Origin of the sequence: Streptomyces sp. NPDC005303 (assembly GCF_040607335.1) — a bacterium.
Lineage (GTDB): Bacteria > Actinomycetota > Actinomycetes > Streptomycetales > Streptomycetaceae > Streptomyces.
Window position 1 is genome coordinate 1 of record NZ_JBEXGM010000006.1, and the last position, 57,671, is coordinate 57,671.

Annotated in this window: 46 protein-coding genes, 1 pseudogene and 1 riboswitch (1 of these 48 running past the window's edge); of the genes and pseudogenes, 23 read left to right on the forward strand and 24 right to left on the reverse strand. The window is 70.0% G+C overall.

The window, feature by feature from the left end; all coding sequences use genetic code 11:
* Positions 1-82: 82 nt before the first annotated feature.
* The 8 genes from ABZT93_RS11365 to ABZT93_RS11400 all read right to left on the reverse strand — a co-directional run bounded on the left by ABZT93_RS11365 (position 83) and on the right by ABZT93_RS11400 (position 9,238).
* On the reverse strand, positions 83-1,333 hold the full coding sequence (locus tag ABZT93_RS11365) for a dipeptide ABC transporter ATP-binding protein (RefSeq protein ID WP_356102250.1): 1,251 nt from the start codon (positions 1,331-1,333) through the stop codon (positions 83-85).
* Positions 1,330-2,427: an ABC transporter ATP-binding protein gene (locus tag ABZT93_RS11370; protein WP_356102253.1), complete on the reverse strand. Its 1,098-nt coding sequence runs from the start codon at positions 2,425-2,427 to the stop codon at positions 1,330-1,332. The genes ABZT93_RS11365 and ABZT93_RS11370 overlap by 4 nt, the downstream gene beginning before the upstream one ends.
* On the reverse strand, positions 2,424-3,422 hold the full coding sequence (locus tag ABZT93_RS11375) for an ABC transporter permease (protein ID WP_356102256.1): 999 nt from the start codon (positions 3,420-3,422) through the stop codon (positions 2,424-2,426). Before ABZT93_RS11375 ends, ABZT93_RS11370 begins: the two co-directional genes overlap by 4 nt.
* Before the next feature lie 143 nt (positions 3,423-3,565).
* Positions 3,566-5,356 (reverse strand): ABC transporter substrate-binding protein, encoded by a 1,791-nt coding sequence (locus ABZT93_RS11380; RefSeq protein WP_356102259.1) that lies wholly within the window; start codon positions 5,354-5,356, stop codon positions 3,566-3,568.
* 70 nt (positions 5,357-5,426) lie between these two features.
* Positions 5,427-6,434: an ABC transporter permease gene (locus ABZT93_RS11385; protein WP_356102262.1), complete on the reverse strand. Its 1,008-nt coding sequence runs from the start codon at positions 6,432-6,434 to the stop codon at positions 5,427-5,429.
* Between the two features lie 326 nt (positions 6,435-6,760).
* Complete coding sequence (locus tag ABZT93_RS11390) at positions 6,761-7,516, reverse strand: enhanced serine sensitivity protein SseB C-terminal domain-containing protein (protein WP_356102895.1); 756 nt, start codon at positions 7,514-7,516, stop codon at positions 6,761-6,763.
* 165 nt (positions 7,517-7,681) lie between these two features.
* Positions 7,682-8,479, reverse strand: coding sequence for an enhanced serine sensitivity protein SseB (locus ABZT93_RS11395; RefSeq protein ID WP_356102265.1), 798 nt, complete (start codon positions 8,477-8,479; stop codon positions 7,682-7,684).
* 90 nt (positions 8,480-8,569) lie between these two features.
* Entirely contained in the window at positions 8,570-9,238 is a 669-nt protein-coding gene (locus ABZT93_RS11400) for an AAA family ATPase (protein ID WP_356102268.1), read from the reverse strand.
* Between the two features lie 181 nt (positions 9,239-9,419).
* Positions 9,420-9,517: riboswitch (glycine riboswitch) on the forward strand.
* A 155-nt stretch (positions 9,518-9,672) separates the two neighbouring features.
* Between ABZT93_RS11400 and gcvT the strand changes: the two genes are divergently transcribed.
* From gcvT to ABZT93_RS11420, 4 genes are all read left to right on the forward strand, one after another.
* Entirely contained in the window at positions 9,673-10,791 is a 1,119-nt protein-coding gene (gene gcvT / locus ABZT93_RS11405; protein ID WP_356102271.1) for a glycine cleavage system aminomethyltransferase GcvT, read from the forward strand.
* A gap of 98 nt (positions 10,792-10,889) precedes the next feature.
* Entirely contained in the window at positions 10,890-11,267 is a 378-nt protein-coding gene (gene gcvH / locus ABZT93_RS11410; RefSeq protein ID WP_031058756.1) for a glycine cleavage system protein GcvH, read from the forward strand.
* Between the two features lie 15 nt (positions 11,268-11,282).
* Positions 11,283-12,548 (forward strand): serine hydroxymethyltransferase, encoded by a 1,266-nt coding sequence (gene glyA, locus ABZT93_RS11415; protein WP_356102273.1) that lies wholly within the window; start codon positions 11,283-11,285, stop codon positions 12,546-12,548.
* Positions 12,549-12,604: 56 nt separating this feature from the next.
* Positions 12,605-13,972, forward strand: coding sequence for an L-serine ammonia-lyase (locus ABZT93_RS11420; RefSeq protein ID WP_356102276.1), 1,368 nt, complete (start codon positions 12,605-12,607; stop codon positions 13,970-13,972).
* Positions 13,973-14,139: 167 nt separating this feature from the next.
* Here the strand turns inward: ABZT93_RS11420 and ABZT93_RS11425 are convergent, their stop codons facing one another.
* The 3 genes from ABZT93_RS11425 to ABZT93_RS11435 form a co-directional block, all read right to left on the reverse strand.
* Positions 14,140-14,277, reverse strand: coding sequence for a hypothetical protein (locus ABZT93_RS11425; RefSeq protein ID WP_356102279.1), 138 nt, complete (start codon positions 14,275-14,277; stop codon positions 14,140-14,142).
* A gap of 80 nt (positions 14,278-14,357) precedes the next feature.
* Positions 14,358-14,810, reverse strand: a complete 453-nt coding sequence (locus ABZT93_RS11430; RefSeq protein WP_356102281.1) for a hypothetical protein — start codon at positions 14,808-14,810, stop codon at positions 14,358-14,360.
* 37 nt (positions 14,811-14,847) lie between these two features.
* Complete coding sequence (locus tag ABZT93_RS11435) at positions 14,848-15,240, reverse strand: hypothetical protein (protein WP_356102284.1); 393 nt, start codon at positions 15,238-15,240, stop codon at positions 14,848-14,850.
* Positions 15,241-15,954: 714 nt separating this feature from the next.
* Here ABZT93_RS11435 and ABZT93_RS11440 point away from each other — a divergent pair.
* A complete protein-coding gene (locus tag ABZT93_RS11440) occupies positions 15,955-16,512 on the forward strand; it encodes a glycoside hydrolase family 25 protein (RefSeq protein ID WP_356102286.1) in 558 nt (185 codons plus the stop codon).
* Between the two features lie 27 nt (positions 16,513-16,539).
* Positions 16,540-17,082 (forward strand): MOSC domain-containing protein, encoded by a 543-nt coding sequence (locus ABZT93_RS11445; RefSeq protein WP_356102288.1) that lies wholly within the window; start codon positions 16,540-16,542, stop codon positions 17,080-17,082.
* 31 nt (positions 17,083-17,113) lie between these two features.
* On the opposite strand, the gene ABZT93_RS11450 is transcribed toward ABZT93_RS11445, so the two are convergent.
* Positions 17,114-17,824 (reverse strand): FCD domain-containing protein, encoded by a 711-nt coding sequence (locus ABZT93_RS11450; protein WP_356102291.1) that lies wholly within the window; start codon positions 17,822-17,824, stop codon positions 17,114-17,116.
* 243 nt (positions 17,825-18,067) lie between these two features.
* On the opposite strand from ABZT93_RS11450, the gene ABZT93_RS11455 reads away from it, so the two are divergent.
* Complete coding sequence (locus ABZT93_RS11455; protein ID WP_356102898.1) at positions 18,068-19,693, forward strand: 2-isopropylmalate synthase; 1,626 nt, start codon at positions 18,068-18,070, stop codon at positions 19,691-19,693.
* Positions 19,690-20,339, forward strand: a pseudogene (locus ABZT93_RS11460) (ATP-binding cassette domain-containing protein); the annotation flags it as partial. The gene ABZT93_RS11455 and the pseudogene ABZT93_RS11460, both read left to right, overlap by 4 nt.
* A gap of 99 nt (positions 20,340-20,438) precedes the next feature.
* Here the strand turns inward: ABZT93_RS11460 and ABZT93_RS11465 are convergent.
* Positions 20,439-20,657 (reverse strand): EF-hand domain-containing protein, encoded by a 219-nt coding sequence (locus ABZT93_RS11465; protein ID WP_356102901.1) that lies wholly within the window; start codon positions 20,655-20,657, stop codon positions 20,439-20,441.
* Positions 20,658-20,831: 174 nt separating this feature from the next.
* Between ABZT93_RS11465 and ABZT93_RS11470 the strand changes: the two genes are divergently transcribed.
* The gene (locus ABZT93_RS11470; protein ID WP_356102903.1) at positions 20,832-21,506 is read left to right on the forward strand and encodes a GNAT family N-acetyltransferase; all 675 of its coding nucleotides are present in this window, start codon (positions 20,832-20,834) and stop codon (positions 21,504-21,506) included.
* Here ABZT93_RS11470 and ABZT93_RS11475 read toward each other — a convergent pair.
* The 6 genes from ABZT93_RS11475 to ABZT93_RS11500 form a co-directional block, all read right to left on the reverse strand.
* The gene (locus ABZT93_RS11475; RefSeq protein WP_356102293.1) at positions 21,477-22,676 is read right to left on the reverse strand and encodes a YncE family protein; all 1,200 of its coding nucleotides are present in this window, start codon (positions 22,674-22,676) and stop codon (positions 21,477-21,479) included. The genes ABZT93_RS11470 and ABZT93_RS11475 overlap by 30 nt on opposite strands.
* The gene (locus ABZT93_RS11480) at positions 22,676-23,413 is read right to left on the reverse strand and encodes a polysaccharide deacetylase family protein (RefSeq protein ID WP_356102295.1); all 738 of its coding nucleotides are present in this window, start codon (positions 23,411-23,413) and stop codon (positions 22,676-22,678) included. Before ABZT93_RS11480 ends, ABZT93_RS11475 begins: the two co-directional genes overlap by 1 nt.
* Positions 23,414-23,469: 56 nt before the next feature.
* Positions 23,470-23,973: an ATP-binding protein gene (locus ABZT93_RS11485; protein ID WP_356102298.1), complete on the reverse strand. Its 504-nt coding sequence runs from the start codon at positions 23,971-23,973 to the stop codon at positions 23,470-23,472.
* Between the two features lie 262 nt (positions 23,974-24,235).
* Positions 24,236-25,003 carry an enoyl-CoA hydratase-related protein gene (locus ABZT93_RS11490; protein ID WP_356102301.1) on the reverse strand — a complete coding sequence of 256 codons (768 nt, stop codon included), beginning with the start codon at positions 25,001-25,003 and terminating at the stop codon, positions 24,236-24,238.
* A 76-nt stretch (positions 25,004-25,079) separates the two neighbouring features.
* Positions 25,080-26,318 carry an Ig-like domain-containing protein gene (locus ABZT93_RS11495; RefSeq protein ID WP_356102303.1) on the reverse strand — a complete coding sequence of 413 codons (1,239 nt, stop codon included), beginning with the start codon at positions 26,316-26,318 and terminating at the stop codon, positions 25,080-25,082.
* A gap of 175 nt (positions 26,319-26,493) precedes the next feature.
* Entirely contained in the window at positions 26,494-27,726 is a 1,233-nt protein-coding gene (locus tag ABZT93_RS11500; RefSeq protein ID WP_356102306.1) for an Ig-like domain-containing protein, read from the reverse strand.
* A gap of 299 nt (positions 27,727-28,025) precedes the next feature.
* Here ABZT93_RS11500 and glgX point away from each other — a divergent pair, with 299 nt between their 5' ends.
* Complete coding sequence (gene glgX / locus ABZT93_RS11505) at positions 28,026-30,263, forward strand: glycogen debranching protein GlgX (protein ID WP_356102309.1); 2,238 nt, start codon at positions 28,026-28,028, stop codon at positions 30,261-30,263.
* A 75-nt stretch (positions 30,264-30,338) separates the two neighbouring features.
* On the forward strand, positions 30,339-31,754 hold the full coding sequence (locus ABZT93_RS11510; protein ID WP_356102311.1) for a sulfatase-like hydrolase/transferase: 1,416 nt from the start codon (positions 30,339-30,341) through the stop codon (positions 31,752-31,754).
* Here the strand turns inward: ABZT93_RS11510 and ABZT93_RS11515 are convergent.
* Genes ABZT93_RS11515 through ABZT93_RS11530 form a run of 4 tightly spaced genes read right to left on the reverse strand, consistent with a single transcriptional unit; the run spans position 31,751 to position 35,289 of the window.
* The gene (locus ABZT93_RS11515) at positions 31,751-32,380 is read right to left on the reverse strand and encodes a response regulator transcription factor (protein ID WP_356102313.1); all 630 of its coding nucleotides are present in this window, start codon (positions 32,378-32,380) and stop codon (positions 31,751-31,753) included. The two genes, ABZT93_RS11510 and ABZT93_RS11515, sit on opposite strands and share 4 nt — an antisense overlap.
* Positions 32,370-33,614 carry a sensor histidine kinase gene (locus ABZT93_RS11520; RefSeq protein WP_356102314.1) on the reverse strand — a complete coding sequence of 415 codons (1,245 nt, stop codon included), beginning with the start codon at positions 33,612-33,614 and terminating at the stop codon, positions 32,370-32,372. Before ABZT93_RS11520 ends, ABZT93_RS11515 begins: the two co-directional genes overlap by 11 nt.
* A 26-nt stretch (positions 33,615-33,640) precedes the next feature.
* On the reverse strand, positions 33,641-34,375 hold the full coding sequence (locus tag ABZT93_RS11525) for an ABC transporter permease (protein ID WP_356102317.1): 735 nt from the start codon (positions 34,373-34,375) through the stop codon (positions 33,641-33,643).
* Positions 34,372-35,289, reverse strand: coding sequence for an ABC transporter ATP-binding protein (locus ABZT93_RS11530; RefSeq protein WP_356102319.1), 918 nt, complete (start codon positions 35,287-35,289; stop codon positions 34,372-34,374). The genes ABZT93_RS11525 and ABZT93_RS11530 overlap by 4 nt, the downstream gene beginning before the upstream one ends.
* A 208-nt stretch (positions 35,290-35,497) precedes the next feature.
* Between ABZT93_RS11530 and ABZT93_RS11535 the strand changes: the two genes are divergently transcribed.
* From ABZT93_RS11535 to ABZT93_RS11565, 7 genes are all read left to right on the forward strand, one after another.
* Positions 35,498-37,333, forward strand: coding sequence for an ABC transporter ATP-binding protein (locus ABZT93_RS11535; protein ID WP_356102322.1), 1,836 nt, complete (start codon positions 35,498-35,500; stop codon positions 37,331-37,333).
* Positions 37,330-39,189: an ABC transporter ATP-binding protein gene (locus ABZT93_RS11540; RefSeq protein WP_356102325.1), complete on the forward strand. Its 1,860-nt coding sequence runs from the start codon at positions 37,330-37,332 to the stop codon at positions 39,187-39,189. The genes ABZT93_RS11535 and ABZT93_RS11540 overlap by 4 nt, the downstream gene beginning before the upstream one ends.
* Before the next feature lie 28 nt (positions 39,190-39,217).
* Positions 39,218-40,924 carry an ABC transporter ATP-binding protein gene (locus ABZT93_RS11545; RefSeq protein WP_356102326.1) on the forward strand — a complete coding sequence of 569 codons (1,707 nt, stop codon included), beginning with the start codon at positions 39,218-39,220 and terminating at the stop codon, positions 40,922-40,924.
* Positions 40,921-42,675 (forward strand): ABC transporter ATP-binding protein, encoded by a 1,755-nt coding sequence (locus ABZT93_RS11550; RefSeq protein ID WP_356102329.1) that lies wholly within the window; start codon positions 40,921-40,923, stop codon positions 42,673-42,675. Before ABZT93_RS11545 ends, ABZT93_RS11550 begins: the two co-directional genes overlap by 4 nt.
* Before the next feature lie 254 nt (positions 42,676-42,929).
* Entirely contained in the window at positions 42,930-44,978 is a 2,049-nt protein-coding gene (locus ABZT93_RS11555; RefSeq protein WP_356102332.1) for a M4 family metallopeptidase, read from the forward strand.
* A 284-nt stretch (positions 44,979-45,262) separates the two neighbouring features.
* Complete coding sequence (locus ABZT93_RS11560; protein ID WP_356102336.1) at positions 45,263-46,927, forward strand: M4 family metallopeptidase; 1,665 nt, start codon at positions 45,263-45,265, stop codon at positions 46,925-46,927.
* 71 nt (positions 46,928-46,998) lie between these two features.
* Entirely contained in the window at positions 46,999-47,508 is a 510-nt protein-coding gene (locus ABZT93_RS11565; protein ID WP_356102339.1) for a DUF1990 domain-containing protein, read from the forward strand.
* A 30-nt stretch (positions 47,509-47,538) separates the two neighbouring features.
* Here the strand turns inward: ABZT93_RS11565 and ABZT93_RS11570 are convergent, their stop codons facing one another.
* Positions 47,539-50,157 (reverse strand): glycosyltransferase family 1 protein, encoded by a 2,619-nt coding sequence (locus ABZT93_RS11570; RefSeq protein WP_356102343.1) that lies wholly within the window; start codon positions 50,155-50,157, stop codon positions 47,539-47,541.
* Positions 50,158-50,489: 332 nt separating this feature from the next.
* On the opposite strand from ABZT93_RS11570, the gene ABZT93_RS11575 reads away from it, so the two are divergent.
* The 5 genes from ABZT93_RS11575 to glgB form a co-directional block, all read left to right on the forward strand.
* The gene (locus ABZT93_RS11575; RefSeq protein ID WP_356102346.1) at positions 50,490-51,692 is read left to right on the forward strand and encodes a S8 family peptidase; all 1,203 of its coding nucleotides are present in this window, start codon (positions 50,490-50,492) and stop codon (positions 51,690-51,692) included.
* A gap of 216 nt (positions 51,693-51,908) precedes the next feature.
* The gene (locus ABZT93_RS11580) at positions 51,909-54,038 is read left to right on the forward strand and encodes an alpha-1,4-glucan--maltose-1-phosphate maltosyltransferase (RefSeq protein ID WP_356102349.1); all 2,130 of its coding nucleotides are present in this window, start codon (positions 51,909-51,911) and stop codon (positions 54,036-54,038) included.
* The gene (treS, locus tag ABZT93_RS11585; RefSeq protein WP_356102352.1) at positions 54,035-55,735 is read left to right on the forward strand and encodes a maltose alpha-D-glucosyltransferase; all 1,701 of its coding nucleotides are present in this window, start codon (positions 54,035-54,037) and stop codon (positions 55,733-55,735) included. The genes ABZT93_RS11580 and treS overlap by 4 nt, the downstream gene beginning before the upstream one ends.
* A 95-nt stretch (positions 55,736-55,830) precedes the next feature.
* Positions 55,831-57,219 carry a maltokinase gene (locus ABZT93_RS11590; RefSeq protein ID WP_356102355.1) on the forward strand — a complete coding sequence of 463 codons (1,389 nt, stop codon included), beginning with the start codon at positions 55,831-55,833 and terminating at the stop codon, positions 57,217-57,219.
* 32 nt (positions 57,220-57,251) lie between these two features.
* A protein-coding gene (gene glgB, locus ABZT93_RS11595) for a 1,4-alpha-glucan branching enzyme (RefSeq protein WP_356102358.1) crosses the window boundary here: on the forward strand, positions 57,252-57,671 show its start. It continues 2,352 nt past the right edge of the window; the window shows 420 of its 2,772 coding nt (coding positions 1-420); its start codon is at positions 57,252-57,254; its stop codon lies off the right edge, out of view.

Genomic DNA, 57,671 nt, shown 5'->3' on the forward strand with positions numbered 1-57,671 from the left:
GCGCGTATCGGCCGTCGCCGCCGCCCGCCTGGCAGCCCCGCGGAAGGAGCGGGCCGCCTCCGCGACGCGCCTCGACAAGCAATCAACTCTGCTTGTCGGTCGACTCCTGAGCTTCCGGGCTCTCGGCCACCGCCGGCTCCTGGTTCTCGGCACCTGCCGAAGTCTCCGTCCCGGCGACCTGCGCGGCCACCGCCGCCGAGGTCTCCGCCGACTCCGCGAGCACCTCGTCCGCGACCAGTTCGGCCGCCTCCTTGGCCACCGTCAGCAGCACAGTGTCCTGCGGAGCCTGGTCCTCGAAGTTCTCCGGGTGGTGGCAGGCGACCTGCTGGCCGGGCTTGAGCTCGGTGAGCTTCGGCTCGGTCGTCGTGCAGATCTGTGTCGCCTTCCAGCACCGGGTGTGGAACCGGCAGCCGCTCGGCGGGGAGATCGGCGACGGCACATCGCCCTTGAGCAGGATGCGCTCGCTCTTGGCGTTCCGGCGCCTCGGGTCCGGGATCGGCACGGCCGACATGAGTGCCTTGGTGTACGGGTGCATGGGCGCCCTGTACAGCGACTCGCGATCGGCCAGCTCGACGATCTTGCCGAGGTACATCACCGCGATCCGGTCCGAGACATGCCGGACGACGGAGAGGTCGTGCGCGATGATCACGTACGTCAGGCCGAGCTCCTCCTGGAGGTCGTCGAGCAGGTTCACCACCTGGGCCTGGATCGACACGTCCAGCGCGGAGACCGGCTCGTCCGCCACCACCAGCTTCGGTTTCAGGGCGAGCGCGCGGGCGATGCCGATGCGCTGGCGCTGACCGCCGGAGAACTCGTGCGGATAGCGGTTGTAGTGCTCGGGGTTGAGGCCGACCACCGACAGCAGCCGCTGGACCTCCTTCTTGATCCCGCCTTCGGGAGTGACACCCTGCAGTTTGAAGGGGGCGCCGATGATCGTGCCGATCGTGTGGCGCGGGTTCAGCGAGGAGTAAGGGTCCTGGAAGATCATCTGCACATCGCGGCGCAGCGGACGCATGCCGCCCACGCCGAGGTGCGTGATGTCCTTGCCCTCGAACTCGACCGTGCCACCCGTCGGTTCGAGCAGCCGGGTGATCAGTCGGCCCATCGTCGACTTGCCGCAGCCGGACTCGCCCACGACTCCGAGCGTCTCACCGGCCCGGACCTCGAAGTCGAGGCCGTCGACGGCGTGCACCGCGCCCACCTGGCGCTGGAGCAGGCCCTTCTTGATCGGGAAGTGCTTCTGGAGGCCCGTGACCTTCAGCAGCACCTCGCCGTCCGTCCGACGGGTGTCCTCGCCCTGCGCGGGAATCGTCACCGCTTTCTCGTCACTCACAGCTTCGGCGCAATCTCTTCGGTCCAGATACGCTCCCGCTGCTCCTTGCTCATATGGCAGGCGGCCCAGTGCTGGCTGCCGACCTCGGTCAGTTCGGGGCGAACCGTGCGGGTCACGTCATCCTTGGGGATGTCGGCGTACGGGCAGCGCGGGTTGAAGGCGCAGCCGGACGGGACGTTGATCAGCGAGGGCGGGGAGCCCTTGACCGGGATCAGGCGCTCCTGCTGCTCTCGGTCCAGGCGCGGCATCGAGCCGAGCAGGCCCCAGGTGTAGGGGTGGCGAGGCTCGTAGAACACCTTCTCGGCAGATCCCCGCTCCACGCAGCGGCCGCCGTACATCACCAGGATGTCGTCGGCGAGTTCGGCGACGACGCCCAGGTCGTGGGTGATGACGATGACCGCTGAGCCGAACTCCTTCTGGAGGTCCCGGATCAGATCGAGGATCTGCGCCTGGACGGTCACGTCGAGCGCGGTGGTCGGCTCGTCCGCGATGAGCAGCTCAGGGTTGTTGACCAGCGACATCGCGATCATCGCGCGCTGGCGCATACCGCCGGAGAACTCGTGCGGGTAGTTGTCCACCCGCTTGTCGGGCTGCGGGATACCCACCCGGTCGAGCATCTCGACCGCGCGCTTCTTCGCGGTCTTCTTGTCGACCTTGTTGTGGATCCGGTACGCCTCCGCGATCTGCTGGCCGATCGTGTAGTACGGGTGCAGCGCGGACAGCGGGTCCTGGAAGATCATCGACATCTCACGACCGCGCAGCTTGCGCACCTCGTCCGGGTCGGCGGAGAGCAGTTCCGTGCCGTCCAGCCAGATCTCGCCGGAGAGCTGGGCCTTGCGCTTGCCGTACTGGCCGGCGGTGTGCAGGCCCATGATGCCGAGGGAGGTCACCGACTTGCCGGAGCCCGACTCGCCCACGATGCCGAGGGTCTTGCCCTTCTCCAACGTGAAGGAGAGCCCGTCGACGGACTTGACCAGACCGTCGTCGGTCGGAAAGTGCACCTTCAGGTCGCGCACTTCCAGGAAGGACGTCGGCGCGGGCGAGGTGCTGGTGGGCTCGCCTACGGCCGCTCCGCTCTTGCTCAGTTCCGTCATGTGAGCCTCACTCGGGGGTCGATCACCGCGTACAGGACGTCCACCACGAGGTTGGCGATCAGCACCGCGAGAGAAGTGATCAGGGTGACGCCCAGAATGATGGGCAGGTCCTGGTTCTTGATGGCGGTCAGCACCGCCTGGCCGAGACCGGGCAGACTGAACGTCGTCTCGGTCAGGATCGCGCCGCCGATGAGGGCGCCGAGGTCCATACCGAGCATGGTCAGGATAGGCGTCATCGTGGAACGCATGGCGTGCTTGCCGATGACGACCTGCTCCGTGAGGCCCTTCGCGCGTGCGGTGCGGATGTAGTCCTCGCCGAGGATCTCCAGCATGGTGGCGCGGGTGATCCGGGCGTACATCGCCGCGTACAGGAACGCGAGGGTGACCCAGGGCAGGATCATGCCGCCGATGTAGCCGCTGACGCTCTGGTCGAGTGGCACGTACTTGCCGTCGATCCAGCCCAGTCCGTAGCTGAAGATCGCCAGCGAGAGCAGACCGGTGAAGTAGATCGGCAGGGACACACCGCCGAGGGCGATGACCATCGCGCCCCGGTCCCACAGGCTGCCCCGCTTGAGAGCGGAGAGCACACCGGCCGCGACACCGAAGACCAGCCACAGTACGGCGGCGCCGAGCGCGAGACCCAGGGTCACCGGGAAGCGGTCGGTCAGCACCGGCCAGACGCCCTGCTCGCTACGGAAGGAGTAGCCGAAGCACGGCGCGGCGCAGTGGGTGACATCGCCGCCGGCCGCGTAAGTGCGGCCCACGAAGATGCCCTTGAAGAAGTGCCAGACCTGGACGAAGATCGGGTCGCCCAGGCCCAGCTTCACACGGACCGCTTCGACGGCGGCCGGGTCGGCCTGCTTGCCCACGAAGCTCGTGGCGATGTCCACGCCCGCCCACTTGGGGACGAGGAAGAAGATGCTGAAGACCACCAGGATGATGACCACGAGCATCACTGCGGCGGCGAACAGCCGCCTGAGGAGGTAAGCGAGCACAGCTAACGGCCCGCCGCAGGACCGTGGACCGCCGGAGGGGGTGTCCCCCACGCCTGTTGAGCGATGGGGAACCTCCGGGGGCCCACGGTCCCGCCGCGCCGGCCTTCACCTGCCTTTCGTGCCGTACGGCGGGTGTGCCGGGATTACTTCGTGGACTTCAGACCGATGTTGACGAAGTCGTAGTAGCCGCTGAACGCGTTCGTCGTGTACACGTTGGCGATCCGCGAGGAGCGCCAGTTCAGGAGCCGCTCGAAGACGAAGGGCAGGTAGTACGCGCCCTCGCTCACCTTGTGGTTGATGTCCGTGGCGATCTGCGTCTTCTTCGACTCGTTCAGTTCGGCGTTGTACTGGTCGAACAGACCGTCGATCGTCTTGTCCTTGATCAGACCGTAGTTGTTGTTACCGCTCTGCAGGATGTACTTGCTGCTCCACAGCGGGATGCCGTAGCCCTGGACGGTCGGGAAGTCCGGGCCCCAGCCCATGATGATGATGCCGAGCTTCTTCTTCGCCACGTTCGACGGGGAGCCGATGATGCCGGAGCTCTGCGAACCGTCGTACTGGTAGATGTCGGCCTGGATGCCGACCTTCTTCAGTGCCGCCTGCAGGGACGTGGCCGTGGCCACCTCCTGCTGCTTGTTGTTGCGGACGGCGATGGTGGTCTTGAAGCCGTTCGGCTGACCGCAGGCCTTCAGCGCGTCCTTGGCCAGGGCGTCGTTGCCGGACTTGTTGGCACCGGAGATCTTGTACGGGTCGTACTTCTGGCCCTCGCCACCGGGGATCGACGGCGGGAGCATGTTGGTGCCGATGTCACCACCGGCGACCGGGCCACCGCGCGCGGTCTGCAGCGACACGTGGTCGGCGGCGTAGATGACGGCCTTGCGGCAGTCGATGTTGTCGAACGGCTTGACGCTCTGCGGGAAGACCGCGTAGCGGATGAAGCCGGAGACCGGGTTGTCCAGGTTGGCCTTGTGCTGCTTCAGGGCGATGGTGCGGCCCTGCGGGCCAAGGCCCGTCTGGCTGGCGTCGATGTCGTAGTCGCCGTTGATCAGGCGCTGGTCCATGTCGCTCTGGTTGGTGGAGATGTCCAGAGTGATCTTGTCCGGGTAGGCCTTGCGGACCGGGTCCGAGGAGGCCTTCCAGCTGGTGTTGCGGACCAGGACGAGCGACTTGCCCGGGCTGTACGACTGGAACTTGTACGGGCCGGAGGAGAACGGCTTCAGGCCGTACTTGGACTTGGTGTCCATGTCCTGGCGGACCGGCGAGGCCGTGACCATCGCCAGCACCTGCTTGAAGTCCGAGTTCGGCTTGGGCAGGTGGAAGACGATCGTCTTGGCGTCGGGCGTGTCGATCGCCTTCAGGCCGAGCTTGTCCTTGGAGGTGTCCTTGTACGGACCCTTGTAGGTGGCGTCGGGGTCGAGCATCTGCTGCAGATAGATCGGGCCGCCGGACAGGACGTCCTGCGCCCAGACGCGCTCGATGCCGTACTTGATGTCCTGGGAGGTGATGGCCTTGCCGTCCTCCCAGGTGATGCCGTCGCGCAGGTGGAACGTGTACGTCTTGCCGTCGTCCGTGACCTGGCCCTCGTCCGTGGCGAGGTCGGGAGTGACCTCGGCGCCCTTGGCGCCCGGCTCGGTCTTGTACGTGAGCAGCTGGCGGCTGTAGTAGCGCGCGAAGTCCCACATGAAGCCGTAGTAACCACGCGTGGTGTCCCACGAGTCGGCGTCCTGCGCGGTGACGAACTTCAGCGTGCCGCCCTTCTTGACCTGCGAGGCCTGGGCGACCTTGTTGTTCGCGGCGTCGAAGCCAGCCGCGCCGGTCTTCGACCCCTCGTTGTCACTGCCGCCGCCGCACGCCGCCATGGTCAGCATGCCGGCGACCGCGGCGGCGGCGGCCAGCGCCTGCTTACGCCGCCCTGAGGTGCGTTGGGTAGTCACGATCTCGGATCCTCCGGATTAGATGAGAGACCCCGTGCCAGTGCCACGGGACGCTTGGGGGTATGGCGTTTCAGCGGGAGCCCTTCGGGTCCAGCGCGTCCCGCACGCCGTCGCCGAACAGGTTGAAGGCCAGAACGGTGATGAAGATCGCCACGCCGGGGACGACCATGTACATGGGGTCCGAGTCGTAGTAGTCGATCGCGGTGGAGAGCATCTGCCCCCAGGAGGACGTGGGGGGCTTGACACCCACGCCCAGGAAGCTGAGCGCCGCCTCGGTGAGGATGTTGGTGGGGATCATCATCGTTGTGTAGACGATGATCGGTGCGACGAGGTTGGGCAGCAGTTCCTTCATGAGGATGTAGAACCGCCCGGCGCCCAACGATCGGGCGGCCTCGACGTATTCGCGCTCACGCATCGAGAACGTCTGTCCGCGCACCACGCGTCCGATGTAGGGCCAGCCGAAGAAGCCGATGACCAGGATCATCACGAACACTCGCACGCTGGAGCCGCTCAGGCCGAGCATCTCGTTCGGCATGACGGAGACCAGAGCGATGATGAACAGCAGTTGCGGGAAGGCCAGTAGACCGTCCATGACACGGCTGATGACCGAGTCGACCCAGCCGCCGAAGAACCCGGCCAGGATGCCGAGGACCGTCCCCAGGACGACGGCGACGACCGCGGACAGGAAGCCGACGAGGAGCGAGATCCGGGCGCCGTAGAGGACGCGGGCGAAGATGTCGCGGCCGTTGACCGGCTCGACACCCAGCCAGTGCTCCCCGCTGATCCCGCCCAGGGACCCCTTCGGGGTACTGAACAGCGGGTCGATCAGGCTCTCGTGGTAGGCGTCGGGGTCCTGCCCGTACAGGCTGGCGATCAGCGGGGCGCAGAGCGCGACCACGATGAGGACGAGGACGACGAGACCGCCTGCGAGGGCCAACCTGTCCCGTTTGAGACGCTCCCAGGCGATCCGGCCCAAGGAACGTCCCTGTACGGCCTTCGCTCCGGCGGCGGCGACCGCCGCCTCCTCGGCCGCGCTCGGGGCCGCTTCCGCGGTCGGCTCGTGCAATGGTGCCGTCATCTGGCAGGGACCCCTCTCAACCGGCGGTAGCCGGCCCACGCTTGCCGCTGTAGCGGCATGATCAGTCCGTTGAACATGGGGATGAAGCCCCCTGCAGCGGGAGTCTTCAACGGTTTGGCGATCTGTAGCCAGACTTGGCGGTGAATGGATGCATAACCGTAATGCGGTTATAGGGATTCCGTTATCCGGACGGAATGCGGTGAAGAGCGGACGATCACCAATCTGGACAAAACGGCCGTAATTAGCATCTTTCGACTGCATCTACGCGCGAAGAAAAATCTCGCCGCCCACCCGCCGCCGGAGAGGCGGTCACGGATGACGCACGGTCAGTACCGGCCCTGGGCCGGCGGGTAGCCGTACCCGGCCGCCGGTGACTGGGCGGGCGATCCATGGGCCTCGCGGTCGTAGAAGGGGCGGGCACCGGCGCGCATCCACAGCGCCACCGGGTCGTACTCGTCGGACATCGCCACGGTCGACACCGGCAGTCCGTCCGGGACGGCACCGATGGACTGCTGCATCATCGCGCGCACCGAGTCCACGGCCGAGGGACTGGTGTCGTACACGTCGAGACCGATGGCGAGATACGGCGCTCCGAGCGCCGGCTGCACCCAGGCGCGGCGCAGCGAGCGGACCGCAGGGGTCCGGTGGGCGTTCTGCACGAGCAGGGCGTAGAACTGGGGGATCTCGATGCCGGGTTCGGAGAGCCGGAGCGGTCCCGCGGGCTGGCGCTCCAGGCCGGTCGCGATGCGGCGCAGATCGAGCCAGGGGATGCCGACGCCGCCGCCGGGGGCGTGCGGGTTCAGCCAGAGGCCGTAGTGGTCGGGGTAGAGCGTGCGGGCCACGTCGATGCCGTCGACCACTTCGTACGAGCGGTTCCATCCACTGGCGCTCAGCTCCTGGGCCGAGGTCACACAGGGGGCGTAGCCGTAGCCGTCGACCTGCATGTTTCCGTACTGGGCGTCCGGGGAGCCGGACTGGCCGTGCCACAGGAGCATCCAGATCTGGCCGGAGCCGGGGCTCGCGAGTGCCTTGAGCAATGCCTCGTAGGCGTCGTAGCGCCCGGGCGTCACCTGGCGCAGCATGTGCTCGACCTGGCCGGTCGTGGTGCCGGTTCCGCTGGCGCCGCTCACGTTGTGCCGCCCCTTCTCGAAGGTTGCCCCAGGTATGGGAACAGCTTAAGCGCCTACCGGGTCGGGGCTGGTCGACCGTCGGCGGTGCGGGGCGCGGGTGACGCCCCGGCGGCAGGTCTAGTGGCCGTGCAGGTAGAAGGGCCGTACCTGCTCACGCATCCAGTGGCCCACCGGGTCGTCCGCCACGTCCAGCAGGACCAGATTGACCGGCCACCGCACCGGGGTCTGCCCCAGGGCCCGGCCGAGGGCGTCCATCGGCAGGGTGCGCAGGTCACCCTCCCACTGGGACAGCTCCACGCCCACGAACATGACGGGGTCGGCCGTCTCGATGGCGGCCAGGCAGCGGCGGGCCGTGCGGACCACTCCGGTGGCCGCGAACTCGGCGGCCGCGACCGCCAGGAAGTCGACCGGGTCGTCCTGCCAGTCCGGCTCGTAGAGCTTGACCCGGCCACCGGTGTTGGGCCCGTCCAGCGGGGTGCGGCCCACCCGGCAGAGGTCGGCGACGGCGGCGGGCGGGAGGGGGACGCCGACCACGCCGTCGGGGTTGACCGCGATGCCCACATGCGGGGGCAGCCCGCGGGCGAACTCGACCGCCGGGGCGATGGTGTACGACAGATGGCTGCCGACGACCTGGCGGAACTGCTCCTCGGAGCTGAAGACCGGGACGTACGCCTGGCCGGCGATCTCCAGGGTGGGCAGGTCGAGGGGGCCGCTGTGCGGACCGCCGCCGTTCGGCAGGGGGATCCAGACGAAGCTGCGGCCGAGCACCTCGATGATCCGGCCGCCCGCCGAGGGCATGCCGAGGGAGGCCGAGAGCACCTCCTCCAGCTCGTTGCCGGGCCATCCGCCGTGCGGATGGGGGTGCGGGTACGCCTGCCCTGGAAAGTCCGCGGGAAGATCCGCCGGGAAGTCCATCTGTCTGACCGCCTGCTGTGAACCGCTGTTGATGTGGCTGAAGGCTAGCGGGTGCGACGCGAAGGTGGCTCGGCCCGGAAGCCCGCAGCCTCAGCCCGTGAACCCGATCCGTCGCAGCACGGCCGCCGCGTCCCGGTCGATCAGCACCGCCGAACCGCAGCCCGGGGGCAGGTCACCGCGCTCCACGGAGCGGATCAGCCGGGCCGCCGCCCCCCGGTGCCGCAGGAAGGCGTACCGCGAGACGCCCCGGCCGCGCTCGCGCTGGCCCGCGAGCGCGGTGTCCGCGGTGACGTCGAGCAGCAGCAGATGCAGGGTGCCGCCCCGGCGCCGGGCGGCGCGGGCCAGCCAGCCCCGCACCCAGGCCTGTGTGCCGCAGTCGTGCACGACGACTCCCTCACCGGAGCGCAGGGCACGGCGCAGCCCGGCGTAGTGCGAGAGCCGGACCAGGGGGCGGTAGACGGCGTACGGCAGTAAGCGGGAGAGCCGGCCGTCCCAGCGGTCACGGGTGTCCTGGGAGTCGATCCGGATCCCCTGGACCGCCCGCTTCATCAGCGTGGACTTGCCGCTGCCGGGCAGGCCGGTGATGACGACGAGGTCCCCCGGGCCGAAGAGCAGGGAGTGCGGACCGCGGCCCCCGCGGTCGCGCAGGTCACGGACGACCGGGCGGGTGCCGCGGGCCTCGACGGCCGGGGCCGCGGACTGCTCGGGCAGCGCGATCGCCGAGGTCGTCGCGTACACCGTGGTCCTGTTCACCGTCATCGTCCTCCTCCGGGGTCGGGGTTCCCCTCCCCACCGAGCGTAAAGAGAAGGTAATGGATGATCTCTCGCGTTTCTGTACGCGTACCGCCACAACGCGGTTACAGAAGGAGGAGCAGATGCGGCCCTGCCGTCGGCGTCCGGGGCGTGCGATGATGTCCGCGCCAACTGCATACCGGCCGCTTGAATCCGCGCGGGAGAGTCCCGGGTACGTGTACCCGGGCGCCGAAGGAGCAAGTCCCTCCCTTGAATCTCTCAGGCCCCCGTTACCGCGCGGGCGAGGCACATCTGAAAAGCGGGCCGCCGACTCGAAGGCGGCCCCACCCAAGGTGCAAGCCATGTTCTTCATGGCGAACCTCTCAGGTTCCGATGACAGATGGGGAGGAACCACCTCGCCCGTCACACCCCTGTCCTGGGATCCTTGGAGACGACGTCCGATGAGCAGTTCTGAACCCCGTCGCACCGCGCTCGATGCCCTGCATCGGTCGCTCGGTGCGACGATGACCGACTTCGCCGGCTGGGACATGCCCCTGCGCTACGGCTCCGAGCGCGACGAGCACAACGCGGTACGCACGAAAGCCGGGCTCTTCGACCTCTCCCACATGGGCGAGATCACCGTGACCGGGCCGCAGGCCGCGCAGCTGCTGAACTTCGCCCTCGTCGGCAACATCGCCTCCGTCGGTGTCGGGCGGGCCCGCTACACCATGATCTGCCGGCCCGACGGCGGCATCCTGGACGACCTGATCGTCTACCGGCTCGGCGACACCGAGTACCTGGTGGTCGCCAACGCCTCCAACGCCCAGGTCGTCCTGGACGCCCTGACCGAGCGCGCGGCCGGCTTCGACGCCGAGGTGCGGGACGACCGGGACGCCTACGCCCTGATCGCCGTACAGGGACCGGAGTCCCCCGGCATCCTCGCCTCCCTGACCGACGCGGACCTCGACGGCCTCAAGTACTACGCCGGTCTGCCGGGCACGGTCGCCGGGGTGCCCGCGCTGATCGCTCGCACCGGGTACACCGGCGAGGACGGCTTCGAGCTGTTCGTGAAGCCGGAGCACGCGGTCGAGCTGTGGCAGGCGCTGACCAAGGCGGGCGAGGGCGTCGGACTCGCCCCCTGCGGGCTGTCCTGCCGGGACACGCTGCGTCTGGAGGCGGGCATGCCGCTGTACGGGCACGAGCTGTCGGCCTCCCTCACCCCCTTCGACGCGGGCCTCGGCCGCGTGGTGAAGTTCGAGAAGGAGGGCGACTTCGTGGGCCGTCAGGCCCTGCGCGAGGCCGCCGAGAACTTCAACCACGACCTGCCGCGCGTCCTCGTCGGCCTGATCGCCGAGGGCCGCCGGGTCCCGCGTGCCGGGTACGCCGTCGTGGCGGACGGTGAGGTGATCGGCGAGGTCACCTCCGGCGCCCCCTCCCCGACACTGGGCAAGCCGATCGCGATGGCGTACGTCGAGCCCGAGCACGCCGCGCCCGGCACCACCGGGGTCTGTGTGGACATCCGAGGCAGCCACGAGCCGTACGAGGTCGTGGCGCTGCCGTTCTACAAGCGCCAGAAGTAGCGGCGTAGGTGATGCTGAGCACGAAAGTCACCGCTCACGCATGCCCTCAGCAGTCCCCCATTCACCAGCACTCCCCCGCGTACAGGAGAATTCAGGCCATGAGCAACCCCCAGCAGCTGCGCTACAGCAAGGAGCACGAGTGGCTGTCGGGCGCCGAGGACGGCGTCTCGACGGTCGGCATCACGGAGCACGCGGCCAACGCGCTCGGCGATGTCGTCTTCGTCCAGCTCCCCGAGGTCGGTGACACGGTGACCGCGGGCGAGACCTGCGGCGAGCTGGAGTCGACCAAGTCGGTCAGCGACCTGTACTCCCCCGTCTCCGGTGAGGTCACCGAGGTCAACGAGGACGTCGTCAGCGACCCGGCGCTGGTGAACTCCGCCCCCTTCGAGGGCGGCTGGCTGTTCAAGGTACGCGTCTCGGAGGAGCCGGCCGACCTGCTCTCCGCCGACGAGTACACCGCCTTTTCCGCCGGCTGAGGAGTCGTACACCTGATGTCCGCACTGAACACGCCCCTGCACGAGCTCGACCCGGAGATCGCCGCCGCGGTCGACGCCGAGCTGGTCAGGCAGCAGTCCACGCTCGAGATGATCGCCTCGGAGAACTTCGCTCCGCTCGCGGTCATGGAGGCGCAGGGCTCGGTCCTCACCAACAAGTACGCCGAGGGCTACCCCGGCCGCCGCTACTACGGCGGCTGCGAGCACGTCGACGTGGCCGAGCAGATCGCCATCGACCGGGTCAAGGAGCTGTTCGGCGCCGAGTACGCCAACGTGCAGCCCCACTCCGGTGCCTCCGCCAACCAGGCCGCCCTGTTCGCGCTGGCGCAGCCCGGCGACACCATCCTCGGGCTCGACCTCGCCCACGGCGGTCACCTGACCCACGGGATGCGGCTGAACTTCTCCGGCAAGCAGTTCGACGTGGTCGCCTATCACGTGGACCCGGCGACCGGTCTGGTCGACATGGCCGAGCTGGAGAAGCTCGCCAAGGAGCACCGGCCCAAGGTGATCATCGCGGGCTGGTCGGCGTACCCGCGGCAGCTGGACTTCGCGGAGTTCCGCCGGATCGCCGACGAGGTCGAGGCGTACCTGTGGGTCGACATGGCCCACTTCGCCGGTCTGGTCGCGGCGGGCCTGCACCCGAACCCCGTCGAGCACGCGGACGTGGTCACCTCCACCACCCACAAGACGCTGGGCGGACCGCGCGGCGGGATCATCCTCGCCAGGCAGGAGTTCGCGAAGAAGCTGAACTCCTCGGTGTTCCCGGGCTTCCAGGGCGGTCCCCTGGAGCACGTGATCGCGGCGAAGGCGGTCTCCTTCAAGGTCGCCGCCTCGGAGGAGTTCAAGGAGCGCCAGCGGCGTACGGTGGACGGTGCGCGCATCCTCGCCGAGCGCCTGACGGCCGACGACGCCCGGGAGGCCGGGGTCAACGTGCTCTCCGGCGGCACCGACGTGCACCTCATCCTCGTCGACCTGCGCGAGTCCGAGCTGGACGGCAGGCAGGCCGAGGACCGTCTCCACGAGGTCGGCATCACGGTCAACCGCAACGCCGTCCCGAACGACCCGCGCCCGCCGATGGTGACGTCGGGCCTCAGGATCGGCACGCCCGCCCTGGCCACCCGCGGCTTCACGGCCGAGGACTTCGCCGAGGTTGCGGACGTGATCGCTTCGGCACTGAAGCCGTCGTACGACGTGGAGGCGTTGAAGGCCCGGGTCAAGGCCCTGGCCGACAAGCACCCGCTGTACACCGGCCTGAACAAGTAGTTCCACGGTGGGGGCACCCGACGACGTGTGCCCCCACCCCTTTTGAAGGAGTTCCCGTGGCCATTTCGGTCTTCGACCTGTTCTCGATCGGCATCGGCCCGTCGAGCTCCCACACGGTCGGCCCGATGCGCGCGGCCCGCATGTTCGCCCGCCGCCTGCGCAACGAGGACCTGCTCCCGGCCGTCGCCGCGGTCCGCTGCGAGCTCTACGGCTCCCTGGGCGCGACCGGCCACGGCCACGGCACCCCGAAGGCGGTGCTGTTGGGCCTTGAGGGGGCGTCTCCTCGGACGGTCGACGTGGAGGGGGCGGACGACAGGGTGGCGGAGATCCGGTCCGCGGGGCTGCTGAAGCTGCTCGGCGAGCACGAGATCCCGTTCTCCTTCGACGACGATCTCGTCCTGCACCGGCGCAAGGCGCTCCCGTACCACGCGAACGGCATGACGGTGTGGGCGTACGACGCCTCGGGCGCGGAACTGCTGTCCAAGACGTACTACTCGGTCGGCGGCGGTTTCGTCGTGGACGAGGACGCGGTCGGCGAGGACCGCATCAAGCTCGACGACACGGTGCTGAAGTACCCCTTCCGCACGGGTGACGAGCTGCTGCGCCTGACCAAGGAGACCGGCCTGTCGATCTCCTCCCTGATGCTGGAGAACGAGCGCGCCTGGCGCACCGAGGACGAGATCCGGGCCGGGCTGCTGGAGATCTGGCGCGTGATGCAGTCCTGTGTGGCCCGGGGCATGTCCCAGGAGGGCATCCTGCCGGGCGGTCTGCGAGTGCGCCGACGTGCCGCCATGACGGCCCGTCAACTGCGGGCGGAGGGCGACGCGTTGGCCCACTCCATGGAGTGGATCACGCTGTACGCGATGGCGGTCAACGAGGAGAACGCGGCCGGCGGCCGGGTGGTGACGGCCCCGACGAACGGCGCGGCCGGCATCATCCCCGCGGTCCTGCACTACTACATGAACTTCGTTCCCGGCGCGGACGAGGACGGGGTGGTCCGTTTCCTCCTCGCCGCCGGCGCCATCGGCATGCTCTTCAAGGAGAACGCCTCCATCTCCGGCGCCGAGGTCGGCTGCCAGGGCGAGGTCGGCTCGGCCTGCTCCATGGCCGCGGGCGCCCTCGCCGAGGTCCTCGGCGGCTCCCCCGAACAGGTCGAGAACGCGGCCGAGATCGGCATGGAGCACAACCTGGGCCTGACCTGCGACCCGGTCGGCGGCCTGGTCCAGATCCCCTGCATCGAGCGCAACGGCATGGCCGCGGTGAAGGCGGTCACAGCGGCGAAGATGGCGCTGCGGGGGGACGGCTCGCACAAGGTGTCCCTCGACAAGGTCATCAAGACGATGAAGGACACCGGGGCGGACATGAGCGTGAAGTACAAGGAGACTGCGCGCGGGGGGCTGGCGGTGAACATCATCGAGTGCTGAGGTAACAGGCCCTGACCAGCGGGTCCGTGTCTTTGAGTAATGCAGGACAAGCTTCTTCGGCGGTCACCCGGTACTCGCCGAGGTCGGCCAGGTGGACCGGTGCCCGCCAGGTGCCCGAGGTCGCGTCCTGTCCGGAGTACTGGGTGAAGTCCTCGGTGGATCCGGCTTCAGGTGCGTCGGCCGTCCGCGCCGACCAGGACGGGGCCGCCGGTGGGGTCGTCCGCCTGGGCCGGAGAGAGGCCCGTGACCAGGGTGGCGTACAGGGCGGTCGCCGTGGCTGCCGCGCGGAAGGTGCTGCGTCTCAAGGTGGTGTCCTCAGGGAATCAGCCCGCTCCGGGCGTGAGCGTGAGTATCGAGAACTTGCGGCACGGCACTCACCCGTCGCTCACCCGGGCCCCGTTCCACCGCCCAGGGCGTGCCGCACCAGTTCCACGTCCTTCGTCGGCACCGCGAGGTCGTACGTCCCGGCGCCGGTGACGAGTTCGTACCGCTCGAACTTCGGTGCCAGCCGAACCTTCCCGCCCGTCGGCTTCAGCCGGAACGGTGCTTGAAGGGTCGCGCTCCTGTCTCCCCGCGCGTCTTTCCAGAGCGGCGGCTCACCCGGGGCGAGCCGCAGATGGCCCTGCCGCATCCGGGCGACCTGCTTGCCCCCGCCGACCGAGACCCTGACCTCCCCGCCGATGTTCTGCGTGAACCCGACGACCCGCAGCGGCTGTCCGCCGTCGAAGTCGGCGATGTCCCCCATGGAAGTGCGGCGCCGGATCCCTGTCCAGCGCAGCAGCACGTCCAGCAGGGTCTCGGAGCCGGCGGACCGGCGTTCCGTTCTTGAGCCCGTCATTTCGCCGTCCCCATCCTCAATAGCGCCAACCCGTCCATCAGGCGACCTGCCACGCTGTCTGCAGGGCCAGGCGCGCCACCGCCGCGTCGACGACATCGACCGGCGGCTTCCATTCGAACTCGCGCATCCGCTCGACGAATTCCGTCGGCAGGGTCACGCCATGGCCTCCCACGTAGTGCCTGAGGTCACCGCGCCAGACCCAGGAGCCGTCGGTGAACAGCGACGAGCAGGCCACGAGGTTCTCGCCGCAGCCCAGCAGGCACTGCTCGGTCTCGGTGAATTCGGCGACCACCGGTGCGGCCGCGAGATAGGCGACGGCGAGAGCCGCGGTCTCGCGCCATTCCCCGGATTCCGAGCGCGTCAGTTCATGGATTCCGGGAAGATCGACCGGCCCTTCGAAGAACTCCCGGACAAACCCGACTCTCAGCATGATCAGTGCGCACCTCGCGCCATGGGAAGGAACATCCGCCAGGTCCCCCCAGGCTCCAGGAACGGCTCCTGCGACCCGAGGCTCGGCATGACGCCGACCTTGGTGGTGGGAGTCCAGACGGGCACACCCAGACCATTGGCGACATCCTGCCCCACACCGGATACACCGGAATGACAGACCAGGAGTCTCACACATCCGCCCTGGTAATGCGGATTTCCTCTGACCGCCTCGACGATCTGGAGGGGATTCGTGTCCTCCCCGTCCACGCCGAGCACTCCGCGCGTCGAGCCATGCACGATCACGTCAAGTGATCGCCGCCAAGTAAAGGAGCGGACATGGTTCACCAGTCAGAGGTCAGCGCATGGCCAAGGGAACAACGGCCGGACGGCAGTCGATCCAACGGGAGCCCACTCGCCCTCCAGACAAGGAACAAGGGAAGGTAAAACCCCCGCCATATACAGAACCCGCAGAAAAGTACCGGGCACAGCGCTCGTCGCGTCCGTGCACGAAAACGCCCGCATTCGCTGCACACCAGGCATGACGGACCTGTACGGCGTGTCCCCCGTATTCTCCTCCTCCGTCCGCACGGACGCTGAGGTCGGCGAGGCTGCCGGGTCGCTCGGGGCGGCGCAGGGAAGCGGTCGGGGTTCCCGCGCCGGGCATGTGGGGCATCATCAACTCCCGTCCCCCCCTCTCACTTCAGGGAGCCCCCACATGCTCCGTGGCATCGATGTCAGCGCCTACCAGTCCTCCACCTACAGCACGGAGGGGCTCTCCTTCGTCTTCATCAAGGCGACGGAGGGCCGCTCCTACACCAACCCGAAGCTCTCGGCGCAGACCAAGCACGCCCGCGACGCCGGGCTGGTCGTCGGCTTCTACCACTTCCTGTGGCCCGGCAACCTCACCGCCCAGGCCGAGTATTTCGTCAAACACGCCCCCGAGAAGGGCGGCGACATCCTCGCTGTCGACTGGGAGACCACGGGCGACGGCACCCACGCGAGCAACGCGGAGAAGGACTCCTTCATCCGCAAGGTGAGGCAGCTCCGCCCGAACAACCGGGTCGTCCTCTACACGAACCGGCACTACTGGCTGAACATCGACACCACCTCGTACGCCGGCGACGGTCTCTGGATCGCCGACTACGTCACGGCGGGCAAGCCCCGTATCAAGGCGAAGTGGCGCTTCCACCAGTACACCGACGACCCCGTGGACAAGAACGTCGCCGATTTCGCGAGCAAGGCGGCCCTGCGCGAGTGGGCGACCGAGGCCTGACCCGCGCCCTGCTCGTAGGCTTGCCCCATGGGCGGGAAGGTCACTGCGGTCAGCAGCAACGGGACATACTCCTTCACGAAGCCGAACCGGGAGAGCATCACCTTGGTCGCCGGGTTCGGGGTGGAGGGGGATGTCCATGGCGGATCGACGGTCAAGCACCGGTTCCGGATGAGGAAGGACCCCTCGCAGCCGAACCTCCGGCAGGTGCATCTGATGCACGCCGAGCTGTTCGAGGAGCTCCGTGCGGCCGGGTTCGAGGTCGGCGCCGGGGAGCTCGGAGAGAACGTGACGACGCGCGGGGTCGACCTGCTCGGGCTGTCGGTGGGGACCAGACTGCACCTGGGCGACGAGGCCGTCGTCGAGGTGACCGGCCTGCGGAATCCGTGTGCGCAGATCGACGGCTTCCGCAAGGGCCTGTTGAAGGAGGTCGCCCGGCGGGGTCCGGACGGGGCCGTCCGTTTCCGGTCCGGGATCATGGGTGTCGTCGCGGCGGGGGGTGTGGTGCGCCCCGGGGACACGGTCGGGATCGAGCCACCGGCCGGACCGCACCGGCCGCTCGACATCGTGTGACCGCCGGGGGCCGGTGAGAGGCCCCAGTCGCTCAGCAGCGTGCCCGGCCTGTCGCGCCCGGTCCGCACCCCGCGAACGGATCCTCCAGCTCCGCCCGCAGAATCTCCGCCGCCCCCTCCGCGTCCGCGTGCGCCACCGCCCGCACCAGTGCCGCGTGGGCCTCGTCCGCGGTATTGGGGTCATGGTCGCGCAGGCCGGTCAGGGCCAGCAGCTCGACCAGGCCCTCGCGCAGGACGGGACTGAACTCCCTGAACAGGTCGGCGAGTACGGGGTTGTGCGCGGCCGCGACCACCGCCGCGTGGAAGGTGATGTCCGCGTCCACGAAGGCCGCGTCGCAGGAGGTGGAGGCCGCCCGTCGGCCCTCCAGCGCGAGTTCCATCGCCGCCACGTCCTCGGGCGTACGGCGGCGCGCGGCGAGGCGGGCCGCGTGGACCTCCACCGCCATGCGGACCTCGTAGACGTCCGTGACCGCGGCCCGGCGCAGCCGTGTGGGCCAGTCCTGCACCACCTCCGTGGCGGTGACGAAGACCCCCGCGCCCTGTCGCGGCTGCACCAGCCCCGCCCCGGCCAGCGCCCGCAGCGCCTCGCGGACCGTGGAGCGGCCGACACCGAGTTCCTTGGCGAGCGTGGTCTCACCGGGCAGTTTGGTGCCGACGGGCCAGTGCCCGGTGGTGATCTGCTCGCGCAGCCGCTCGGCGGCCTGATCGACCAGGGGACTGGGGCGTACGGGGCCCAGCGGCATCTGTGGTTCACCAACTCGTGCGAGGACAAAGAGGTACTCAGCCGATTCTCACTTGTCTGAGGAGCTGAGGAGTGACTAGCCTACCTCCGTGATCTTCCGCGGTCTCCTTCTTCTCGGCTGCCGCGGCGGGGCCTGACGCGACCGGCACCCCGCCGCGGGACGCCGTGCTGCCGGTCTCCGTCCGCAGACCGAGCCGAAGGACACACCGTGACCTCCGTCTGGAACCCCCAGCGTCCGAGCCCCATGCCGTTCCACCGCTACCGGCCCTTCGAGGACCGCGTCGACGTGCCGGTCACCGACCGCGGTTGGCCCTCCGCCCGCATCGAGCGCGCCCCGCTCTGGGTCCCCGTCGACCTGCGCGACGGCAACCAGGCCCTCGCCGAACCGATGGACAGCGCCCGCAAGAGCCGCTTCTTCGAACTGCTGGTGCGCATCGGCTTCAAGGAGATCGAGGTCGGCTATCCCTCCGCGAGCCGCACCGACTTCGACTTCGTACGGCATCTGGTGACCGGCGGCGGCGTCCCCGACGACGTCACTCCCGTCGTCTTCACCCCGGCCCGCACGGACTTGATCGACCAGACCTTCGACTCGATCGCCGGCCTGCCGCGTGCCGTCGTCCACCTGTACATAGCGACCTCACCGGTGTGGCGGGACGTCGTCCTCGGCCGGGACCGGAAGCAGGTGTGGCGGACCGTGCGGGAGGCGGCCGAGCACATGGCACGGCGGGCCGAGACCCTCCGAGGCACAGCGGTTCGCTTCCAGTTCTCCCCCGAGACCTTCAATCTCACCGAGCCGGACTTCGTCCTGGAGCTGTGCGACGGGCTGACGGAGCTGTGGGACGCGAGCCCGGACCGCCCGGTCACCCACAACCTGCCCGCCACCGTCGAGATCGCCACCCCGAACGTCTACGCCGACCAGATCGAGTACGCCCACCGCCATCTGGCCCGCCGCGACTCGGTGATCCTCTCCGTCCACCCGCACAACGACCGCGGCACCGGCGTCGCCTGCGCCGAACTCGCCGTGCTGGCCGGGGCCCAGCGGGTGGAGGGCTGTCTGTTCGGCAACGGTGAGCGCACCGGCAACGTCGACCTGGTGACCCTCGCGATGAACCTGTACGCCCAAGGGGTGGACCCCATGGTCGACTTCGGCGACATCGACGCCGTCCGCGAGACGGTCGAGCAGTGCAACCGGCTGCCGGTGCACCCCCGCCACCCCTACGCCGGCGACCTCGTCCACACCGCCTTCTCCGGCACCCACCAGGACGCCATCAGCAAAGGGCTCGCGCACCGGGACGAGCACCCGGACGAGCCCTGGCAGGTCCCGTACCTGCCGATCGACCCGGCCGACATCGGGCGTACGTACGAGGCGGTCATCCGCGTCAACTCCCAGTCGGGCAAGGGCGGGGCGGCGTATCTGCTGCGCACGCACCACGGCATCGACCTGCCGCCCCGCATGCGATCCGACTTCTCCCGGGCCGTCCAGGAGACCACCGACACGAGCGGTCGGGAGATGAGTCCGAAGGAGCTGTACGAGCTGTTCCGGGCCCGCTATCTCACGGAGGGCGAGGTTCGCCTGCACGACGGGACGGCGTACGAGGAGGCGCCCGGCGTCCATCGTTTCGTCGGCACTTTGGAGTGCGACGACCGCGTCGGCGACCATGAGGGCACGGGCGGCAGTGCGCTCTCGGCCTTCGTGGACGCGCTCGCCGGTGCCGGGTACGCCGTCGAGGTCGTCGACTTCGCCGAGGACGGCACGGCGGCCTTCGCCGAGTGCCGCGTCGACGGCCGTACGACGGCCTGGGGCGCCGGCGTGGGAAAGGCCGCCGCCGTACAGGCCGTACTGTCCGCGGTGAACCGGGCGATGCGGTGAGGGAGGTCCTGCGCGCCGAGGACGTGCACGTCGTCCGGGACGGCAGCCCGATCCTCCAGGAGGTCTCCCTGACCGTCCGGGCGGGCGAGCACTGGGCGCTGCTGGGCGCCAACGGCGCGGGCAAGTCCACCCTGCTCAGCCTGCTGGGCGCCCCTGGTCCACCCCACCCGCGGCACGGTCGAGGTGCTGGGCCGCCGGCTCGGCCGGGTCGATCTGCGGGAGCTGCGCGCCCACGTCGGTCACGTCGACCCGCGTCATCCGCTCACCGCGCCCCTGCGGGTCCGGGGTGGTCCTGACCGGGCTGACCAACTCCGTGGCCCCGCTCCCCCGTTGGCGGCCGACGCAGGATCAGCGGGACCGGGCCGATCGGCTCATCGACACCCTCGGCCTCGGCGAACTCGCCGACGCCCGCCGGCCGGTCCTCTCCCAGGGGCAGCGCGGCCGGACGCTCATCGCCCGCGCGCATGGGGGTACCGCCCGGCTCGAGCGAAGCCGAGAGCTGGGGGAGCCCGAGCCGCGGCTCCTGCTGCTCGACGAACCGGCGACCGGCCTCGACCTGCCGGGCCGCGAGCAGCTGATCGAGGCTCTGGACGCCATGCGCCGGGAGCATCCGACGTTGGCCACGGTTCTGGTCACCCACCATCTGGCTGGAGCGCCACGAGGGCCGCTGGACGGTACGGATCCGGGGCCGGGGCCGGACATGACGAAGGGGGCGCCCGTCGGGGCGCCCCCTTCACCGTCGGCTCTACTTGTTCAGGAAGGCCCAGAACTCGTCGAACGACAGGAGCTTGTCGCCGTTCAGGTCGCGGCTCTTGATGATCGCCGCGGCGACCGACTCGGTCACGTTCCAGTCGCCGCCCTGGGCCAGGGCGGACTTGAACTCGGCGGCGGTGATGGTGCCGTCACCGTCCGCATCGATCCGCTCGAACTGCTTGCGTGCTTCCTCGATGTCGATGTGCGCCACCGGTCCGCCCCTTTTCTTGCCTTTGTCGTGTCCTGCTGGCTTTCTGCCGCAGGTCAGATTAGCGGCCCGGTCCGACCTGCGGTGCGGCGCCCACCCGGGGAAACGGCGGTGCCGTGCTCGATCAGGTCTGCGAGGGTGGACCTGCCGATGGGCACGGACTCGGGGAGCGGTGTGATGGAGACCTTGCGGGACATTCTCGACGCGGCGGCCCGGGGGGTGTTCCCGCCCGCGGACGGCGGCACGACGGTCGTACCGCAGGCCTGTCACCGGGACGCGGGCGTGCTGTCCTTCACGGCGCACTCGGTCGTGTTCACCGACGAGGACCCCGCGTGGGTCCACGCCACCCTGCGCGGCCTGGACTGTGACGCGCTGGCCGCGACACTGAACCCCAGGTTCCTGACCGCCTTCCTGGACCGGACCGGGCGCAGGTCCGAGACCGTCGACGCGATGCTGGTCGGTGACCCGCTTCCGGGCGGACCGCCGCTCGCGCTGCGGGAGATCGAGGATGTGGACCATCCCCGCATCGCGTACGCCCGCAGGCGCCGCGACGGCATTCGCGCCTGGACGACAACGGGCGGGGTGCTGCTGACGGGGCGCGGCGTCGGCGGCCGCCTGGAGGTCTCGGTCGAGGTGGACGAGGACGTACGGCACCGGGGTCTGGGGCGGGCGCTGGTGACGGCGGCGAGGCATCTCGTCGAGGAGCCGCTGTGGGCCCAGGTCTCTCCGGGGAACGCCCGCAGCATGCGGGCGTTCCAGGCGGCCGGTTACCGTCCGGTGGGCGCGGAGGCGGTGCTGCTCGCCCCGGTGGGCGCCCGCGGCTCAGCGGAAGATGCCGGTGTGGCCGAGTGAGTACCGCCCCGGCTGGGGGTACACCGCGAGCCCGTGCGGCCCGCTGCCGACCTTGACGCGGGCCAGCTGGGCGCCGGTGCGGGTGTCGATGGCGTAGACCTCGGCGTTGTAGCGGCCGGACAGCCACAGGACCTTGCCGTCGGCGGAGACGCCTCCCATGTCGGGGCTGCCGCCGTCGGGGAGGCGCCACTTCTTGGTGAGCCTGTTCTCGGCGAAGTCGAAGACGGAGACGGTCCCTTCGCCCCGGTTGGAGACGTACATCTCGCGGGAGTCGCGGCTGACGTAGAGGCCGTGGGCGCCCTTGCCGGTGGGCAGCAGGGTCGGCCTGCTGAACGTGTCGCCGTCCAGGACCCACATCCCGTCGGCCATCATGTCCGCCACGTAGAACCGCTTCCCGTCCGGCGAGACCTTGACGTCCTGCGGCATGGCCCCGGCGAAGGGGAGCTTCTCCTGCCCGATCACCTTCATCTTCTCGGTGTCGACCTTCAGCAGCTCTCCGCTGAACTCGCAGGACACGATGAAGTACCTCCCGTCCAGGGAGAAGTCGGCGTGGTTGACGCCGTAGCAGCTGACCGGCACGGTCTTGACCCGCTCCATGGTGTGCGGGTCGCGGAAGACGAGCTCACGGTCGAGGGAGGCCATCACGACGGCGTACCTGCCGTTCGGCGTGAAGTAGAGGTTGTACGGGTCGTGCACGTCGACGGGCTTGCCCGCCTTCCCGGTCCTCGGGTCGATCGGCGTCAGGGTGTTCCCGCGGTCGTTGTTGACCCAGAGGGTCTTCAGGTCCCAGGAGGGCACGACGTGCTGGGGCTGCCGTCCGACCCGGATCGTCTCGAGGACCCCGTACGTCTTCGGGTCGATGACGGAGACGGTGTCGGACTCGGTGTTGGGCACATAGATCCGCGACGGGAAGTCCTTGACCACCGGTGACAGCTTGTTCGGCCGGTCCGCCGCGTAGACGTCCCGCGGGTCGAGGACGGGCGGCATTCCGGGCAGTCCGTGGACCGGCTTCCGCACCGGTTTCACGGGGGCGGGGACTGCGGCCCTGGTGCCGAGGGCCTGGTCCGCTCCGTCCTTGGCCCCGGTGCCGCAGGCGGCGAGGGCGACGAACGCGGCGCCCGCGATCAGGGTGCTCTTCACGAGGTTGCGCTTCAGGGGAGTGGGAGGCATCAGCTGAACAGCTCCGTGGTGGTCACCGCGGCCAGGCCGCGCCGGTCGAGTTCTTCCAGTACGACGGGGAGGGCGGCGACCGTGTCGGCGTACCCGAAGTGCAGGCTCACCACGGACCCTTCGCGGATCTCGGCGAGTACCTTGCGGGCCACGACGGCGGCGCCGGGCGAGGTGAAGTCGAGGGAGTCGACGTCGTAGGAGAGGACGTGGGGGTAGCCGGCCTCCTGGGCCAGCCGCGTGACGAGGGGTGAGGCGGTGGGCGTACGGGAGGGGCGGAACCAGGTCCCGACCGACCCGGTGAGCCGTCGGATCCGTTCCGCGCAGCCGACGATCTCCGCTCTGGCCTCGGCCTCGGACATCGCGTTGACGGCGAGGTGGCGCAGGGTGTGGTTGCCGAGGTCGTGTCCACCGTCGAGGATGCGCCGGCCGATGTCCGGGTGCGCGTCGAGCCAGGTGCCGACGGCCAGTACGGTGACGCGCGCGCCGTGCTTCTCGGCCTCGGTGAGCAGGGCACGGGCGATGGCGGGATCGCCGTCGCCGTGGAAGGTGAGGGCGACCCGGGGGCGGTCGCGGGGGCCGTGGGTGAGCTGGGCGGGCAGGGCGGGCAGGGCCGGGGCTCCGCTGGAGGAGGGGACGGGTTGGGCGCCGGCCTTCCTGGTCGCACATCCCGTGGCCAACGTCAGCCCAGCGGTAGCGAGGAGCACTGCCCGACGATCGGTAGCGGTCACCCGCCCCATTTAAGGGGTTGTGTCGGAGATTGACGCTGATCGACCCACCGGCGATCGCCCCACGGCTATCTGTCCGTCACCCGCATCTCGAACCATGTCGTCTTGCCCCGGGGCAGCAGGTCGACGCCCCAGCGGTCCGACAGCTTGTCGACCAGGAACAGCCCTCGCCCGCTGAGGTCCATCTCCTGCACCGGCATCAGACAGGGCAGTCCGCGCGACGGGTCACGGACCTCTATCCGGATCCACCCCCGCCGACGCCGCATCCGGAGACCGAAGATCCGCGCACCCGTGTGCCGGACCGCGTTGCCGACCAGCTCGGAGACGAGTAGGACCGCGTCCTCGGTCATCTTCGGGGTGAGCCCCCAGTGCCGGAGGACGATCACCTGGGTCAAGCGTCGCGCGGCCGCCGCGGACTCCGGCCGGGACGGCAGCGGAACCTCGGCCTCGGTGGGATCTCCGAACAGTTCGAGCGCCTTCAGCGCGCGCTCGTCCTCGACCGCCGGAGACCAGCGCGCAGCCGTCGCACGGCCGTCTCCCCGCGGCTGTTCGAAACCCTCCAGCCCCGCCATGCCCCCATCATGGCCGCCCAAAGCGCCCGCCGGGGCCGTTCCTGACGAATACGCCCCCCGGAATGCGTCGCTCCGACGGGGTCGATCGGCATATGCCGCAGGCACTTCGTCGCCGTCAACAGCCCTGCTGACCTGCGGCGGAGGCTCATTGGGAGGCAATCGACGGACTCCCTCGACAAGGCAGACTTAAGGTTGCGTTAAGGCTCCCATAAACCGCCCCATCGAGGGACCCGGATCAGACATCGCGTCAATTGCAAGGGGTTCAGAGGAATTTCGCCTTGCCGGGGCCCTCCTCGACGAAGCTCTTCATGCCCCGCTCGCGGTCCTCCGTGGCGAACAGACCCGCGAACCAGTTCCGTTCCACCGCGAGGCCCGTCTCGATGTCGGTCTCCAGGCCCGTGTCGATCGACTCCTTCGCGGCGCGCAGGGCGATCGCCGGTCCCTGTGCGAGCTTCGCGGCCCAGGCGTGCGCCTGGGTGTACACCTCGTCGGCGGGCACGACCCGGTCCACGAGGCCCAGCGTCAGCGCCTCGTCCGCCTTGACCATACGGCCCGTGAAGATCAGGTCCTTCGCCTTGGAGGGGCCGACCAGCCGGGCGAGGCGCTGGGTGCCGCCCGCGCCGGGGATCAGGCCGAGCAGGATCTCCGGCTGCCCCAACTTGGCGTTCTCCGCGGCGATCCGGAAGTCCGCGCACAGCGCGAGCTCGCAGCCGCCGCCCAGCGCGTAGCCGGTGACGGCCGCGACGACCGGCTTGGGGATGCGGGCCACGGCCGTGAACGAGTCCTGGAGCGCGCGGGCGCGCAGGACCATCGCGGTGTGGTCCATGGCCTGCATCTCCTTGATGTCCGCGCCGGCCGCGAACACCTTCTCCCCGCCGTACAGGATCACGGCACGCACGTCCTCGCGCCTCGTCGCCTCCTCGGCGAGCTCCTTCAGTCGGTCCTGGGTGGCCACGTCCAGCGCATTCATGGGCGGGCGGTCGAGACGGATGGTGCCGACACCTTCGGCGACTTCGAGATTCACGGTCATGCAGGCAGGTTAACGGCGACTAACGGCAAGGGCCCCGGTGCCGTACCTCACACCGGGGCCCTTGTCGTCATGAGTGCTACGCCTGCCACTTCTCCCACGACATGTTCCAGCCGTTGAGGCCGTTCTCCGGTGCGACCGTCGCGTCGTCGGAGTTCTTGACCACGACCACGTCGCCGATCATCGAGTGGTTGAAGAACCAGGCGGCCGGTACCCCGCTGTCGTAACCGCCCTTGACGTCACGCAGGCCCACGCAGCCGTGGCTGGCGTTGTAGTTGCCGAAGGCGTCGCCGCCCCAGTAGTTGCCGTGGATGAAGGTGCCGGAGTCGGTGAGTCGGGCGGCGTGCGGGACGTCCTTGATGTCGTACTCACCGCCGTAGCCGACCGTTTCGCCGTTCATCCGGGTCACCGCGAGCTTCTCGCTGATGACCATCTGGCCGTTCCAGGTGTCGTAGCCGGGCTTGCCGGTGGTGACCTTGAGGGTCCTGACGGTCTTTCCGTCCTGGGTGATCTTCATCGTGTGCTTCTCGGCGTCCACGACGGAGACCTGGTTGCGGCCGATGGTGAAGGAGACGGTCTTGTTCTGCTTGCCGTAGACGCCGTCGCGGCCCTCGACCCCGTTCAGGTTGAGGGCGACGGTGACCTTGGTGCCTTCCTTCCAGTACTGCTCGGGGCGGAAGTCCAGGCGGTCGTTGCCGAACCAGTGGCCCTCGACGTCGACGGCCGGCGTGGTCTTGATCGTGATGGCCTTCTCGACGTCCTCGGGGCTGGTGATGCCCCGGGTGAAGCGGATGGAGAACGGCATTCCGACGCCGACCGTCGAGCCGTCCTCGGGCGTGAAGGTGCCGATGAAGGTGTTCTTCGGGGTCAGGGTGGTGAAGCTGGAGTCCTCGGCCGCCGTACGGCCCTCGGAGTCCTTGGCGACCGCGTGCACCGAGTACTTGGTGCCGGAGGCGAGGTGGGTGGACGGCGTCCAGGAGGCGCCGTCCGCGGCTATCTTCCCGGTTATCGCGGTGCCCTTGGCGTCCTTGACCTGGACCTCGGTCAACTTGCCCTTGGTGGCGCCGACCTTGAGGGCGCCACTGGTGTCGACGGACTTCGCGCCGTCCTTCGGGCTGATGGCGACAACCGCCTCGGACTGCTTGGTCTCGCCGGCGGACGAGCCGCCCTTCTCCGCCTTGGCGTCACCGGAACCGGAATTTCCCCCGCCGCAGCCGGTGACGGCCAGCAGCAGAACGCCGAGTATCAGCGCCGACAGCCCTCTGGTCCCGCGCCCCCGCGCGTCAACCGACGCCCCCGATATCGGTCGCACGTTCAAGTGTTTCTCCCCTCGAAGGGCCAGGTCAGGCCCGCTCCCCCGCGCGTTCTACGCACGCGTTGGCGAATATTAACCGCAGACTTTTGAGCATCGTGTGAGTCCAAGGTCACCATTTCGTCCCAACCTCAACGGAAAGTCGGGCCAAGCCGCCCCCCCTGTCACCGCCCCTGTCGGGTTACTTCACCGCGCTGCCCGCCTTCCACTCCTTCCAGCCCATATTCCATCCCCCGAGGCCATTGTCGGGAGCGACCTTTTTGTCATTGCTGTGGACGACCTCGACCACGTCCCCGACGAGGCTGCGGTCGAAGAACCACCCCGCGGGCGTGTCCGAACTGCCGCCCTTCACGTCCCTCAGGCCGACACAGCCGTGGCTGACATTGACCCTGCCGGGGGCGGTGGGCGCCCAGTAGTTGCCGTGCAGGAAGGTGCCGGAGTCGGTCAGCCGCAGGGCGTGCGGGACGTCCGGGATGTCGTACTCACCGCCGAAGCCGACCGTGCGGCTGTTCATGCGGGTCACTTCGAGCATCTCGGTGACGACCATCTTGCCGTTGTAGGTGGTCGTCTTCGGCGCGCCGGCGGTGATCGGCACGGTGGCGAGCAGTTCGCCGTCCCTTCGGACCTGCATGGCGTGCGCGGCCGCGTCGACGAGGGAGAGCTGGCTGCGGCCGACGGTGAAGGAGAAGGTCCGGTACTGGAGGCCGTAGACGTGGGGCGCGCCCTCCACGTCGCGCAGTCGGAGAGCGACCGTCACGCGGGTGCCCGGCGCCCAGTAGTGCTCGGGGCGGAAGTCGAGGCGGCCGTTGCCGAACCAGTGCGGACGGATCTCGACGGACGGCTTCGAGGTGACGTGTACGGCTCGTTCGACGGCGGCGCGGTCCTCGATCTCCCGGTTGAACTCCAGGGAGACGATCATCCCGGTGCCGACGGTGGAGCGGTTCTCCGGGGTGACGTACCCGATGAAGCGCTCGTCGGGGACGTAGGTGGTGAAGGTGGTGTGCCGGGCCGAGCGGCGGCCGTGGGCGTCGAGCGCGACCGCGTCGACGGTGTACTTGGCGGCCAGCGCCAGCTGTGCCTCGTCGGGTTCCCAGCGCAGGCCGTCGTCGGAGAGGTGCCCGGGTACCGGGAACTCCTGCGCGTCCTGGGACTTGACGACGGTGACCGACTCCAGGCGCCCGCTGGGCACCCGGACCCGGAGTCTCTCCTCGGGCGGCACGCCCTTGGTGCCGTCGTCGGGGGCGACCCGGATGACGTCCTCGGGTGCGGGAGGCTTCCCGAACCCGCCGACGCCCCCGATCCCACCGCCCCCGTCCTCGGTACAGCCGGCGGCTCCGGCCAGCAGTCCTGCCCATGTCAGTACGGCGGCCAAAGCGGCCCCCGCGCGCCGAGCGCGCCGATGTCCATGCCTCACGTGGAGCTAAACGACGCGGCCCACCAGGGGGAAACGTGACCTTTGGATCTACGGCAACGAGGACATACCGCCGTTTGTGGGGCGCGGGAAACTGCGCGACAAGCCCCCACAGGCCCGCAGCCGCTCCACAACCGAACCCGTCGCTTCCTCAGGCGCCCCGCCCAACCCGGCGGAGCGAACCCGTGAGTGCGAGGCAAGCGGTGGGCAGAACAGTGGGGAGAACGACGTGAGGGGGTGCCGCGGCCGGGACGCCGTGCGCTCTTTTCCACCTCGTTCCACGAGCCGTGGGAGGCCGACCGGTGTCCAGCGCAGCCGAGCAGGAGGCGGTGACGGAAGCCGCCGAGGAGCGCCCCGCCGCGCTGGTGAACGGGGCGCGGCGGGCGGTACCGGCCGTGCCGGTGTGGCCCGGTGCGCCGACGCCGTTGGGCGCCCGGTTCCGGGTCGGCCCGGACGGGGTGGCCGGGACCAACTTCGCGCTGTGGGCGGGCGGCGCCGAGGCCGTCGAGCTGTGCCTGTTCGACGCGGACGGCAGGGAGACCCGGGCCCGGCTCACCGAGCTCACGCACGAGATCTGGCACGGCTTCGTGCCCGGCGTCATGCCCGGCCAGCGCTACGGCTTCCGGGTGCACGGTCGCTGGGACCCGTGGACCGGCGGCCGCTGGAACCCGGCGAAGCTGCTCCTCGACCCGTACGCCCGCGCCGTGGACGGCGACTTCAGCCTGCCGCCCGAGGTGTACGGCCATGTCCGCGACTGGCCCCAGCAGCAGGTCGCTGACACCGTACGGGACGACCGCGACTCGGCGCCGTACGTCCCGAAGGGTGTGGTGGTCCACGATGACGACGACTGGGCGGAGGACCGCAGGCCGAAGACACCGTGGGCGGACTCGGTGATCTACGAGGTCCATGTGCGGGGCTTCACCGCGCTGCACCCCGGCATCCCGGAGGAACTCCGGGGCACCTACGCCGGGCTGGCGCACCCGGCCGCGATCGAGCACCTCGTCAGACTCGGCGTCACGGCCGTGGAGCTCCTCCCCGTCCATCAGTTCGCCCACGAGGACCACCTGCTGCGCCGCGGTCTCAAGAACTACTGGGGCTACAACTCCATCGGCTATTTCGCGCCGCACGCGGGCTACGCCGCCTCCGGTACGACGGGCCAGCAGGTCGGCGAGTTCAAGCGCATGGTGCGCGCGCTGCACGCCGCCGGGATCGAGGTCATCCTCGACGTGGTCTACAACCACACGGCTGAGGCGGGCGAACTCGGCCCCACGCTGTCGCTGAAGGGCATCGACAACCGGGGTTACTACCGTCTCCAGTCGGACGCCCGCCGCTACGCGGACTACACCGGCTGCGGCAACACCCTGCACGTGGTCCAGCCGCATGTCCTGCGGCTCATCACCGACTCCCTGCGCTACTGGGTGACGGAGATGGGCGTGGACGGCTTCCGTTTCGACCTGGCCGCCGCGCTGGCCCGTTCCATGCACGACGTCGACATGCTGTCCCCGTTCCTCGCGGTCATCGCCCAGGACCCGGTGCTCAGGCGCGTGAAGCTGATCGCCGAGCCGTGGGACGTGGGCTCCGGGGGCTATCAGGTGGGCGCCTTCCCACCGTTGTGGACGGAGTGGAACGACCGCTATCGCAACGCCGTGCGGGACTTCTGGCGGGGCGCGCTCCCGGACGTGCGGGACCTCGGCTACCGGCTGTCGGGCTCCAGCGACCTGTACGCGTGGGGCGGCAGGCGGCCCTACGCCTCGGTCAACTTCATCACCGCGCACGACGGTTTCACCCTGCGGGACCTGGTGTCGTACGAGCGGAAGCACAACGAGGCGAACGGCGAGGGCAACCGGGACGGCACGGACGACAACCGGGCGTGGAACTGCGGGACGGAAGGGGAGACGGACGACGAGCGCGTACGGTCCCTCAGGCGACGGCAGTTGCGGAACCTGCTCACCACGCTGCTGCTGTCGACGGGCGTGCCGATGCTGGTCGCGGGCGACGAGCTGGGCCGCACCCAGCGCGGCAACAACAACGCCTACTGCCAGGACAACGAGATCAGCTGGGTGGACTGGGGGCTGCTGGAGGACCCCGGCTGGAAGGCCCTGTTCGACCTCACCGCCCGGCTGATCGACCTGCGTCACCGGCATCCGGTGCTCAGGCGGCGGGCGTTCTTCTCGGGGCGGGCGCACTCCGTGGACGGCCTGCGCGACCTGGCCTGGTTCACCGCCCGCGGCACGGAGATGACGGAACGGGACTGGTACGCGCCCGCCGCCGGCCTCGGCATGTATCTGTCGGGGCGGGACATACCCGGCCGGGACGAGCGCGGCGCGCCGATCGTCGACGACAGCTTCCTCGCCGTCCTGCACGCCGGGGACCGGCCGGCGAGCTTCCTGCTGCCGGGGCCGCCGTGGGCCGAGCGGTACGAGGTGGTCGTCGACACGTCGAGGGAGGAGCAGGAGGAGGCGCCGGGCGTGGTGCACCGGGCGGGGGCGTCGATCACGGTTCCGGCGCGGGCGGTGCTGCTGCTGCGGGTGGCCGGCTGAGGTCTTGTTGCAGGTCCGTGAACAGCTCATGTGATCGCTGGCCATGGCATCGACCCGCTGACCAGACTCGCTCGCATGCCCGAGATCTCCCGCCGTGCCTTCGGTGGTCTCGTCGGCGGCGGTGCCGTGACCGCCGTCGCCGGTACGACGACCGCCGCCGAGGCCGCTCAAGCTCCCGCCGAACGTCCCTTCAGGGCCCGGACCGGGGGCTCCTCCAGCAGACGCCCCAACCTCCTGGTCATCCTGGGCGACGACCTCGGCTGGGCCGACCTGTCGTCGTACGGCGCCCCGCACATCAGGACGCCGAACCTGGACCGGCTGGCCCGGCAGGGGGTGCGGTTCACCGACGCGTACTCGGGGTCCTCGACCTGCTCGCCGACCCGGTTCAGCCTGTACACCGGGCGGTACCCGGGGCGCACGCCGGGCGGGCTCGCCGAGCCGATCGCGAACAGGACGCAGGGCCTCGACCCGAACCACCCCACCCTCGCCTCTCTGCTGAAGAAGGCCGGTTACGCGACCGCCCTCATCGGCAAGTGGCACTGCGGCTGGCTTCCTGAGTACAGCCCCACCAAGTCCGGCTGGGACGAGTTCTTCGGCAACCGGGGCGGGGTGCTGGAGTACTTCTCCAAGCTCGGCCAGCTCGGCGACTACGACCTCTACGAGGGCGACGCCACCCACAAGGACCTGCGCTACTACACGGAGGTCCTCACCGAGCGGGCCGTGGAGTACGTGAGCCGCGACCACCGCACGCCCTGGCTGCTGAACCTCAACTTCACGACCCCGCACTGGCCCTGGCTCGCCGAGGGCGACGAGGAGACCGGCGCGGAGATCGCCGCGAAGATCCGCGACGCGAAGAGCCAGGCGGAGGTGTCGGCCGCGCTCAACCACTACGACGGCGGCTCGGTCGCCAAGTACACCGAGATGGTGGAGAGTCTCGACGCGGCCGTCGGCGAGGTGCTCAACGCGCTGCGCCGCTCCGGGCAGGAGGAGCACACGCTGGTGTACTTCGCCAGCGACAACGGCGGCGAGCGCTGGTCGTACCTGTGGCCGCTCAGCGGCGAGAAGTTCGTCCTCCAGGAGGGCGGCATCCGGGTGCCGACGATCGTGCGCTGGCCGCACCGCGTCGACGGCGGCCAGGTCAGCCACGAGCCGAACTTCTCCCCGGACTGGACGGCGACCTTCCTGGAGGTCGCGGGGGCACGCCCGGACCCGGCGTACCCGCTGGACGGGACGAGTCTGGCCGGATACCTGCTGCGGGGCGAAGACCTCCCGGAGCGGGACCTGTTCTGGCGCGTGCGGGCCAACCGGGCGCTGCGGCGCGGAGACTGGAAGTACTACCGGGACTCCACCGGAAAGGACCACCTCTACGACCTCGGCGCCGACCTGCGCGAGCAGGCCGATCTCGCCCCGGACCGGCCGGAGTTGCTGGCCGAGCTGAAGGCCGCGTGGGAGAAGGTCGACGCCACCCTGCTGCCGTACCCGGCCGCCTAGCCGAGGATCCCCCGCTCGTACGCCGTCGCGACGGCCGCCGCGCGGTCCTTGACGCCCAACTTGGCGTACAGGTGGGTGAGGTGGGTCTTCACGGTCGCCTCGCTGATGAACAGTTCGCGGGCGATCTCCTTGTTGGACGTGCCCTTGGCGACCAGGGCCAGCACCTCGCGCTCACGGGCGGAGAGGGCTTCGTTGCCGGGGGCGCGGACCGCGGAGACCAGGCGGGAGGCGACGGCCGGGGAGAGGACCGTACGGCCCGCCGCCGCGGCCCGCACGGCCGTGAACAGCTCGTCGCGCGGGGCGTCCTTGAGGAGGTAGCCGGTCGCTCCCGCCTCGATGGCGGGCAGGGTGTCGGAGTCCGTGTCGTACGTCGTCAGGACGAGGACCTTCGCGCGGGCCCGGGCGCGGGTCAGTTCGCGGATGGCGTCCACCCCACCGCCGCCCGGCATCCGCAGGTCCATCAGGATCACATCGGGGTCGAGCGCGGCGGCCCGCTCGACGGCCTCGACGCCGTTGGACGCCTCGCCGAGGACGGCGAATCCGGGCGCGGACTCGAACATGCCGCGCAGACCGTCCCGTACGACGGGATGGTCGTCGACGATCAGCACCGAGATGTCACCGGTCATGGCGGACCAACGGTACGCGAGCCGACAGCGCGGTGCCGTGGCCCGGTTCGGACTCGACGGTCAGGGAGCCCGCGATGCGTTCGGCGCGGGCCCTCATGCCGTCGAGGCCGAAGCCGCCGGCGTGGGTGCGGGGCGGCAGGACGAGGGGGTCGAAGCCGACGCCGTCGTCGCGGATGTCGAGGATGACCTCCTCGCCCAGGAAGGTCAGGGTGACGCCGAGGCGGCCCGCCCCGGCGTGCCGGGAGGCGTTGGAGAGGGCTTCCTGGGCGATGCGCAGGAGGGTGGCCGAGACCTCGTCGTGAAGGTGCTCGGCGGTTCCGGCGACGGTGAACTCGGCGCGGATTCCGGTCCGTTCGCCCCAGTCGGCGACGGTGTTCTTCAGGGCCTGGGGCAGCCCGTCGTGCTCCAGGGCGACGGGGGCGAGGTTGTGCACCGAGCGGCGGGCCTCGCCGAGGCTGTGCCGGGCGAGGTCCATGGCCCGGTGGACGTGCTCGCGGGCCTGCTTCTCGTCGGGGGTGTTCACGACGACCTGGAGCTGGGCGATGATCCCGGTCAGGCCCTGGGCGAGGGTGTCGTGGATCTCGGCGGCGAGCCGCCGGCGTTCGTCGGCCACGCCCGCTTCCCTTGCCTGGACCAGGAGTTGGGCGTGAAGGGCGGCGTTCTCGTCGAGCGCCTGCTGGAGGGCCTCGATGGTCGAGGCGCGCTCCCGGGAGCGCTGCTCCTCCTGCTCGGTGATGTGGGCGACGAACGCCTGGAGGCCGAAGTTGACGAAGAGGAGCCCGGTGAACCCGAGCCACTGGGCGGTGCTGGTCACCGGCAGTCCGCCGACCTGCGCGCCCGCCACGATGACCGCGCTCGCGAACAGTCCGAGCCGCCGCCACAAGCCGGGGATCAGCTCGTCGGCGTCCATGTAGCCGGTGGCGGCGTAGAACGCGAAGAACGGGTTGATCCAGGTGAGGACGAAGGCGATCGCCCAGCGGACGGCGTAGTACGCCGTCCCGGCCCGGGAGGGGCTGCGGCCGCGGTCGGCGCGGCGGTACCGGGTGCCGTGCCACCACACCTGAAGCAGGATCGCGGCGGCGACCAGGGCCCCGGCGGTGTACCACTCGGCGGGGCCGTCCATCAGGTCCGCGGAGACGACCGCGAGGACGGCGCTGACACCGAGCAGCGCGTACGGCCCCCAGATGTGCAGTTGTTCCAGGCGCCGCTCGATCTGCGAGTCCACCGCGGTCATGTCCTCAGTCTGCACTGCCTGTTCCCCTACTCCCAGCGGAACCAGCGCGAGGCGGCAGCCGTGAGCAGTACCGTCCAGGCGACCAGCACGCCCAGGTGGGTCCAGCCCGGCCAGTCGCCGGCCGCGGCCCGGTTCAGGGCCTCGGCGGCCGCGCCGAACGGCGTGTACCCGACGATCCGGGCGAGCACGTCCGGCATGGTCTGCACCGGCGCCCACACGCCCGCGCAGAACATCGCGGGGAAGAACACGGCGGACCCGATGGCGCCGGCGATCTTCGTGGTCCGGGACAGCGCGGAGACCACCCCGCCGAGCGCCAGGGCCACCAGCACGGCGAGGACCAGCGCGAGCAGGTATCCGAGGGGCTGCTCGGGCAGCCGTACGGCGAAGGCGAACCGGCCGACGAGCAGGGCGAGCAGCGCGGACGCCAGGGCGGCACCGCCGTAGACGGTCATCTGCGCGGTGAGCAGGGCGCTCGGGCGGACCGGGGTGGTGGACATGCGGCGCAGGATGCCGCGTTCACGGTAGCCGGTGAGGGTCTGCGGCATGGACTGCAGGCCGCCGACGATCAGACCGAGCAGCACGGCCACGGGGACGTAGACATCGATGGTCCTGAGGCCGCCGAGATCGGCCTCGTGGTGCCGGAAGGACGGGATCGAGCCGAGGATCACCAGGAGCAGGGTCGGGAACAGCAGGATCCAGAACAGGGCGCCGGGTTCGCGGCGGAAGAGCCGGACCTCGGTCCGCAGTACGGCGGTGTTCATACCGCGGCCTCCTGGGTGTCGGTCTTCGTGAGGTCCAGGAACGCGTCGTCGAGGGTGGCGTCGACGACACGGAGCTGGTGGGCGGTGACGTGCCGGCGGGCGAGCAGGGTGATCACGGCGTTCACGGTCTCGTCGGTGCCGGACAGGGTGAGACGGCCGTCCCGGTCCTCGATCGAGGCGAGGGCGGGCAGCGCGTCGAGCTCGTGCGTGTCGAGCGGGGCGGACGGGGTGAAGCTGATGACGGTGGCGCCCGCCGAGCGCTGGATGAGCCCGGCCGGGGTGTCCAGGGCGGCGATCCGGCCCTTGTCGATCACGGCGATCCGGTCGCAGAGCCGCTGCGCCTCCTCCATGAAATGGGTGACCAGCAGAACGGTGACGCCGTTCGCGCGGATGTCCTCGATGAGGTCCCAGGTGTCACGGCGGGCGCGCGGATCGAGGCCGGTGGTCAGCTCGTCCAGGACGACGATCCGGGGGTCGCCGACGAGGGCGAGCGCGATGAACAGGCGCTGCTTCTGGCCACCGGACAGCTTGCCGAACCGGGTGGTGAGCTTCTGGGTGAGCCCAAGGCGCTCGGCGAGCGGCCGCCAGTCGAGGGGCTTGTCGTAGAACGTGCCGCAGAGCTCCAGGGCCTCACGGACGGTGAGCTTGGCCTGGAGTTCGCTCTCCTGCAACTGGGCGCCCAGGACGCGGGACACGCGCGCGTGGTCGGCGACGGGGTCGAGGCCGGTGATCCTGACCCGGCCCGCGTCGGGGACCCTCAGGCCCTCCACGCACTCGACGGTGGTGGTCTTGCCGGCGCCGTTCGGGCCGAGGATTCCGAAGATCTCGCCCTCCTCGACGGCGAAGGAGACACCGTCGACGACGGCCCGGCCGCCGTAGGACTTGCGCAGTTCGCTGACTTCGATGACGGACATGGCATCAGCGTCCCGGTCCGGGCCCCGTCGCCACATCGCCCGTCGCGCTCGACCCGGCATCAGCCGATCGGTGGATGCGACCGTACGACCCGCCCGCGGATCCTCCTGTACGGCCCCTCGAACACGCAGGTCGTAGGGCCTTCGGCCGATTCAGGTCCGGCCAAAACTCGGTGGGCGTTGTCAGTGCCGGTCCGTAGGCTCGCAGCTGATGTCCACGACACCTGTAACCACCAAGGACCGGTCGGCCGTGAGGACCCTGCTGCGTCTGTGGCCGTATGTCCGGCCGGCCCGCGCACGGCTGTTCACCGCCGCGGTCGTCGCCGTTCTCGCCTCCTGTACGGGGCTGGTGATCCCGCTCGTCCTGAAGTGGATGGTGGACGGCCCGGTCGCCGACGGAGACACGGCGGGCGTATGGCTCGGGGCGCTGTACCTGCTGCTGCTCGGGTTCGCGGAGGCGCTGCTGTTCGGGCTGCGGCGGTGGCTGGTGGCCCGCCCGCTGTCGCATGTCGAGGCGGAGATGCGGGCGGGTCTCTACCGCCGTCTCCAGCGCCTTCCGGTGGCCTTCCACGACCGCTGGGCGTCCGGCCAGCTGCTGTCCCGGGCGACCACGGACCTCATGCTGCTGCGCATGTTCCTCGCCTTCCCGCTGACCTTCCTGCTGGTCAACGCCGTGACGATCCTCGTCGGCGTGATCATCATGCTGCTCCAGGACTGGACGCTCGGGCTGGTGATCCTGGGTCCTGCCATCCCCGTGATGATCACGTGCGTCATCTTCGAGAAGCGGTACCACCGGGTGGCGCGGCTCGCCCAGGACCAGGTCGGCGACCTCACGACGGTCGTCGAGGAGAGCGTCCTCGGCATCCGGATCATCAAGGGCTTCGGGCGACACCGTTCCCAGGCGCGGGCCTTCCGGGAACTGTCCGGGAAACTGCGGGGAACCGAGCTGCGCAAGGCGGGGCTGCTGGCCACGATCTGGGGTGTCATCACCACCCTCCCCGAGGTGGCCATCGGGGCCGCGCTGGTGTTGGGCTGTGTGCAGGTGGCCGACGGGGAGTTGTCGGCGGGCACGTTGGTGGCCTTCCTGTCGACGGCTCTTGCGCTCAGGTGGCCGGTGGAATCCATCGGCTTCTTGCTGGCGATGACCCAGGAAGCGGCGACGGCGACGGAGCGCTACTTCGAGGTGATCAATGAAGTGCCGGAGCAGGAAGACACTCCCCGTGGGGGCGCGGGGAACGGCGCGACCAGCCCCCACGAACCCGCAGCCGACGACCAAGGCCTCCGGTTCCGCAGCGTCCGGTTCCGCTACCCCGACGCCCCCGAGGACTCCCCACCGATCCTCGACCTGATCGAGCTCCACATCCGGCCGGGCGAGTCCATGGCTCTCGTCGGCGCGACCGGCAGCGGCAAGACGACCCTCACCGCCCTCGTGCCCCGTCTCCACGAGATCACCTCCGGCCGCATCACGCTGGACGGCGAGGACATCACCGCCATGCCGAGGCAGGAGCTGCGCTCGAAGGTCGCCGTCGCCTTCGAGGACCCCACCCTCTTCTCCACCAGCGTGGGCGACAACGTGCTGATGGGCGCGGACGAACAGGAACTGGACCGCGCCCTGTCCGTGGCCCAGGCCGACTTCGTGCACGCCCTCCCCGAGGGCACCGCGACCAAGGTCGGCGAACAGGGCCTCAGCCTCTCCGGCGGCCAGCGCCAGCGCCTGGCCCTCGCCAGGGCCGTCGTGGGCAGACCGAGGTTCCTCGTCCTGGACGACCCGCTGTCCGCCCTGGACGTCCACACCGAGGCCGCGGTCGAGGCCGCGCTGCGAGAGGTCCTCGCGGACACCACCGCCCTGATCGTCGCCCACCGCCCCTCCACCGTGCAGCTCGCCGACCGGGTCGCCCTGCTGTCGGGCGGCCGCATCACGGCCGTGGGCACCCACCACGAACTGCTTCGCACGAACGCCGAGTACGCCCACCTCATGTCCGGGTCCGGCGAAGAGCCCGGGGAAGCGCTCGACGAAGAGCCCAGGGAAGAGGAGGACGCCCGATGACGGCCCCCACGACGTCCGCGCCCGCGTCGGACGAAGAGCCCGAGCTCTCCAGGCCGAAGGACACCGACGACGCCTTCGACCAGGACCGTCTGCCCGCGCCTCCCAAGGCCACGGCCCTCCTCCTGCGCTCCCTGCTCGCCCCCATGAAGGCGCGGGTCACCGTGACCACGCTCCTGCTGCTGCTCCAGCAGGCGGCGGTGCAGGCGGGTCCGCTGCTGGTGGCGTACGCCATCGACCGGGCGGTGCCCGCGTTCCGTGACCACGACAACGGCCCGCTGATCGCGGTCGGCGCCGGCTATCTGCTGTGCGCGCTGGCCTCCGGCGGACTCCAGTACGCGTTCATCCTGGTCTCCGCCCGCGTCAACCAGGACGTGCTGCTCGACCTGCGCGGCCGGATCTTCCGCCATGCGCAGGCGCTGAGCGTCGACTTCCACGAGCGCTACACCTCGGGCCGGCTGATCTCCCGTTCGACGACGGACGTGGAGTCGCTGCGGGAGCTGCTCAGCGAGGGGCTCCAGGAACTCGTCACCGTCATCCTGTCGTTCCTCTACATCTCCGCCCTGCTGCTCTGGCTGGACCTCGGGCTCGGCGCGGTCGCGGTGGCGTCGTTCGTGCCGCTGTACCTGCTGGTACGGGGCTACCGGCGGCGCGCGGGCCAGGTGTACCGGAAGCGGTCGACCGCGATCGCCGCGGTGATCGTGAAGTTCGTGGAGACGATGAACGGCATCCGGCCGGTGCGCGCGTTCCGCCGCGAGGCCGCCAACGACGCCGACTTCGCCGTACTGAACAAGCGGCACGGGCGGGTCAACGGCGACGCCCTCCTGGAGATGGCCCGCTATGTCGTCAGTTCCCGGCTGGTCGCCAACACGGCCGTCGCGGGGATCGTGCTGTGGGGCGCCTACCGGGTGGCGCAGGACTCGCTGGAGCTGGGTGTGCTGGCCGCCGCGGTGCTGTACCTGCGGCGGCTGTACGACCCGATCGACCGGCTCGGGATGTTCCTGAACTCCTACCAGTCGGCGGCGGCCTCCCTGGAGAAGATCGCGGGCCTGCTGGCCCAGACCCCGACCGTGCCCGAGCCGTCGGCACCCAGGCAGCTCCCGGCCCTCGAGTCGCAGCACCCGGGCCGCGCGGTCGTCTTCGACGGCGTCCGCTTCGCCTATCGCACCGGGGGCGAGGTGCTCCCCCGCTTCGATCTGACCCTGCCCGCCGGACAGACGGTCGCGGTGGTCGGCTCGACCGGCGCCGGAAAGTCGACCCTCGCCAAGCTCCTCGCCCGTTTCTACGACCCCTCGGACGGCCGCGTCCTCCTGGACGGCGTGGACCTTCGCGAGCTCGCCGTGCCCGAACTGCGGCGCGGGGTGGTCATGGTGACGCAGGAGGCGTTCCTGTTCTCCGGCACGGTCGCCGAGAACATCGCGATCGGCCGCCCGGACGCCACCCGCGAGGAGATCGAGCAGGCCGCGAAGGCGATCGGGGCGCACGACTTCATCAGCGCGCTGCCCGACGGGTACGACACGGACGTCCGCAAGCGGGGTGGCCGTATCTCGGCCGGTCAGCGCCAACTCGTGGCGTTCGCGCGGGCGTTGCTCGCCGATCCGGCGGTGCTGATCCTGGACGAGGCGACCAGCTCGCTCGACATCCCGGGCGAGCGGGCCGTGCAGCGCGCGATGGCGACGGTCCTGAAGGGCCGTACGGCCGTGGTGATCGCGCACCGGCTGTCGACCGTGGAGATCGCCGACCGGGTCCTGGTCATGGAGCACGGCAGAATCGTCGAGGACGGCACACCGGCCGAACTCGTCGCGGGCACGGGCCGGTTCGCGGATCTGCACCGGGCCTGGCGGGACAGTCTGGCGTGAGCCGCCACATGTGCGACCAGGGGGATATGTGATCGACGCGTACGAGGATCCAGGCACGCCCGACGTCCGGGGCGGCTGGCGGTATCTGTGGTGGCTGGTGCGCTGTCAGCCGGGGCGGTCCGTGGCCGGGGCGCTGCTGGGCAGTTCCTGGATGGCGCTGCTGGCGGCGACGCCGTATCTGATGGCGAAGGCGATCGACGAGGGCCTGGAGCCGGGCGACTGGGCGGCGCTCGCCGGGTGGAGTTTCGCGCTGTTCGCAGTCGGTTCGTTCAACGCCTGGCTGAGCATCATGCGGCACCGCACGATGACCCGGGTACGGATGGACGCCAACTTCCGCACGGTCAAGGTGGTCGTCGCACAGGCGGTCCGCCTCGGCGCCGCGCTCTCGCGCCGGACCGGGGCCGGGGAGGTCGTCACGATCGGGGTGGGCGACGTGCAGACGATCGCCCAGTCCCTGACCGTCGTCGGCCCGGGTGTCGGTGCCTGCGTCGCCTATCTGACGGTCGCCGGCCTGCTGGTCTCGGTCTCCCCGGTCCTCGCGGCCGTGGTCCTCCTCGGCATTCCGGCGATCGTCCTCCTCGTGGGCCCCTTCCTGTCCCGCCTCCAGGGCGCCGAGACGGAGTACCGCAACCGCCAGGGCGTCCTCACCTCCCGTATCGCCGACCTCGCGGGCGGCCTGCGCGTCCTCAACGGCCTCGGCGGCAAGTCCCTGGTCGCCGACGCCTTCCACCACGACTCCCAGCGCCTGCGGTCCCAGGGCTACCGGGTCGGCGCGGTCACCAGCTGGGTCCAGGCCCTCGGCGTCGGCCTGCCCACCCTGTTCCTCGCCGTCGTCACCTGGCTCGCGGCCCGCCTGGCCGCCGAAGGGGACATCACGGTGGGCGAGCTGGTGGCGGTGTACGGCTATGTCGCGGTCCTGGTGGGGCCGGTGGCGTTCTGGGTGGAGTGCGGGTACCAACTGAGCCGGGGTGTGGTGGCCGCGCGGAGGGTCGTCACCTTCCTGCGCCTGGAGCCACTGGCGGACACCGGCACCAGGGACGCTCCGGCGGAGCCCTCAGTCCTGCACGACCCGGAGTCGGGGGTGAGCATCCTGCCGGGCCGCATGACAGCACTGACCTCGGCGCACCCGGCGGACACGGCAAGGGTCCTGGACCGCCTGGCCCGCTACACCCCGTCCCGGGCGACCTGGGGCGGAGTACCGATGGAGGAGATCCGGCTCCCTCAGATCAGGGAGCACATCCTGCTGGCGGACCACGAGGCGGACCTGTTCGCAGGAAGCCTACGTGAGGTGGTAGCGCCCCAAAGGGGTGCGACCAGCCACAACGCACTGGCAGCCGCCCTGCACGCAGCCGCGGCGGACGACATCGTGCAGGGGCTCCCGGACGGCCTCGACTCCCTCATGGACGCCCAGGCCCGCAACCTCTCCGGCGGCCAGCGCCAACGCATCCGCCTGGTAAGGGCCCTCCTCGCCGACCCGGAAGTCCTCCTGGCCGTGGAACCCACCTCCGCCCTGGACGCCCACACCGAAGCCCTCGTGGCCAAGCGCCTGTGCGAGGCCCGAGAAGGCCGCACCACCGCCGTCACCACCACCTCGCCTCTCGTCCTCGACCACGCCGACACGGTCCTCTACCTGGTCGACGGCAAACTCGGGGCGACCGGCACCCACCAGCAACTCCTCACCGAGGAACCGGGTTACCGCGCGCTGGTCGCCCGAGACGCGGAGGTCATGAAGTGAGCAAGGGCCACCTCCCGATCGCCGACCAGGCCACCGTGCGGCGCGCGTCCGTCCGGTTGATCCGCGAGGACGCCCGCGCCTTCACCGCCGTACTCGCCCTGAACGCGGCCGCCGCCCTCACCGGCCTCTCCGGACCGTGGCTGCTCGGCCGGATCATCGACGAGGTGCGCGCCGATGCGGGCGTGGCCGCGGTGGACCGGCTCTCGCTCGTCCTGGTGGGGTGCGCGAGCGCACAGCTTCTCCTCGCCCGCTGGGCCCGCTATGTCGGCCACCGCTTCGGTGAACGCACCCTGGCCCGCGTCCGCGAGGAGTTCGTGGAGCGCACCCTGGCCCTGCCCGCCTCCGTCGTGGAACGCGCCGGCACCGGCGACCTCACCGCCCGGGGCACCGCGGACGTCGCGACCGTCGGCACCACACTCCGCGACGCGGGACCCGAACTCCTCATCAACTCCGTGCAGTTCGTGTTCCTGCTCGCCGCGGTGTTCGTCCTCGACCCACTGCTCGGTGCCATCGGTGTGTTCGGTCTGCTGCCCATCTGGTTGGTGCTGCGCTGGTACCTGCGCCGGGCGCGGGACGGCTACCTGGCCGAGGGCGAGGCCACCTCCGACGTCGCCGAGATCCTCGCGGCCACCGCGTCCGGGGCCCGCACGGTCGAGGCGCTGCGGATCGGGGAGCGCCGGGTCAGGGCGAGCCGGGAGGCCCTCGACACGGCCCGCCGCACCCGCCTCTACACCCTCTACCTGCGCAGTGTGTTCTTCCCCGTGGTGGAGGTGGCGTACATCCTGCCCGTGGCCGGCGTGCTCCTGATCGGCGGGATGCTGCACGCGCGGGGCGTGCTGAGCCTGGGCTCGGTGGTGGCGGCCGCCCTGTATCTGCAGCAGCTGGTCACCCCGCTCGACCAGATCCTCGTACGGGTCGAGCAACTCCAGTCCAGTGGTGCCTCGTTCGCCCGGGTGGAGGGCCTCGCCGAGGCGCCGCGCGCCGATTCCGGGGGCTCCCCCACGCCCGACGGCGACCGTATCGACGTCACCGACGTGCGCTACTCCTACGGTCGCGGGATCGAGGTCCTGCACGGCGTCGACCTGACCGTGCGCCCCGGTGAGCGGCTCGCGGTGGTCGGCCCGTCCGGTGCCGGGAAGACCACCCTGAGCAGGCTGCTCGCGGGTGTCGACGCGCCGACCTCCGGATCGGTGACCGTCGGCGGGGTCCCGGTCGTCGGCCTGGACCCCGAGCAGCTGCGCCGCCAGGTCGTCCTGGTCACCCAGGAGCACCACGTCTTCCTGGGCACGGTCCGCGACAACCTCCTCATCGCCGAACCCGGCGCCGGGGACGAGGAGTTGTGGGCCGCCCTGGCCGCCGTGGGAGCCGACGGGTGGGTACGGGAGCTGCCCGAGGGGCTCGACACCGGGCTCGGCGAGGACGGTTGCCGTACGGACGGCTCGCAGGCGCAGCAACTCGCCCTGGCCCGGGTGGTGTTGGCGGACCCGCACACCCTGATCCTCGACGAGGCGACCGCGCTCCTCGATCCCACGACCGCGCGGCACACCGAGCGCGCCCTGGCCGCCGTACTCGAAGGACGCACGGTCATCGCCATCGCGCACCGGCTGCACACCGCGCACGACGCGGACCGGGTGGCGGTGATGGAGAACGGCCTGCTGACCGAGCTGGGCACGCATGAGGAGCTGGTGGCGGCGGACGGGGCGTACGCGGCGCTGTGGGGGTCGTGGCACGGGGGGCCGGGCGGCAGCTGACCCCACAGGACCGTATATCGAACATGAACTACCGGACAACGAACCGTTTCCGGCCAAGTTTCTGACGCGCTCCTGACAGTACGGGCTTTCCGGTGCCACTCTTCCCACGGCCACTTCACAGCAACCTCACAGATCTCTCGCTGTGTTCCGATCTTCGGCCGCCTGCACCTCGTTCCGCGTACCGCCCGGACGGTCGACCCACCGTCCGGTCTCCCCTGGCCGCGCGATCCGCGGCCGCGCAGAAGGAGTCAGTGTTGAGAGACAGTTCCTCCCACAGACGCGCCCCCCACACCCTGCACCGCAAGGCCGCCGCCGTGGCCCTGGTCGGTGTCTCCGCCCTGATCGCCGCGGCCGTCCAGTCGGGCGCCGCCACCGCGGCCCCGGAGAGGGCACCGTCGGCCGCGGGCAAGGTGCTTCCGGGCGCCGAGTCCGTCAAGCTCACTCCCGCCCAGCGTGCCGAGCTGATACGCGCGGCGAACGCCACCAAGGCGGACACCGCCAAGGACCTCGGCCTCGGCGCCAAGGAGAAGCTGGTCGTCCGTGACGTCCTCAAGGACGGCGACGGCACGCTGCACACCCGCTACGAGCGCACCTACGACGGCCTGCCCGTCCTCGGCGGCGACCTCGTCGTGGAGACCACGAAGGCCGGTGCGACCGAGGGCGTCGTCAAGGCGACGAACAAGACCATCAAGGTCGCCTCCGTGACGCCGAAGGTGACCGCGGCCAAGGCGTCGGCGCAGGCGCTGAAGGCCGCGCAGGCCGCCGGCGCCGACAGGGCCGACACCAACCGCGCCCCGCGCAAGGTGATCTGGGCCGGCAACGGCACCCCGACCCTGGCGTACGAGACGGTCGTCGGCGGTCTCCAGGAGGACGGCACGCCGAACGAGCTGCACGTCATCACGGACGCGGCGACCGGCGCGAAGCTCTACGAGTACCAGGGCATCGAGACCGGCACCGGCAACACCATGTACAGCGGCACGGTCACGCTCGGCACCACCCAGTCCGGGTCGACGTACAACCTGACCGACTCGGCGCGCGGCGGCCACAAGACGTACAACCTCAACCGCGGCACCTCCGGCACCGGCACCCTCTTCTCGGGCCCCGACGACGTCTGGGGCAACGGCAGCGCCTCCAACACGGAGACGGCCGGCGCGGACGCGCACTACGGTGCCGCGCTCACCTGGGACTACTACAAGAACGTGCAGGGGCGTTCGGGTATCCGCGGTGACGGGGTCGGGGCGTACTCCCGGGTGCACTACGGCAACGCGTACGTCAACGCGTTCTGGGACGACAGCTGCTTCTGCATGACCTACGGCGACGGCTCGGGCAACACCCATCCGCTGACGTCGATCGACGTGGCCGGTCACGAGATGACCCACGGCGTCACGTCCAACACCGCGGGGCTCAACTACTCGGGCGAGTCCGGCGGGCTGAACGAGGCGACCTCCGACATCTTCGGCACGGCCGTCGAGTTCTACGCCAACAACTCCAGCGACGTCGGTGACTACCTCATCGGCGAGGAGATCGACATCAACGGCGACGGCACGCCGCTGCGTTACATGGACAAGCCGAGCAAGGACGGCGCGTCCAAGGACAGTTGGTACTCGGGCATCGGGTCGGTGGACGTCCACTACTCCTCCGGCCCGGCGAACCACTTCTTCTACCTCCTGTCGGAGGGCAGCGGCACCAAGACCATCAACGGTGTCACCTACAACTCCCCGACCTCGGACGGCCTTCCGGTCACCGGCATCGGCCGGGACAAGGCGGAGAAGATCTGGTTCCGCGCGCTGACCACGAAGTTCACGTCGACGACGAACTACGCGGCGGCCCGCACCGGCACCCTCGCGGCGGCCGGTGAGCTGTACGGCACCACCAGCGCCGAGTACACGGCCGTGGCGAACGCCTGGGCGGGCGTGGCGGTCGGTTCGCGTCCCGGTGGCGGGGGCGGTGGCGGCACCTCGTTCGAGTCGACCACCGACGTATCGATTCCGGACAACGGGGCGGCGGTCAACTCGCCGATCACCGTGTCGGGGCGTACGGGCAACGCGCCCTCGAACCTCGCCGTCACGGTCGACATCGTGCACACCTACATCGGTGACCTCCGGGTGCAGCTGATCGCCCCCGACGGCACGGCGTACACGCTGAAGGCGTACGGCACCGGTGGCAGCACCGACAACCTCAACACCACGTACACGGTGAACGCGTCCTCCGAGGTCGCCAACGGAACCTGGCAGTTGCGGGTCCAGGACAACGCGGCCCAGGACACCGGCTACATCAACGGCTGGAAGCTGACCTTCCCGTAGGCCCGCACCCGCCAAGTCAGGGCGCCGTCCCGGGGGTTCGAAACCCCGGGGCGGCGCCCTCTTTTTACCCTCCCATGACCGACGTCCTGTTGGCGCTTTACCCAGGTCAACTCGCTTTACATGCCTGCAATGTTCATTCAGCCGTCGACTTTCAGCCAACATCACTTGGGGGTCATGACATGTACGCGCCTTGATGCCACGCTTCCTCACAACCGCCGCACAACTTCACAACCACCCCGGAAGGCAACCCCACGCCCTCCGGGCTCCCCCACGAAGGAGCTTGTGTGACCCCCCTCTACGCGCGTCACAAGCGCACCACCCTGGCCATCGCCACCGCCGTCGCGGCCGGGGCCCTGCTCACCACCGGCATGACCGCCGGTGCCGCCTCCGCCCAGACCCCGGCGGAGTCGAGCGGCAAGGCCACGCTCGCCGCCCCGGTCCAGCTGTCCTCGGCCGCGCGCACCTCGCTCATCAAGGAGCGCCAGGCCACCGCCGCCGACACGGCCCAGGAGATAGGCCTCGGCACCAAGGAGAAGCTGGTCGTCAAGGACGTCGTGAAGGACGCCGACGGCACGGTCCACACCCGCTACGAGCGCACCTACGCCGGCCTGCCGGTCCTCGGCGGCGACCTCGTCGTCCACGAGTCGAAGTCCGGTGCGACCCAGGGCGTCTCCAGAGCGACGAAGGCCACCATCAAGGTCGCCTCCGTGACTCCGAAGATCACCGTCGCCAAGGCCGAGAAGCAGGCGCTGACCGTCGCCAAGGCCGCGGGCTCGGACAAGGCCGCCGCCGACGGCGCGCGCAAGGTGATCTGGGCCGGCTCGGGCACCCCCGTCCTCGCCTACGAGACGATCGTCGGCGGCTTCCAGGACGACGGCACCCCGAACCAGCTGCACGTCATCACCGACGCAGCCACCGGCAAGAAGCTCTTCGAGTACCAGGGCATCGAGAACGCGACCGGCACCGGCAAGAGCCTGTACTCGGGCACGGTCAGCCTGGAGACCACACTCTCGGGCTCGACGTACCAGCTGACCGACGGCTCGCGCGGCAGCCACAAGACGTACAACAAGTCCCACGGCACCAGCTCGTCGGCGGGCACGCTGTTCACGGACGCCGACAACACGTGGGGCACCGGCACGGCCTCCAGCTCCGCCACCGACCAGACGGCGGCCGTCGACGCCGCCTACGGCGCGGCGGAGACCTGGGACTTCTACAAGTCCACCTTCGGCCGCAGCGGCATCAAGAACAACGGCGTCGCGGCCTACTCCCGGGTGCACTACGGCAACCAGTACGTGAACGCGTTCTGGGACGACAGCTGCTTCTGCATGACGTACGGCGACGGCGAGGGCAACGTCGACCCGCTGACCTCGCTGGACGTGGCCGGCCACGAGATGAGCCACGGCGTCACCTCGAACACGGCGGGCCTGAACTACTCCGGCGAGTCCGGCGGCCTGAACGAGGCCACCTCGGACATCTTCGGCACCGGCGTGGAGTTCTTCGCCAACAACTCGTCCGACAAGGGTGACTACCTCATCGGCGAGAAGATCAACATCAACGGCGACGGCACCCCGCTGCGCTACATGGACAAGCCCAGCAAGGACGGCGGCTCGGCGGACTCCTGGTCCTCCTCCGTCGGCAACCTGGACGTCCACTACTCGTCCGGTGTCGCCAACCACTTCTTCTACCTCCTCTCGGAGGGCAGCGGCGCGAAGACGATCAACGGCGTGTCCTACAACTCGCCGACGTCCAACGGCTCCACGGTCACCGGCATCGGCCGGGACAAGGCGCTGCAGATCTGGTACAAGGCGCTGACGACGTACTTCACGTCGACGACCAACTACAAGTCGGCGCGCACCGGCACGCTCTCCGCGGCGTCCGCCCTGTACGGCTCCACCAGCGCCGAGTACAAGGCGGTGGCGGCGGCCTGGTCCGCGGTCAACGTGAGCTAGTACCCGGAGAGGCTCCACGGGCGGTACCCGGAACGAAGGCATTTCCGGGTACCGCCCTACTCTTGGGTCCCATGTCCTTCACGTACGACGACGTCGGCGCGACCCGGCGGAGCGGTTTCTGCCCGCCCGGCTTCCACCCCCTGCATGTCCGCACGCGCATAGGCGAGGGCCACGACGTCTTCCGGAAGGCCTCCGAGGCGGTCCTGACCTGGGAGATGCACCGCGCCCTCGGCGTCGGCATAGACGCCACCGCGGACCGCGCGGCCCCCGACGTGGACGTCACGGTCACCCTGGCCGGCGTCATCAAGGCCCCCTGCCGGGTCGTCTGGACCGTCGAGGAACACCGCCGCGCGGGCTGGGCCTACGGCACCCTGACCGGCCACCCCGAATGCGGCGAGGAGTCCTTCGTCGTCGACCGCACGGGCGACGGCACGGTGTGGCTGACGGTGTCGGCCTTCAGCAAGGGCGCGAAGTGGTACTCCCGCGCGGGCGGCCCGGCGACGCGCGGACTCCAGCACGCTTACGCACGGCGGTGCGGGGCCGTACTGCGCAGGCTGTGCGGCGGAGAGGACGCGGGCTGAGGCCGACGGCCCGGCCCGCGCCCCCTTCGCTCACCGCATCAGCACCCCCGCCCCCTCCACCGCGTCCTCCGAAGGCACCGCCACCAGCCCCAGTTCCGCGCCCGACGCCAGCAGCGGATGTGCGGGCAGGATGCGGACCGTGTAACCGAACGGGCCCGTGCGGTCCAGGGACAGGGGGCCTTCGTAGACCCACCGGCCCTCCGGGTCCGGGCCGCCCACCGGCTTGAGCGGGACCGTCGCCGCGTCCGCGATGCGGTCCGCCTCGTCCACGCGGCCGGAGACCGCCTGGATCTCCACATCGTCCGGGCCGAGGGCGCCGAGGCCGACGCGGACCCGGAGTCCGAGCGTGGTGCCGAGTTCGGCCGTGGTCGTCGCGGCCGTGGTCTCCACATGGTCGACCGTCACGCCGTGCCACTGCGTGCGCACCCTGGCCTTCCACTCCGCCAGTTCGCGCGCCGCGTCCGGGGCCATCGCGCGGTGGGCGTGGGCCGCGGGGGCGTAGAGGCGTTCCACGTACTCGCGGACCATACGGCCCGCAAGAACCTTCGGGCCCAGCAGGGTGAGCGTCTGGCGGACCATCTCGATCCAGCGGTCGGGCAGACCGCCCTGGCCGCGCTCGTAGAAGCGGGGGGTCACCCGCTGTTCGAGGAGTTCGTAGAGGGCGTCGGCCTCTATGTCGTCGCGGCGGTCGGGATCGGTCCCCACGCCGTCCGCCGTCGGGATCGACCAGCCGAAGTCGGGCTGGAACCACTCGTCCCACCAGCCGTCGAGGACGGACAGGTTCAGGCAGCCGTTCAAGGCCGCCTTCATCCCGCTCGTCCCGCAGGCCTCCAGCGGCCGCAGCGGGTTGTTGAGCCAGATGTCGCAGCCCGGGTAGAGCTTCTGCGCCATCGCCATGCCGTAGTCGGGCAGGAAGACGATCCGGTGGCGGACCCGCGGGTCGTCGGCGAACCGCACCAGCTCCTGGACCAGCCGTTTGCCGCCGTCGTCCGCCGGGTGCGCCTTGCCCGCCACCACGATCTGGATCGGGTGCTCGGGGTGCAGGAGCAAATCCATCAGCCGGTCGCGGTCCCGCAGCATGAGGGTCAGGCGCTTGTACGACGGGACGCGGCGCGCGAACCCGATGGTCAGCACGTCGGGGTCGAGGACGCCGTCGATCCAGCCCAACTCCGCCGTACCGGCACCCCGTTGACGCCAGGACGCGCGCAGCCGCTCGCGCACCTCCGTCACCAGTTGCTCCCGCAGGGAGCGGCGCAGTTCCCAGATGTCCTGGTCGGGGATGTCGCCGACGGCGTCCCAGCGGTCTGAGCCGCCGACGGTCAGCGCGTCCTCGGTGCGCTGGGCGCCGATCTGCCGGGCACCGAGCCGGAACACCTCGGGCGCGACCCAGGTCGGGGCGTGCACCCCGTTGGTCACGGAGGTGATCGGCACCTCCTCGGGGTCGAATCCCGGCCAGAGTCCGGAGAACATCTCCCGGCTGACCTGCCCGTGCAACAGGGAGACACCGTTGGCGCGTTGGGCCAGGCGCAGGCCCATCACGGCCATGTTGAAGAGGTTGGGTTCGCCGCCCGGGTAGGTCTCCATGCCGAGGGCGAGGATGCGGCCCACGTCCATGCGCGGGAGCTCGGCGTCGGCGCCGAAGTGCCGGGCGACCAGTTCGCGGTCGAAGCGGTCGATACCGGCCGGGACGGGGGTGTGCGTGGTGAACACGGTCCCCGCGCGGACCGCCTCCAGGCCCGCGTCGAAGTCCAGCCCCTGGTCGCAGAGCTCGGCGATCCGCTCCAGGCCGAGGAACCCGGCGTGTCCCTCGTTGGTGTGGAAGACCTCGGGGTCGGCGTGCCCGGTCAGCCGGCAGTACGTCCGTACGGCCCGGACACCCCCTATCCCCAGCAGCATCTCCTGGAGCAGCCGGTGTTCGCTGCCGCCGCCGTAGAGCCGATCGGTCACCCCGCGTTCGCCGAGGTCGTTCTCCTCGACGTCGGAGTCCAGCATCAGCAGGGGCACCCGGCCGACCTGGGCGAGCCAGATCCGGGCGTGCAGCTGCTTGCCTCCGGGCAGGGCCAGCGACACCTGTGCCGGGGTGCCGTCGGCCTCCCTCAGCAGCGCCACCGGCAGTTCGTTGGGGTCGAGGACCGGGTAGTGCTCCTGCTGCCAGCCGTCCCGGGACAGGGACTGGCGGAAGTAGCCGTGGCGGTACAGCAGACCCACGCCGATCAGCGGCACGCCCAGGTCACTGGCGGCCTTCAGATGGTCGCCGGCCAGGATTCCCAGACCGCCGGAGTACTGCGGCAGGGCGGCCGTGACGCCGAACTCGGGCGAGAAGTAGGCGACGGCGGCCGGGAGTTCACCGGTGTGGGCCTGGTACCAGCGCTCACCGGTGACGTAGTCGTGGAGGTCGTCGGCGGCCGCGGTGAGCCGGCGCAGGAAGTGGCGGTCCTCGGCGAGTTCGGCGAGCCGGGCGGGCCGCACGCTGCCGAGCAGCCGTACGGGATCACCGCCCGACGCGGCCCAGTGCTCAGGATCGACGGACTGGAAGAGATCACGGGTCTCCGCGTGCCAGGACCAGCGCAGGTTGCGCGCCAGATCACTCAGGGGCCGCAGGGCATCGGGGAGTACGGGTCGGACGGTGAATCGACGGATCGCCTTCACATTCCACCTCGGCGAGCGTGCGGAGTGGGACACACGGCGGTGTGCGTCCTGTCGTCAACCCCGACCGTATCCGGGCGGAGGGTCTCGTCACCACGGCGCAGTTCACGGCAGAAGGCCGTGTCGCCCGCAAGCCGCTCCGGATCGAACAGTCCTGAAATCGCCGCAACCTCCCCACGTCCTCCCATAGCCGATATGGCCGATTACACCCCCACAGGCGTCCTTGTGGTACTTCACACCGCACGAGAGGCTTCCCCATGGCGTACCGGCCGGCACCGGGTGCTCCCGGTGGACCGCGGCCGGCGTACGCCGAGCTGAGGAGGGGAACGCAAGCCATGGCACGGACGCGAGATCGGCGTCTGCGCTGGGTGGGGGGCCTGACCGCGGCGAGCTGCGCCGCGGCACTTTCGGCCATCGCCCCACCCGCGCACGCCGTACCGGAGGGGCGGATACTCGGCGCCGGAGAGCCCGGCTCCGTCAGCGGGAGTTACCTGGTGACACTCAAGGGGGGAACGAAGGCCCCGTCGGCGGCCGGAAAGGGCCTCGCCGAGAAGTACGGGGCGAGAATCAGCCATACCTACGGCACGGTTCTCAACGGCTACGCGATCGAGGCCGACGAGAGACAGGCCGGCCGGCTCGCGGCGGACCCACGGGTCGCCTCGGTCGTCCAGGACACCCGGGTGACCCTGGAGGGCACCCAGAAGAACCCGCCGTCCTGGGGCCTGGACCGCGTCGACCAGCCGAAGCCGTCGCTGGACAGGTCCTACACCTGGCCGCGGTCGGCGGGCGCCGGGACGACGGTGTATGTGATCGACACCGGCATCCGGATCTCCCACAAGGACTTCGGGGGCCGGGCGTCCTACGGATGGGACTTCGTCGGGGGCGACGGTTCGGCGGGCGACGGCAACGGCCACGGCACCCATGTGGCAGCCACGGTCGCAGGCACCGGGTACGGCGTCGCCAAAAAGGCGGGGGTGGTCGCCGTACGCGTCCTCGACAACGCCGGAACAGGCACGACGACCCAGGTCATCGCCGGTATCGACTGGGTGACGCAGCATGCGCGCAGGCCGGCGGTCGCCAACCTCAGCCTGGCCGGGTATCACAGCGCCGAGCTGGACGCCGCCGTACGCGCCTCCATCGCCTCCGGGGTGACCTACGTGGTCGCCGCGGGCAACGACGGGCTGTCGGCCGGGCTCTACTCGCCCGCGGACGTGCCCCAGGCGATCACGGTCGGCGCGACCGACGCCAAGGACAGGCGGGCGGGCTTCTCCAACTACGGCTCGGCCCTCGACCTGTTCGCACCAGGAGTCTCCATCACCTCGGCGGGCATCGCAGGCGACACCGCCAGGGCGACCTTCTCGGGTACGTCGATGGCGGCCCCGCACGCGGCGGGCGCGGCCGCGCTCTACCTGGCCGACCACCCGAGGGCCACTCCGGCACAGGTCGGCAAAGCCCTGGTGAAATCGGCGGCCTCCAGGAAGGTGTCCGGCCGGGGACCCGGTTCACCGGACAGGCTCCTTCAGGTGCCCGGTTCTTAGGGGAAGTGTCCGCAAGGCGGCCCCGTTCGGCCGGAACGGGGCCGGTTTTGTGTAAAGACATACGCGTGAGTAGTTAGCAAAGTGCCGGATTGCCCACCCGAATAGGGTGGGAAGGCTCCTCCGGTACACGCCTCAGGTAGGTTCACTGAGACGCCACGCAGGACCCCCTCCCCACATCCATCCGCCCACCCGAAGTTGACGCGGACAGGAGCGGTCATGCCCGCCACGCACCACTCGTCAGCACCCCTGACGACCAGCACCGACGCATCCACCACCCACCCCGTCGACCCCGGACCACCGCTCCAGGAGCGATCCTCCACGGAAGCGGGTCCGGCCACGGCCGTCGGGCGCATACCCGTCCTGGACGTCCGCCCGGTCGTCCAGCGCGGACGCCGGCCCGCCAAGGCGGTCACCGGTGAGACGTTCGAGATCTCGGCCACCGTGTTCCGCGAGGGTCATGACGCGGTCGCCGCCAATGTCGTACTGAGGGATCCGGAAGGCCGCGCCGGACCCTGGACCCCCATGCGCGAACTGACCCCCGGCACCGACCGCTGGGGCGCCACCGTCACCGCCGGCCCACCGGGCCTGTGGACCTTCACCGTCGAGGCCTGGGGTGATCCGATCACCACCTGGCGGCACCACGCCCAGATCAAGATTCCGGCCGGCATGGACACCGAGCTGGTCCTGGAGGAGGGCGCCCGGCTCTACGAACGGGCCGCCGCCGGCGTCCCCGACGACGGGCGCAACGGCGTGATCCTCGCGGCCATCCGCGCCCTCCGCGACGAGACCCGGCCGGCCGCCGCCCGCCTCGCCGCCGCGCTGACGCCGGAGGTGGACGCGGTCCTGGCTCGGTACCCGCTGCGGGAGTTGATCACGGCGTCGGAGTCGCTGCCGTTGCTGGTGGAGCGGGAGCGGGCGTTGTTCGGGTCGTGGTACGAGTTCTTCCCGCGTTCGGAGGGCACTGCGGAGCGGCCGCACGGCACGTTCCGTACGGCGGCCCGCCTGCTGCCGGCGATCGCCGCGATGGGCTTCGACGTGGTGTATCTGCCGCCGATCCATCCGATCGGCACCACGTTCCGCAAGGGCCGCAACAACACCCTGTCCGCCGGGCCGGACGATGTGGGGGTGCCGTGGGCGATCGGTTCGCCGGAGGGCGGTCACGACGCGGTCCACCCGGACCTGGGCACGATCGAGGACTTCGACTGGTTCGTCCGGGAAGCCCAGGAGCACGGGCTGGAGATCGCGCTGGACTTCGCGCTGCAGTGCTCGCCGGACCATCCGTGGGTGCAGAAGCATCCGGAGTGGTTCCACCACCGCGCCGACGGGACCATCGCGTACGCGGAGAACCCGCCGAAGAAGTACCAGGACATCTACCCGATCGCCTTCGACGCGGACCTGGAGGGTCTGATCGCGGAGACCACGCGGGTGCTGCGGCACTGGATGGACCACGGGGTGCGGATCTTCCGGGTGGACAATCCGCACACCAAGCCGGTGGTGTTCTGGGAGCGGGTGATCGACGGCATCAACGCCACCGACCCGGACGTGATCTTCCTGGCGGAGGCGTTCACCCGCCCGGCGATGATGCACACCCTGGCCCAGATCGGTTTCCAGCAGTCCTACACGTACTTCACCTGGCGCAACACCAAGCAGGAGCTCACCGAGTACCTGACCGAGCTCTCGGGTGAGGCGGCCTCCTACATGCGGCCGAACTTCTTCGCCAACACCCCCGACATCCTGCACGCCTTCCTCCAGCACGGCGGCCGTCCCGCGTTCGCGCTGCGCGCGGTGCTGGCCGCGACGCTCTCGCCGACCTGGGGCATCTACTCCGGCTACGAGCTGGCCGAGCACACCCCGCTGCGCGAGGGCAGCGAGGAATACCTCGACTCGGAGAAGTACCAGCTCAAGCCCCGGAACTGGGACACCCCCGACAGCCTCGCCCCCCTGATCACCCAGCTCAACACCATCAGGCGGGACAACCCGGCCCTACGGCAGCTGCGCGATCTGCACTTCCACCACGCGGACAAGGACGAGGTGATCGCGTACTCGAAGCGGAGCGGCTCGAACACGGTTCTGGTGGTCGTGAACCTCGATCCGCACCATACCCAGGAGGCCACGGTCTCGTTGGACATGCCGCAACTCGGCCTGGACTGGCACGAGTCGGTGCCGGTGCGCGACGAGCTCACCGGTGAGACCTATCACTGGGGCAGGGCGAACTACGTGCGTCTGCAGCCCGGCGGGGCACACGTCCTCGTGGTCGGCTGGGGGTCCGGGGGTCATCCCCCGGGTGAGCACAGCACCGTCCTGCGACCGTCCACCCCGCAGATCGGAGGGTCACCCACAACATGATCGTCAACGAGCCCGTCCACGACACCTTCGAGGACACCCCCGCCAAGGACCGGGACCCGGACTGGTTCAAGCGGGCGGTCTTCTACGAGGTCCTCGTCCGCTCCTTCCAGGACAGCAACGGCGACGGCGTCGGCGACCTGAAGGGCCTGACCGCCAAACTCGACTACCTGCAGTGGCTGGGCGTCGACTGCCTGTGGCTGCCGCCGTTCTTCAAATCGCCGCTCAGGGACGGCGGCTACGACGTCTCGGACTACACCGCCGTGCTGCCGGAGTTCGGTGACCTCGCCGACTTCGTGGAGTTCGTCGACGCCGCCCACCAGCGCGGCATGCGCGTCATCATCGACTTCGTCATGAACCACACCAGCGACCAGCACCCGTGGTTCCAGGAGTCCCGCAAGGACCCCGACGGCCCCTACGGCGACTACTACGTGTGGGCCGACGACGACAAGCAGTACCAGGACGCGCGGATCATCTTCGTCGACACCGAGGCCTCCAACTGGACCTTCGACCCGGTCCGCAAGCAATACTTCTGGCACCGCTTCTTCTCCCACCAGCCGGACCTCAACTACGAGAACCCGGCCGTCCAGGAGGAGATGATCTCCGCACTGCGGTTCTGGCTGGACCTGGGCATCGACGGCTTCCGCCTCGACGCCGTGCCGTACCTGTACCAGCAGGAGGGCACCAACTGCGAAAACCTTCCGGCAACCCACGAGTTCCTCAAGCGGGTCCGCAAGGAGATCGACGCGTCCTACCCGGACACGGTGATCCTGGCGGAGGCCAACCAGTGGCCGGAGGACGTCGTCGACTACTTCGGCGACTACAAGTCCGGCGGCGACGAATGCCACATGGCCTTCCACTTCCCCGTCATGCCCCGCATCTTCATGGCCGTCCGCCGCGAGTCCCGCTACCCCGTCTCGGAGATCCTCGCCAAGACCCCGGCCATCCCCCAGAACTGCCAGTGGGGCATCTTCCTGCGCAACCACGACGAGCTGACCCTCGAAATGGTCACCGACGAGGAACGCGACTACATGTGGGCCGAGTACGCGAAGGACCCACGGATGCGCGCCAACATCGGCATCCGCCGGCGCCTCGCCCCCCTGCTCGACAACGACCGCAACCAGATCGAGCTGTTCACCGCCCTGCTGCTGTCCCTGCCCGGCTCGCCGATCCTCTACTACGGCGACGAGATCGGCATGGGCGACAACATCTGGCTCGGCGACCGGGACGCCGTACGCACCCCCATGCAGTGGACACCGGACCGTAACGCAGGCTTTTCCTCCTGTGACCCCGGGCGGCTCTATCTGCCGACCATCATGGACCCGGTCCACGGCTACCAGGTCACCAATGTCGAGGCGTCGATGGCGTCGCCCTCGTCGTTGCTGCACTGGACCCGCCGGATGATCGAGATCCGCAAGCAGAACGCCGCCTTCGGCCTCGGCTCGTACACCGAGCTCCCGTCGTCGAACCCGGCGGTGATCGCGTTCCTGAGGGAGTACGAGGACGACCTGGTCCTGTGCGTGCACAACTTCTCCCGGTTCGCGCAGCCGACCGAACTGGACCTGAGCGCCTTCAGCGGACGGCACCCGGTCGAGCTGTTCGGCGGGGTGCGGTTCCCGGCCATCGGCGAGCTGCCCTACTTGCTGACGCTCGGTGGGCACGGGTTCTACTGGTTCCGGCTCCGCAAGGACGCCGCGTAGCCGACGAGGATCGGGCGGGGCGGTTTCCACCGCTCCGCCCGGGGCACGCATCAGTAACACCCCGACCAGCCAGCCCGGGGAAAGGACGCCACGCCATGTCGGAAGCCGTCACCCGTACCGCCACGACAAGTCCAGGCCTCCTCGCCTCGCTTGATCCACTCCTGCGGGAGTGGCTGCCACGGCAGCGCTGGTTCGCGGGCAAGGGGCGCCCGCTCACCGGGTTCTCCCTGGTGGCGGCCACCGAGCTGCTGCCACCCACCGCCAAGCTCGGCCTGTACCACCTGCTGGTCCGCGCCCACCAGCCGCTCACCGTGGGCGCCCCGCCGCACCCCGGGGACTGCTACCAGCTGCTCATAGGCGTGCGCGAGGCGCTGCCGCCCCGGCTGGCGCCCGCGCTGATCGGCCATGTCGAGGAGGGGCCGCTCACCGGCCGCACCGCGTACGACGCCCTCCACGACCCGCTGCCCGCCGAACTGCTCCTGGAGGCCATCCGCTCCGGGACCCGGATCGGCGGGCTCTGTTTCGAGCGGGACCCGCACCAGGAGATCCGGGAGGGTCTGGTGGCCCGGGTGATGACCGCCGAGCAGTCGAACTCGTCGATCGTCTACGGAGATACGTTCATCCTGAAACTCCTGCGCCGCATCGTGCCCGGCGTCAACCCCGACCTGGAGCTGCCGCTGGCGCTGGCCCGCGAGGGCTGCCCCCGGGTGCCCGCGCCGACGGGGTGGCTGCGGGCGGAGCTGGCGGGTGAGTCGTACACCCTCGGTGTGCTCCAGCCCTTCGTGCAGGGCGCGTCGGACGGCTGGGAACTGGCCCTGCGGGAACTCGCCAAGGGTGAGGACTTCAGTGCCGAGGCGCACGCTCTCGGGCGGGCCACCGCCGAAGTGCACACCGCGCTCGCCCGCGCGCTGCCGACCGTGACACTCGGCCACCAGCAGTTGCAGCTGCTGGTCGACGGCATGATCGAGCGGCTGGAGGCGGCCCTCCAGGCGGTCCCCGCGCTACGCCCGCACGCGCCGGGCCTGCGCTCCGCGTTCACCGCGCTGGGGGATCTCGCCGCCGAGGGCAGCACCTGGACCGCGCAGCGCATCCACGGCGACCTCCACCTCGGCCAGTGTCTGCGCTCGGCCGCGGGGCACTGGTCGCTGATCGACTTCGAGGGCGAGCCGTCCAAGCTGCTCTCCGAGCGTCGGCTGCCGCAGCCCACGGCCCGGGACATCGCCGGGATGCTGCGCTCCTTCGACTACGCGGCACACTCGACCGACCTGCCGGTACCGGGCTGGACCGAGGCGTGCCGGGCCGCATACTGCTCCGGATACGCCGAGGTCAGCGGCGTGGACCCGCGGACCGATCCGGTGCTGCTGCGCGCGTACGAGATCGACAAGGCGATCTACGAGGTCGTCTACGAGGCCCGGCACCGCCCGGACTGGCTGCAGGTGCCGATGGCCGCGGTGGCGCGGTACGCGACAACCGACCTGATCTGACCGACCCGACTCCCGCCGAGGAGGCTTTACCCGTGACTCCGCCCACCCCCAGCGGCTCGGAACCGAAGAAGACTGCGAAGAAGAAGGTCGCGGAGAAGGCAGTGACCAAGAAAGCCTCGGCGAAGAAGGCGGAGCCGGTGGTCAAGAAGGCGACCGCGAAGAAGGCTGGCGCCGGGAAGAGGACTGCCGGGAAGACGACTGTCGGCACCGCGGCTGCCGAAACGGTCCGTGCCGTGAAGGCCGGTGCCGAGAAGGTCGGCGCCGAAGCGGCCGGTGCCGTGAAGGCCGTCGCAAAGGGGGGCAGCGGCGAGAAGGCCGTGGCCAAGAAGGCTGGTGCCGAGAAAGCCGTGGCCAAGAAGGCTGGTGCCGAGAAAGCCGTGGCCAAGAAGGCGCTGGTCAAGGAGGCAGGCGTCGACAAGCCGGCCGTGAAGAAGGCCACCGCCAAGAAGGCC

Coding starts and splice junctions, on each gene's coding strand:
- treS (WP_356102352.1), top strand. CDS start 54,035: ATGATCGTCAACGAGCCCGTCCACGACACCTTCGAGGACACCCCCGCC.
- ABZT93_RS11510 (WP_356102311.1), top strand. CDS start 30,339: ATGCCCGAGATCTCCCGCCGTGCCTTCGGTGGTCTCGTCGGCGGCGGT.
- ABZT93_RS11475 (WP_356102293.1), bottom strand. CDS start 22,676: ATGCCTCCCACTCCCCTGAAGCGCAACCTCGTGAAGAGCACCCTGATC.
- ABZT93_RS11530 (WP_356102319.1), bottom strand. CDS start 35,289: ATGTCCGTCATCGAAGTCAGCGAACTGCGCAAGTCCTACGGCGGCCGG.
- ABZT93_RS11430 (WP_356102281.1), bottom strand. CDS start 14,810: ATGACGGGCTCAAGAACGGAACGCCGGTCCGCCGGCTCCGAGACCCTG.
- ABZT93_RS11395 (WP_356102265.1), bottom strand. CDS start 8,479: ATGGACTTCCCGGCGGATCTTCCCGCGGACTTTCCAGGGCAGGCGTAC.
- ABZT93_RS11575 (WP_356102346.1), top strand. CDS start 50,490: ATGGCACGGACGCGAGATCGGCGTCTGCGCTGGGTGGGGGGCCTGACC.
- ABZT93_RS11435 (WP_356102284.1), bottom strand. CDS start 15,240: ATGCTGAGAGTCGGGTTTGTCCGGGAGTTCTTCGAAGGGCCGGTCGAT.
- ABZT93_RS11450 (WP_356102291.1), bottom strand. CDS start 17,824: ATGCCGCTGGGCCCCGTACGCCCCAGTCCCCTGGTCGATCAGGCCGCC.
- ABZT93_RS11480 (WP_356102295.1), bottom strand. CDS start 23,413: ATGGGGCGGGTGACCGCTACCGATCGTCGGGCAGTGCTCCTCGCTACC.
- ABZT93_RS11400 (WP_356102268.1), bottom strand. CDS start 9,238: ATGACGGTGAACAGGACCACGGTGTACGCGACGACCTCGGCGATCGCG.
- ABZT93_RS11390 (WP_356102895.1), bottom strand. CDS start 7,516: ATGCTGCGCCAGGTGACGCCCGGGCGCTACGACGCCTACGAGGCATTG.
- gcvT (WP_356102271.1), top strand. CDS start 9,673: ATGAGCAGTTCTGAACCCCGTCGCACCGCGCTCGATGCCCTGCATCGG.
- ABZT93_RS11515 (WP_356102313.1), bottom strand. CDS start 32,380: ATGACCGGTGACATCTCGGTGCTGATCGTCGACGACCATCCCGTCGTA.
- glyA (WP_356102273.1), top strand. CDS start 11,283: ATGTCCGCACTGAACACGCCCCTGCACGAGCTCGACCCGGAGATCGCC.
- ABZT93_RS11540 (WP_356102325.1), top strand. CDS start 37,330: ATGACGGCCCCCACGACGTCCGCGCCCGCGTCGGACGAAGAGCCCGAG.
- ABZT93_RS11535 (WP_356102322.1), top strand. CDS start 35,498: ATGTCCACGACACCTGTAACCACCAAGGACCGGTCGGCCGTGAGGACC.
- ABZT93_RS11490 (WP_356102301.1), bottom strand. CDS start 25,003: ATGACCGTGAATCTCGAAGTCGCCGAAGGTGTCGGCACCATCCGTCTC.
- ABZT93_RS11445 (WP_356102288.1), top strand. CDS start 16,540: ATGGGCGGGAAGGTCACTGCGGTCAGCAGCAACGGGACATACTCCTTC.
- ABZT93_RS11470 (WP_356102903.1), top strand. CDS start 20,832: ATGGAGACCTTGCGGGACATTCTCGACGCGGCGGCCCGGGGGGTGTTC.
- gcvH (WP_031058756.1), top strand. CDS start 10,890: ATGAGCAACCCCCAGCAGCTGCGCTACAGCAAGGAGCACGAGTGGCTG.
- ABZT93_RS11370 (WP_356102253.1), bottom strand. CDS start 2,427: ATGACGGAACTGAGCAAGAGCGGAGCGGCCGTAGGCGAGCCCACCAGC.
- ABZT93_RS11590 (WP_356102355.1), top strand. CDS start 55,831: ATGTCGGAAGCCGTCACCCGTACCGCCACGACAAGTCCAGGCCTCCTC.
- ABZT93_RS11580 (WP_356102349.1), top strand. CDS start 51,909: ATGCCCGCCACGCACCACTCGTCAGCACCCCTGACGACCAGCACCGAC.
- ABZT93_RS11520 (WP_356102314.1), bottom strand. CDS start 33,614: ATGACCGCGGTGGACTCGCAGATCGAGCGGCGCCTGGAACAACTGCAC.
- ABZT93_RS11525 (WP_356102317.1), bottom strand. CDS start 34,375: ATGAACACCGCCGTACTGCGGACCGAGGTCCGGCTCTTCCGCCGCGAA.
- ABZT93_RS11440 (WP_356102286.1), top strand. CDS start 15,955: ATGCTCCGTGGCATCGATGTCAGCGCCTACCAGTCCTCCACCTACAGC.
- ABZT93_RS11385 (WP_356102262.1), bottom strand. CDS start 6,434: ATGACGGCACCATTGCACGAGCCGACCGCGGAAGCGGCCCCGAGCGCG.
- ABZT93_RS11565 (WP_356102339.1), top strand. CDS start 46,999: ATGTCCTTCACGTACGACGACGTCGGCGCGACCCGGCGGAGCGGTTTC.
- ABZT93_RS11485 (WP_356102298.1), bottom strand. CDS start 23,973: ATGGCGGGGCTGGAGGGTTTCGAACAGCCGCGGGGAGACGGCCGTGCG.
- ABZT93_RS11455 (WP_356102898.1), top strand. CDS start 18,068: ATGCCGTTCCACCGCTACCGGCCCTTCGAGGACCGCGTCGACGTGCCG.